The sequence below is a fragment of the Dyella sp. Tek66A03 genome, from assembly GCF_052567735.1.
The window spans coordinates 4,175,195-4,230,950 of record NZ_CP199584.1; the positions used below are offsets into that span (position 1 = coordinate 4,175,195).

The following is a 55,756-nucleotide window of genomic DNA, read 5'->3' on the forward strand; positions in this document are numbered from 1 at the left end:
GGAACGGGCCTGGTCCGATGTGCTGGCCCTGACCCTGCTGCGTCATGGCGAAGACAGCGAAGCGTTTGCCACGCGCCTGCGCATCACCGATCAATTGCTGGGACAACAGGCCGTCACCGACCGACCCCTGCTGCAGGCGGAAGTGGAATCCGGACTGCAACAGATCGGCATGCATGCCGAGGAAGCTGTCCAGGTAGCACAGCGGCTGCTGGGCATCCCGCAGAACACGCCAGTCACCAGCGAAACCACCACCACGACCGAGCTCGCGCTCAAGCTGAAACAGCGCCAGCGACTGGGCGAGCACGCGACCACCGAAGCGCCCGCACCCGAGCCCGCGGCGCGTCCTGTCGCCCCGCTGGAGCCGCAGACACAGCGCATCCACAACCGCCTGCGCCAGCTCCCTTTCGGCAGCTGGTTCGAGTTCATCGACCCCTCCAACGGACAAGTCACCCAACGCAAACTGGCCTGGTACTCGCCGGTATCCGGCAACAGCCTGTTCGTGACCCGTCGCGGCATCCGCGGTGAGGAAATGAGCCTGGAGCACCTCGCCCATGAAATGGCCTGCGGTCGCGCGCGCGAAATGGCGCCCGTGCGCGAGAACCTGCTGGATCGCGCCTGGCAGGCGCTGACCAGCCACTTGCGACAGGTGACCAAACCGGCCGGACCGCAGCGTGAGGGAGCATGAGCGACGTGAGCGAGAACATCACTTCCATCGACCAGCGCCGGGCGCTGCGCAAGCGCGCCAATTTCACCGCCCTGGTCACCGACGTTATCAGTGGCCAATCGATCGGACATCTGGGCAACCTGTCGGCGAACGGCATGCTGTTGATCAGCGCGCATCCGCCACGCAGCGAGGCGATCTATCAGGTCAGCCTTACCCTGCCCGGCCTCGGCAGTTCGCCGCAGACCATCGAAGTGGGCATCCAGGAGCAGTGGCAGGAAGAGGCTGCCAGCCCGGGCCAGGTTTGGGCGGGCTATCGCATCGTGGCCATCGGGGACTCTGACGCGGCTTTGTTGGGTGCCTGGTTGGAGTTGCCGGGGCAGAGTTGAAGTTTCGCATCCCGCCCATCATCCCAATGGTCCTTCATGGCTGGGCACGTCCCCGGGCTGCCACATGTCAAATGTAGGGGCGCACCCTGTGCGCGATCACGTCGTTGCCGCTCCGTTGGCTTTTCACTCGGGCCATCCTTGGCCCTCGCCCTGCGGGCAGCAAAGCGGCAGTCCTGCCGCTTTGTCGCGCACAGGGTGCGCTCCTGCCTAAAAGACCGCACGCCGTTGGATCTTGCTTAGGCTCTAGCCACGAGAAAGACGAAACCGCCAGCGACTGGCACGCCAGCCCCCACCGCGCCATCATGTAGCGCATCCCCGCGACACCGGCGCGTGCCGCACCACCACCCTGCTCGGTCGCTTGCGCCGCAGGCAAAACCAGGAGTTCCCATGCACGATCGCCTCGCCCCGCTCTACTCCCAGCATCTGGCCACGCTGCGCGCCCGTGCGGACAAGGCGCTTGTGCTGGGCGGGTACGATCACCTGGTAATCGCTGCGAGTACACCGCTGCGCAAATTTCTGGACGATCAGGACTATCCGTTCGTCGCCAATCCGCATTTTCGCCACTGGTTGCCGCTCACCGACGCGCCGGGCAGCTGGATCGTCTATACCCCGGGCCACAAGCCCAAGCTGATCTTCCTGCAGCCGCGCGACTACTGGCACGTGGTGCCGGATGCGCCGCACGGATACTGGGTGGAGCATTTCGACATCGTCATCGTGCGCGACGCGACCGACGCCGTCGCGCAGCTGCCTGGCGTCGATGCCCGTCGCGCCATCATCGGGCCGGAATGCCCTGCCGTACCGGGTGCCGAGGCGAACAACCCCCAATGCGTGCTGAGTTACCTGCATTGGCATCGTTCGTACAAGACGCCTTATGAGCTGGAACTGATGCGCGAAGCCAGCCGTACTGGCACGCGTGCACACCAGGCTGCCGAGCAGGCGTTCCGCGCGGGCGAAAGTGAGTTCGGCATCCACCTGGCGTACCTCGCCGCGGCAAGGCAGATCGATGCCGAACTGCCGTATGCCAGCATCGTCGGCCTCAACGAGCATGGCGCGGTGCTCCATTACACCCACTTCGATCGCGTGGCGCCGCCGCAGAGCCGCTCGTTCCTGATCGATGCGGGCGCCAGCGCCGCCGGCTATGCGAGCGACATCACGCGCACCTATGCCGCGTATGGCCATACCGAGTTCCAGGCGCTGATTGATAGCGTTGAGGCTGCGCAACAGGGCTTCGTCGCCAGGGTGCGCGCCAAGCAGGGCTATCCGGACCTGCATATCCACGCGCACCACGTGCTCGCCAATGTGCTGCGTGAGCACGGATTCATTCGCATGAGCGCCGAAAGCGCGGTCGCGTCGGGTGTCACATCGGCGTTCTTCCCGCATGGGCTGGGCCATCCGATCGGCCTGCAGGTGCACGATGTGGCCGGCTTCCAGCACAACGAGATGGGCGGCACGATTGCGCGCCCGGCAGGCCATCCTTATCTGCGCATGACCCGCGACCTGGAACCGGGCATGGTGGTCACCATCGAGCCTGGCCTGTATTTCATCGACATGCTGCTGAACGAACTGCGCGCCAAGCCGGTGGCCAGCGACATCGATTGGGCAAAGGTAGAGCGCTTCCGTCAGTACGGTGGCATCCGTATCGAGGACGACGTGGTGTGCACCGACGGCGCACCCGAAAACCTGACCCGAGATGCCTTCGCCCTGCTCTGACAGGTGACACCCCGCGATCGGCCAGATCGCCGGGGGCATTTCGCGGTTTTCGCGCAGTCGATCATCGCCCTTCCATTGCGATCACCTCATCCCGGCGACCAGGTCGCCGCGGCGTCTCGTCCTGCGGCCATCCGCCGCTGCGACATCCCTCCGCACGACACCTTCACATCCTTTGCGTATGCTCGGCCCAGGTAACCAAGGGGCTTTGGGCATGTCTATGCAATCAGCCGATTCGGTTGCACCCGATCCGGCCACCGCCGCCTTGCAGCGTCGTCCGTTACGCCGACTGGCACGTGAGTTAATTCTCCTGGTGATCGCCAAGATCATCCTGCTCTCGCTGATCTGGTGGGTCGCAATGACGCCTTATGCGCGACCCGACACTCGCCCCGCCGCCATCGAGCGTCTGCTCGCACCGGCATCCGCAGCATCCACCCCACGCGCAGACAAACCATGATCATCGACGCCGATGTCGTCTCGCTCTCACGCATGCAGTTTGCGTTGACCGCGCTCTATCACTTCCTGTTCGTACCGCTCACCCTGGGTCTGGTCTGGATGCTCGCCATCATGGAGAGCGTCTATGTGATGACCGGGCGTGAAGTATGGAAACGCATGACCCAGTTCTGGGGCATCCTGTTTGGCATTAACTTCGCCATGGGTGTTGCCACCGGCGTCACCATGGAATTCCAGTTCGGCATGAACTGGGCCTACTACGCTCACTACGTAGGCGATGTGTTTGGTACACCGCTGGCCATCGAAGGACTGATGGCGTTCTTCCTCGAGGCTACGCTGGTCGGCTTGTTCTTCGTGGGCTGGAACCGCGTTTCGCGCGTCACCCACTTGCTGGTGACGTGGTTTCTTGCCTTGGCCACCAGCCTGTCGGCGTTGTGGATACTCATAGCCAACGGCTGGATGCAGAACCCGGTAGGCTCGGCCTTCAACCCCGAGACGATGCGCATGGAAGTCACCTCCTTCAGCGAGGTGTTCTTCAACCCGGTGGCACAGGCGAAGTTCGTCCACACGGTGAGCGCCGGTTACGTGCTGGGCTCGATGTTTGTGCTGTCGATCAGCGCCTGGTATTTGCTGCGCGGACGCAATGTGGATTTCGCCAAGCGCTCGATGACGGTGGCGGCCAGCTTCGGGCTTGCTGCTTCGCTCTCGGTCGTGGTGCTGGGTGACGTGTCGGGATACGCCGTCTCGCAAAACCAGAAGATGAAGATGGCCGCGATCGAAGCGATGTGGGAAACCGAACCCGCACCTGCGTCCTTCACCCTGTTCGGTATCCCCGACATCGAGAATCGCACCACGCACTTCGCCCTGCGCATTCCGTGGGTGATGGGCCTGATCGGCACGCACTCGATCGACGAACCGATTCCCGGCATCCACGACCTGGTGGACGACGCCAAGAGCCGGATCGACCAGGGCATCGTCGCCTATGACGCGATGCTGGTATTGCGCGAGGACCGCAACAACGCCCAGGCCAAGGCCATACTCGCTGCGCATGACAAGGATCTGGGCTACGCGCTGCTGCTCAAGCGCTACATCGACGATCCACGCAAGGCCACGCCGGAGGATGTCCAGCGGGCTGCCGACAGCACGATTCCCAATGTGCCGGTACTGTTCTGGGCGTTTCGCGTCATGGTCGCCTGCGGCTTCTACTTCATCGCCCTGTTCGCCTTCTCCTTCTGGAAGGCCAGCAAGCGCCAGCTGGACAAGGACCGCTGGTATCTGCGCCTCGCGCTTTGCAGCCTGCCGCTGCCGTGGCTGGCCGCCGAACTGGGCTGGATCGTCGCCGAGTACGGTCGCCAGCCCTGGTCCATCGAAGGCGTCTTGCCGACGGCGCTGGGCGTCTCCAGCGTGACGACAGGCCAGGTGTGGACCTCGCTGGGCGGCTTCGTGCTGTTCTATACCGCACTGGCCGTGATCGACGTTGTGTTGATGGTCAAGTTCGCTCGCAAGGGTCCGGATGGGCTCGGCTTGTGGCCGCCCGGCCAACCCTCCCCGGCTCCGGCCGCTACCACCATCGCGGCGCAGGCCTGAGGAGAACGCCATGTTCGACTACGAAACGCTACGCGTGATCTGGTGGGCCTTGCTCGGCATCCTGCTGATCGGCTTCGCGATCATGGACGGCTTCGACTTCGGTATCGCGGCGCTATTGCGCGTACTGAGCCGCACCGAGGAAGAACGCCTGGTGCTGCTGGAAACCATCGAGCCGACCTGGGAGGGCAACCAGGTGTGGTTCATCCTGGGCGGCGGCGCGGCCTTCGCCGCTTGGCCGATGCTCTACGCCGTTTCGTTCTCCGGCATGTACCTGGCGATATTCCTGGTGTTGCTGGCTTTCATCATGCGGCCGGTGGGCTTCAACTTCCGCGGCAAGGTCCATGACCCGCGTTGGCGCGACGTATGGGACTGGGTCTTGGTGTTGTCCGGCGTGGTGGTGATGCTGATTTCCGGCGTGGCGTTCGGCAACCTGTTCCTGGGCGTGCCGTTCCAGTTCGACGGCAATCTGCGCATGACCTGGCACGGCAGTTTCTTCGAGCTGCTGCATCCGTTCGCCCTGGTGGCCGGCCTGGTGTCGCTGAGCATGCTGCTTGCCCACGGCGCCTGCTGGGCCGCGTACAAGGCTGACCACGTCATCGCCGAACGCGCCGCGCGCGTAGCGCGCTGGACGACCTTGGCCTATACCGTGTTCTACGTCCTGGCTGGCATTTGGCTCGCCTACGGCGTGGCCGGTTACGCCATCGTGGGCCCGGTCGTGACGGAGGGCCCTTCCAACCCGCTGTACAAGGACGTGGCACGAGGCAGCAGCTGGTTCGCCAGCTATATGCAATATCCGTGGTTCTGGGCAGCGCCCGTGCTCGGCCTGCTCGGCGCGGTCGGCGTACAGCTCAGCGTGGCAAGGCGCGGGCTCGGCGCCTTCCTGTGCAGCAGCGTGATGGTGGCCGGCACCATCCTGTCGGCGGGTTTTGCGCTGTTTCCGTTCCTGCTGCCGTCGAGCCTCGATCCGCGTTCCAGCCTCACCGTCTGGGACGCATCCTCCAGCCGCGGCACGCTGGAGCTGATGCTGGGCGCCGCCGTCGTCTTCATGCCGATCATCATTGCGTACACCAGCTGGGTGTTCCACGTCTTGCGCGGCCGCGTGACCTTGGAACACATCCGCGAGTCCGGCCACACCTACTGATAAGGGAACAACGCCATGTGGTATTTCACCTGGATCCTTGGCCTCGGCCTCGCCTGTGCGTTCGCGATACTTAACGCCATGTGGTACGAGGTGCGTGCGACCGACGAAGCGAATCGCCGCGAGGAAGCGCGCCTTCGCGATACGCGTCGCTGACTTCAATGACAGCCCTGCTCAGCGTGACGCGAGCATGGCTTCGATGTCTTCGGCGTCCTTCGGTACACCCGCGGTAAGGACTTCATTGCCGTCACGCGTGACCGCCACGTCATCTTCGATACGAATGCCGATACCGCGCCAGCGCTCGGCCACGCTGGCATCGCCCGGCGGCACATAGATGCCGGGTTCCACCGTGACTACCATGCCGGGCTCGAGCAGGCGCGGCTCGCCGTCCACCCGGTAGTCGCCCACGTCGTGGACGTCCAGACCCAGCCAATGGCCGGTCTTGGCGGGGAAGAAACGCTTGTAGCTGCCTTCGGCGATGACACTATCCGCGTCGCCCTTGAGCAGCCCCAGCGCGCATAGGCCTTCCGCGATCACACGCACGGCTACTTCATGGGCGGCACTGAACGGTCGCCCCGGCCGCACTTCGTCGATAGCCGCGAGCTGGGCCGCCAACACCACTTCGTAAAGCGCACGCTGTTCTCGGCTGTAGCGACCGTTGATCGGAAACGTGCGTGAGATATCGGACGCATAGCAATCCACCTCCGCACCCGCGTCCACCAGCAGCAGATCGCCATCGCGCAACGACGCTCGATTGGCGGTGTAGTGCATCACGCAGGCGTTGACGCCGCCGGCCACGATGGGCGGGAACGCCGGCACCGCGCCGCGACTGCGCAACACGCGCAAGATTTCTGCCTCCACCTCGTATTCCTGCCGGCCGGCGACGGCGGCGCGCATGGCGGCCAGGTGCGCGTCGGCGGCAATCGAGGCGGCGCTGCGCATCAGCTTCAGTTCGCCACGCGACTTGTACAGGCGCAGGTCGTGCAGCAGATGCCCGAGCGCCACGAATTCCTTGGGCACCACGCCACCCCCGCGCAACTGGCGCAGGCGTCGCATCCAGCCCAGCAGCTGTGCATCGAATTCCGGCTCGCGCCCGAAATGACAGTAGACGCGGGCCCGACCCTCGATCATGCCGGGAAGGATGTCGTCGATATCGTCGATCGGAAACGCATCGTCCATGCCGTGCTCGCTGACGGCGCGATCGGTACCGATCGACTCGCCGTGCCAGCGCTCGTGTTCCTCGTCGCGTTCGCGGCAGAACAACACGGCCTCGCCGTGCTTGCGGCCGGGCAGCAAGGCTAGGACCGCGGCGGGCTCGGGAAAACCGCACAGATAGTGCAGGTCCGAATCCTGCCGGTATGGCCAATTGGCGTCCGCATTGCGTACGCGTTCGGGTGCGGCAGCGACCAGCAACACCGCATCCTCGCCAGCCATACGCATCAGCTGGCGACGACGACGAACGAATTCCTCGGCCGAGATGTTCAATGCACGGTTTCGCTGCCAGGCTTGTTGCGGCCGGCGCATTCGGCGAACAGCAGCATGGCGCCAACTCTGACGAATTCATGCACCTCGATCAGCGCGTCCTCGTCCTCACCTTCTTCGCCGAAGTCGAACGACGAGGCAGCAATCGTGCCCAGGTCGCGCAGGATTTCCTGCGCCTCATCCGACAGCTTGCCGTGCGCTTCGGCACCGGCCAGGCCGAATCCGCCCAGGAAGCCGCGGCACCAGTCGACCAGCGCCTCTGCGCGATCCGCCAGCGGGCGATCATCGGCCGGCAACAGCGGCTCGAAGCCCAGCTCGGGATCGGCCAGCTCGGCCTCGGTCTGTTTGACCAGCTGGTCGAGCACGGCCTGGGCCGGCACGGAAGGCGTAAAGCCCTCGGCGTCCAGATGCAGGGTTTCGATCAGCGATTGCTTGCCGACGCGACCGGCGCCAGCCAGGAAACCGCATAGCGAACCGTGCAGGTCGCTGGCCTCGGTGCCCAGCTGCATGCGGACGACGGCATCGTCCAGTTCGTCGTAGCCAATCGGCTCATTTGCGCTCATGGCGCCACTCCTTTCTGGGCAAGCCGGCAGTTTAAGGCAACCCCTCACGAAACCGTACGCAGCCTGCTGTTTTCGGTAGGCCTCCTGCTATAGTTTCGGCCCATGAGCGCGCCCGAATCCGTCAAGCCAGATCCCGTCAAGCAAGAGCTTGCTGCCATAGGCGAGCAGCTCGATCGCCTGCTCGATGTCGTGCGTCGGCTCAACGAGGAAAACCGCAGCTTGCGTCATAGCCAGGAACAGTTGGCGAACGAACGCGCAGGCCTGATGGCGCGCAACGAACAGGCGCGCAGCCGTGTCGAAGCGATGATTCAGCGACTGAAGGCGCTTGAGAACAATGGCTGAGAGCAGCGTGACCAATAACACCAACGAACCGGTCGCGCTGCGACTGGTGGATCGCGAATTCCTGATCGCCTGCTCGCCGGAAGAGCGCGAGGGGTTGCTGGAATCGGCGGCCTATCTCGATCGCAAGATGCGCGAGTTGCGTGCCAACGCGAAGGCGCCGGGCTTCGATCGCCTGGCCGTCTTGGCCGCCATCAGCGTGACACACGAGTTCCTCGCGCTGAAAAAAACCCACACTGGCAGTGACCAGGGCGTGACTGAGGGTCTGGCTGCTTTGCGACGCAAGCTTGAAGCTGCCCTCGACACCCAACTAAAATAGACCTCGGCGTTTTCTGCGGTGTGCGCCAGCACACTCTTACATTTGCCTTGTTCCTAAATACGGCCCCGGGTCGGTTTTTCATTGGTTGTTGTGCATGTCCGCCGCGTGCGGAAAGCCTCGAGACCTTGTAAGCCCTCCCACCTGATCCATCGTGGATCAAGGTCGTTCGGTGGGCAGCGGCATCGCGGTTAACGCCACCTTATTCCCCACCCGTACGGCGCCGTCTGGCGCCGTACGGTCCAGGGCCGCTCGCTGCAGGTTCGCGGGCTCGCTTTGCAGGAGACGCGAACGTGGACGCCACCGCCCAGCGACGCGAACTACGCCATCAGCTGGCCGAACAGCGCCGTGCGCTCAAGCCGGCGCAACGTATCGCCGCCGCCCAGGGGCTGCGGCGCAGCCTGGAACAGTTGCCTGAATACCTCACCGATGCGCGCGTGGCCGGCTACTGGGCCAGCCATGGCGAGCTGCCGCTCAATCTGGTCATTCCACCGCTGGCCACCCGCGGCCAGCAGTTCCTGCTGCCGGTGATCGGCCCCAAGCATCGCCTGCGCTTCGCCGCCTGGCAGGTCGGCGACGATGTCCAGCCCAATCGCTACGGCATTCCTGAACCGGTCGAGCCGAAGGAGCTGCTGGAACCGTTCCAGCTCGATCTGGTGCTGCTGCCCTTGCTGGCGTTCGATCGCCAGGGCAACCGCCTGGGTACCGGTGGCGGCTATTACGACCGCGGCTTTGCCTTCCTGCGCGAACAGGTCCGCCCCACCGAGCCGCTGCTGGTCGGCATCGGATACGCGTTCCAGGAACTGCCGCAGATCGATGCCGAGGCATGGGACGTGCCGCTCGATTACATTGCCACCGACCTCGAACTGATTGATTGCCACGCCGCCGGCGAGGATGGAGAAGCCCACGCATGACCGCCAAGACGCATTACTGGCTGATGAAATCCGAACCGGATGCGTTTTCCATCGATGACCTGAAACGCAAGGGTCACGAGGCCTGGGACGGCGTGCGCAATTACCAGGCGCGCAACTTCATGCGCGACGGCATGAACGTGGGTGACAAGGTCTTCTTCTATCACTCCAATTGCGCCGAGCCGGGCATTGTCGGTGTCGCCGAAGTGGCCACCGACGCCTACCCCGACCCCAGCCAGTTCGACCCCAAGAGCAAGTACTTCGATGCGGCCAGCTCGCGCGACAAACCGCGCTGGATACTGGTGGACGTGAAGTTCGTGAAGAAGCTCAAGCGCACCATCCCACTGAAGGAACTGCAGTCGGAACCGGCCTTGGCCGAGATGGCGCTGGTGCGCAAGGGCAACCGTCTCTCCGTGATGCCCGTGGAAGCCGCCGAATGGCAGCACATCCTGGGCATGGAATAACTCTCACACATCGGGACGCATGACATGAGCAACGCCAACGAGAAACGCCAGGCCGGCGAAGCCGCCATCCGCTACGTCGAGGACGGCGCCATTGTCGGCGTCGGCACCGGCTCCACCGTCGCCTATTTCATTGACGCCCTGGCCGATCTGAAAGACCGCATCCAGGGGGCCGTGTCGAGCTCGGAACAGTCCACCGCGCACCTCAAACGCCTCGGCATCCCGGTGCTCGACCTCAACGCCACCGGCCCGCTAAGCCTATACGTGGATGGCGCAGACGAGTGCGATACGCACAAGCGCCTGATCAAGGGCGGCGGTGCCGCGCTGACGCGCGAGAAGATCGTCGCTGAGGCAAGCGCGAAGTTCATCTGCATCATCGATTCGAGCAAGCAGGTGAACCTGCTGGGCAAGTTCCCGCTGCCGGTCGAAGTGATTCCGATGGCGCGCAGCCTGATCGGCCGCGAGATCGTCAAGCGTGGTGGCCAGCCGGTGTGGCGCGATGGCGTGGTCACCGACAACGGCAACTGGATCATCGACGTGCATGGCTGGCAGATCGTCGATCCGGTGGCGCTGGAAAGCGACCTCAACCAGATCCCGGGCATCGTCGCAGTAGGCCTGTTCGCCCGTCGTCCGGCGGACGTGGTGCTGGTGGGTGACAAGGTGATGTGATGCTCTACTCCCTCTCCCCTCCGGGGAGAGGGCTGGGGTGAGGGGCCAATCTTGCGACGGCATTGGTTCAGAGCCTGCGTTTTTGAAAGGCGCTCACTAGTGCCCGGCCTCTCACCGCGCTCCGCTCTCCCACAGGGACTACTTTTGGGTTGTCTGGAGGGGAGAGGAAGCCAAACAAAAGAGCCTCCCGGTTTCGCGGGAGGCTTTTTTGTTTCATGAGACCTCAACCCTCTTTATCTGCACTCTGTCCAAAGGAGCGACAAAAAAGCTCGCTCTCAGGACAAGTCTTCTCCACGTGCGGGACTCGGATTGTTCGCCCCATCCCTGGGGCTCACCCCCGCTGCGCGGGGGCCAGCGCTGCGCGCTATCCAACAAGCTCCCGGCAAATTTGTCGAACGTAGGTTCGTCTCCTGTGTCCCAGGCAAAATAAAAGGCCCGCCATATAGGCGGGCCTTTTATTTTGGCTGGGAGACTAGGATTCGAACCTAGATAAACGGAGTCAGAGTCCGTTGTCCTACCGTTAGACGATCTCCCAAAACCCGGCGGAGCGGTGCGCTCTGACTTGGTGCACCGTACCGTCGAAGCGTGATTAGCGCTTCGAGAACTGGGTAGCGCGGCGGGCCTTGTGCAGACCGACCTTCTTACGCTCGACCTCGCGGGCGTCGCGGGTCACGAAGCCAGCCTTGCGGAGCTGCGGCTTCAGGGTATCGTCGTACTCGATCAGCGCACGGGCGATGCCGAGACGGATCGCACCGGCCTGGCCGGTGATGCCGCCGCCGGCAACGGTGACGTTGACGTCGAACTTGTCGCTGGCCTGGATCAGTTCAAGCGGCTGGCGCACGATCATGCAGGAGGTCTCGCGACCAAAGAACTGCTCGAGGCTCTTGCCGTTGACGATGATTTCGCCCTTGCCCTTGCGCAGGAACACGCGAGCGGCGGAGGTCTTGCGGCGGCCGGTGCCGTAATTCTGCTGGATAGCCATGATGGTTCCTTAGAGTTCCAGCGCCTGCGGCTGCTGTGCGGTATGCGGATGCTCGGCACCGCCATACACCTTGAGCTTGCGGTACATCGCGCGGCCGAGCGGATTCTTCGGCAGCATGCCCTTGACGGCGATTTCGATGACGCGCTCCGGATGCGTAGCCAGCAGGTCCTTGAGACTGATCGTCTTCAGGTTGCCGACGTAGCCGGTGAAGCGGTGGTACATCTTGTCGTCCAGCTTGGCGCCAGTGACGGCAACCTTCTCGGCGTTGACCACGACGATATAATCGCCAGTGTCGACGTGAGGAGTGAACTCGGGCTTATGCTTGCCACGCAGGCGGCGGGCAATCTCGGTCGACAGACGACCGAGCGTCTTGTCCGTTGCATCAATCACGAACCAATCGCGCTTGACACTTTCCGGCTTGGCGCTGAACGTTTTCATTTCAGAATACCTAGTCTGCCGCCACCAGGGCGGTACACGTAATCGGTGGAACAAAGGCGCGAGATGATAACGGAGTTTTCATCAATCGCGCAAGCCCACCGACCGGCGGGCTGCGAGCTGGCGATGATAGCATGATCGGCATGCCTCATGAAAAGCCCCCCCTACGCATTGCCTCGTTGGCCGATCAGTGCGTTCAGTGTGGACTGTGCCTGCCGGTATGTCCTACCTATGCCCTGGATGGCAACGAAGCGGAGTCGCCGCGGGGCCGCATTGCCATCGCCGCTGCGCTGGCGCGGGGCGACGTAGAGCCCACGGCGGCCCTGCGTGAACATCTGGATCACTGCCTGGGTTGCCTGAATTGCGAGCGGGTGTGCCCCGCCTACGTCCAATACGGCGAGCTGCTGGTCGAAACCCGCGCCATGATCGGCCCCATGCCCGGACGACCACGGCTGCTGCTGGCGATGATCCAGCGGCCGGCACTGTTACGGCTGGCTGGCCGCCTCGGAAAGGCGCTGGGCTCCGCGCGCTGGAAGAAGCGTCTCGCAGAACGGCTGCCAGCGGCATCTTCATGGCGTGCAGCGCTAAACACGCTCCCTGATGCCGCGAACGACGATGCGCTGAAGTCTTCCCTGGCCGATAGCCCGTCGGCACAGCCAAGCATCGCGCTATTTCCCGGCTGCGTCGCCAGTGTCGAGGATGCCGCCGCCCAGCAAGCCGCCATCGTCCTGCTGCGTGCCGCCGGCTACCGGATTTCCCTATTACCAGCCTTCTGCTGCGGCGCCATCGACCTGCATGGCGGGGAAGCCCAAGGCGCCGAGCGCGCCGCTCAACGCGTTCGCGACGCGTGGCAGGCATCAGGCGCCGAACAACTGGTGTCGATCACGCCCGGCTGCCTCGGCACGCTGCGGCGCGCACTGCCCGGCGTCACCGTGGCGGACCCGGTCACCTTGTTGTCCGCCCGCGCGGACCGACTGCGCTTCGGACCCTTGGCGCGCTCCGTCGCCCTGCACCTGCCCTGCACGCAGACCAATGTGGCGCGCAGTGAAGAAGCCTTGCTCAGCCTTCTACGCCAGGTACCGGAGCTGGAGGTGAAGCCCGTGCCACGTCCACCGCATTGCTGTGGCGCCGCGGGCTCTCACATGCTCGAGTTTCCCGAGCGCGCCGCACGTCTTCGCGACGACACGCTGGAACAGATCGCCGGCCTGGCGCCACAGCAGTTGTTATCGTCCAATATCGGTTGCCGCCTGCATCTGGCCGCAGGCATGGACGAAGGCGGTCGCCATTGGCCTCACCAGCACCCACTGACTTTGCTGGCCAGGCAATTGATTTCATAGAGGTATCGCCATGAATGCACGCACACTCTCTCCTCTCGACCGCCTGCTGGCCGGCATCGAACGCGCCCTGGAAACCGTGGCGGGCTCGCCGGAAGCCGGCCGTGCCTCACCCGCCGAGGCGTTTGACGAGTCCGACATGGACGACGCCGAACGTCGCCACGCTGCCGGGCTGATGCGTATCAACCACACCGGCGAGGTTTGCGCCCAGGCCCTGTACGACGGCCAGGCCGCGTTGGCGCGCGGCGAAGAAAACCGGGCGCACCTGCAGCACGCCGCCAACGAAGAAACCGATCACCTGGCCTGGTGCGCGGAGCGCCTGAAGGAGCTGGACAGTCGCCCCAGCCTGCTCAATCCGCTGTGGTACGCCGGCAGCTATGTGATCGGCGCGGCCGCCGCACTGGCGGGCGATCCGGTGAGCCTGGGCTTCGTGGTCGAAACCGAGCGCCAGGTGGAAGCGCATCTGGAGGAGCATCTGGACAAGCTGCCGCCCCAGGACGAGCGTTCACGCGCGATCCTCACCCAGATGCAGGCCGACGAAGTGCGCCACGCGCACGAGGCCAAGGTGCGCGGCGGCATTGACCTGCCGTTTCCCATTCCTGGGCTGATGCACCTGAGCTCGATGGTGATGAAGGCGGTGGCGTACCGCATTTAAGGCGCTGCCCGACGCTGTGTAGGAGCGCACAAAAAACCCGCCTTTCGGCGGGTTTTCTTTGGGCCATGCCCGATCAATCACATCAGGTTGCGGCCGTGGAACAGTTCTTCGATCTCGCGGCGCAGCAGCGACTCGATGCGCTGGCGCTCCTTGAAGGAGAGATCGTCGGCATGCGCCTCGAACAGATACGTATCAAGGTCGAAATCCTTGATATGCATCTTCGTGTGGAACATGTTTTCCTGATATACGTTCACGTCGAACATCTCGTACTTCTGGCGAATGTGCTTGGCCAGGTAGTCCTGCACGGAGTTGATCTTGTGATCGATGAAATGCTTCTTGCCCTTCACGTCGCGGGTAAACCCTCGCACGCGGTAGTCGGCGATGACGATATCCGACTCGAAGCTGTCGATCAGGTAGTTCAGGGCCTTCAGCGGGGAGATAACGCCGCAGGTGGCCACGTCGATGTCCGCGCGGAACGTCGCGATGCCGTTGTGCGGATGCGTTTCCGGATAGGTATGGACGGTGATGTGGCTCTTGTCCATATGCGCCACCACGGCACCTGAAATGGTGTCGCGGCCGAGCTTCTCGACCACCGGCTCCTCGGAGATGAGGATGGTCACCGATGCACCTTGCGGATCGTAATCCTGGCGTGCGATGTTCAGGATGTTGGCACCAATGATCTCGGCCACATCGGTCAGGATCTGGGTAAGACGGTCAGCGTCATACTGCTCATCGATGTATTCGATGTAGCGCTGGCGCTGTTCTTCGGACACCGCATAGCAGATGTCGTAGATGTTAAAGCTCAACGCCTTGGTCAGGTTGTTGAAACCCTGCAAACGCAGGCGGGGAAGTGGTTTCACCACAACGGCTCTCCATGACCGGGACGTACGGCCAGCAGCAGAGGCGGGTTAGCGACAAGGGTCCCCGCTGGAAAATTCGACGCGAAAGCCTGAAGCTTCCACGACCCTTGTGACCGGAGCGCGACAAGGGGATCGCGTCCGAAAGACCGTGAAGTATGCGGCAAAAAAAAGAAAAACTGAACCTTCGGCAGGTCAAGTTACTTTGCCATAATGCCCGGAGGGGGATGGATTGGACATCCCGGTGGCCGCTCGCAGGCCTCGGACCATAATCTACGGGACACATCGTGGCGCAACTTAAATATCAGCTACAACAAGCTTTTGAACGTTCCCAGGCGCCAGCCAATTTTGCACCGGACCCGGCATCCATGGAGCGTTTTCTGGCCCTTTGCCACCGGCGCCGTTACCCGGGCAAGACCGCCATCATCCGTCCGGGCGACCCGGCCAACACCTTGTATTACATCATCGACGGCTCGCTTGCCGTATGCACCGAGGATGAGCAGGGTCGCGAACTGATCCTCGCTTACCTGAGCCGCGGCCAGTTCATCGGGGAGATGGGCTTGTTCGTGGAACAGGCGCAGCGCGAATCGATGGTGCGCACCCGTACCCCCTGCGAAATGGCCGAAATCAGCTACGAACGCCTGTTCCAGCTGATGGAAGGACCGCTGCGCGAGGAGTGCCCGAAGATCCTGTTCGCGATTGGCGCCCAACTCACCAATCGTCTGCTGCGCACTTCGCGCCAGGTCAGCCGCATGGCGTTCATGGATGTGACCAACCGCATCTCCCGGACCCTGCTGGACCTGTGCCAGGAGCCGGATGCCATGACCCACCCGGAAGGCACCCAGATCCGCATCTCGCGCCAGGAAGTGAGCCGTATCGTGGGCTGCTCCCGCGAAATGGTCGGCCGCGTGCTCAAGCAGCTCGAGGAGCAGCGCATGATCGACGTGGCGGGCAAGACCATCGTGGTGCGCGGCACCCGTTGAGTCAGCGCGCTTCAAAACGCCCCCTATGACCGTCATCCCAGCGAAAGCTGGGACGACGGGAATGAAACGCTTACGCCCTGACTCCGTTGCCTTTTTTGGACTGGTAGACCATGTAGACGTCGGCTCGCTCGTAATGCGAGCCGGGCCGTACGGACGACTGCATGACGAAGCCCGCCTGTGCGTACATGCGCAGCGCCGTCTTGAGGCGGCTGTTGGACTCCAGGAACAGCTCCCTGCCCTGGCGCCGATGAAATTCGGCAATCGCCGCGTCGAGCAGGCGCCGCCCGGCTCCCAGGCCGCGGAACATCTCGTCCACACCCATCTTCGACAGCTCGTACACGCCTGGCGATTCCTGCAACAGCGCGCAAGTGCCCACGACTTCACCGCCCAGTCGCGCGAAAAAGATCGCACCGCCAGGCTCCAGTACATGGCGCTCGGGGTCGCCGAGCACGACGCGATCGATATCCTCGATCCGGAAATACCGCTTCAGCCACGCCGCGTTGAGGCGATAGAAATGTTCCTTTAAGGCCGGCTCGTAGGGGATCACCTCCAGTTCGGCGGCACTGAGCGCAGCATGCTCGGCGAGCATGGACGCGACCACAGGTCGTTCCTGCAACGACTTTTCGCAGGCCGCCAGAGTCACCAGCAAGGCCACGCCATCGTGCCCCAGCGTGGCCATCGCCCCGCGCCTGATCGCCACCCACACCGGCCCGAGCGAGGTCAGCGCAGCGCGCCCTTTATCCGTCAGCACCAACAGGCTACGACGGCCGTCTTGCGCATCCTTGCGTCGCTTCACCAGGCCGGCGCGCACCAGCTTGTCGGCGAGCTGGCTCACCGCCGAATGGGTTTGGCCGATGGCGGTGGCGACCTCACTGACCGTGGTCGCACCGTTCTCCCACAGATAGCGCAACACCGGAAACCAGCGCGATTCGATAGCGGCTCCGCAGCTGCGATAGACCTCGTCGGCCGCCGCGTAGAACTGGTCGCTGAGCGCCTTGAGCCGGCTGCCAAGCGCCAGTTCGCCTAGGGATGAGAGGTACATGGAAAGGCCTGCCAGGAAATTGCGTTAGTGCTAACGTAATTCCTGAGACCCTGTCGCGCAACCCTGCCTAAGGTCAGGCTAGAACCAATCCACCCGGGTGATGGTGCGCCCCAGCGCCTTTTCCATCTTCTTGCACAGCTTGGGCGTGCCATTGACCAGCACCGCCTCGGCCGCCGGCTTGAGCATCGGCACGTCGACCAGCGAATCGCTATAGGCGATATGCCACTCTTTCACGCCAATCGCGCCGAGCCGGACCGGTTTGCGCCGCCCGATGTTGTGCAGCTTCACGCGCATGCCCAGGATGCCGGGACGTAGCTGCGAGGCCAGCACTTCGACGCCGGTTAGCCCAAGCTGGTCAAGGATCTGACTGACCAGCACGTGCTCGCAGCCGGTCACCACGATGACCCGATCGCCTTCGGCCTGATGGCGACGCAGCGCATGCAGGCCATCACGACTGAACTGGCGCGGCCGCTGTACCAGACTGGCGACGAAGGCCTGCACCACGGCCTGGTAGCGCCGCTCGCTCAGGCCCATCAGGGCGATGTGCACCAGCGTACGCGCCACCTGCTGGCGCGAAAACGGCAGCACCAAGACTAGCCACGGCAAGGCCAACAGCACCGCCAGCTTGCGCAGCACCGAGCGTTCGTAGCGCTCGCGCATGAACAGGGAAAACGCGTCGCCGTGAATCAGCACGCCGTCGAAATCGAACAGCACCGTGCGCGTCGCGGAAGGGGTTACCTCCGAAGTATCCGGCACGAGCTCTTTTTCCACTGTAGCCATGACTTACTTGCCGTCGAACAGGCGCTTGAGCTCGCTGCCCGGATCGTCCGCGCGCATGAACGCCTCGCCGACCAGGAACGCGTTGACACCCGCATCACGCAGCAAGGCCACGTCGTCGGGTGTATGAATGCCCGACTCACTGACCAGGATGCGGTCGTATTCCATCAACTGCTGCAGTTCCAGCGAGGTCTCGAGCGAGGTGTGGAAGGTGCGCAGATTGCGGTTGTTGACGCCGATCAGCGGCACCGGCAAGGCCAGTGCACGCTCCAGCTCTTCGGCATCGTGCACTTCGCACAACACGTCCAGGTCCAGCTCGGCGGCCAGCATCGACAAATCCAGCAAGGCGCCATCGCTGAGCGCGGCAACAATGAGCAGGATGCAGTCGGCGCCGATCACGCGCGCCTCATACACCTGATACGGATCGATCACGAAGTCCTTGCGCAGCACGGGCAACGAACAGGCCGCACGCGCCTGCTGCAGGAAATCCTCGCAACCCTGGAAAAAGTCGCGATCGGTCAGCACGGAAAGACAGGCCGCACCGCCCGCTTCGTAGCTGCGCGCAATGGCGGCCGGATCGAAATTCGGGCGGATCACGCCCTTGCTCGGACTGGCGCGCTTCACTTCGGCGATCACGGCCGCCAGACCGGCGTCGATCTTGGCCTCGATGGCCGCGGCAAAACCGCGCGTATCTGGAAGATCCACCACGCGCGAGGACAGCTCGATCAGGGGGAGCTTGGCACTACGCTCGGCGACCTCTTCGGTCTTGCGGGTCAAAATGCGTTGAAGGATGTCGGTCATGGCGGCAGCCTAGTCGGTCATGGCGTGAAAAACGTGGCAAAAGCATCAGTGCTTAGACGCAAGACGCTGTGTCGCTGCCACGAAGGCGTCCATTTTCGCACGGGCGGCGCCGCTGGCGATGGTTGCGCGGGCCAGCTCAATGCCGGCGCCGATGGAATCCACCACATTGGCAGCGTAGAGCGCCGCACCCGCGTTGAGACAAACGATATCGTGCGGCACGCCGCTGCGGCCATCCAAGGCCTCCAGCAGCATAGCGCGCGACTCCTGCGCATTCTCCACCCGCAGGTTGCGGCTGGACGCCATGGCCAGTCCGAAATCCTCCGGCTCCACCTCGTATTCACGCACTTCGCCGTCGCGCAGCTCGCCTACCAAGGTCGCTGCGCCCAATGAAATCTCGTCCATGCCGTCGCGTCCCCACACCACCAGTGCATGTTTCGCGCCGAGTGCCTGCAATACACGAACCTGGATGCCAACCAGGTCCGGGTGAAACACCCCCATCAGGATGTTGGGAGCGCCCGCCGGATTGGTCAGCGGACCGAGAATGTTGAACAGCGTGCGCACGCCCATTTCCTTGCGCACCGGTGCCACCACCTTCATCGCAGGATGATGATTCGGTGCGAACATGAAGCCGATGCCGGTTTCACGCATGCATTGCGCCACCTGCGCCGGCGGCAGCTCGATCGCCGCGCCGAGCGCCTCGAGCACGTCGGCACTGCCCGACTTGGACGATACGCTGCGGCCACCATGCTTGGCGATGCGCGCACCGGCGGCGGCGGCCACGAACATCGACGCCGTGGAGATATTGAAGCTCGACGTACCGTCACCGCCGGTACCGACGATATCGACGAAGTGTTCGTGCGGCGGCAGATCGACCTTGGCCGAAAGCTCACGCATGACGCGCGCCGCGCCGGTGATCTCGCCGACGGTTTCCTTCTTCACGCGCAGGCCGGTGATGATGGCCGCGGTCATCAGCGGGCTCACTTCACCGCGCATGATCTGACGCATCAACTCGATCATCTCGTCGTGGAAGATCTCGCGATGCTCGATCGTGCGTTGCAGCGCCTCCTGCGGAGTAATCGTCACGCGACGACCCACGGGCTGGCTGGTGGTAACGCCATTCATGCGGCCAGCCTAAGCGGCAGGCCGAGAAAATTGCGCAGCAGGTCGTGGCCGTATTGCGTGAGGATGGACTCCGGATGGAATTGCACGCCCTCGACATTCAAGGTCTTGTGGCGCAACCCCATGATTTCGTCGATCGAGCCATCGGCGTTCTCCGTCCACGCGGTGACTTCAAGGCAATCGGGCAGTGAGCTTTGTTCCACCACCAGTGAGTGATAACGCGTGGCCTCGAACGGATCGGGCAAACCGGCAAACACGCCTCTGCCGCGATGGCGTACCGGCGAGGTCTTACCGTGCATGATCTGCTTGGCACGGATCACCTTGCCGCCAAACACTTGGCCGATGGCCTGATGCCCGAGACACACGCCAAATACCGGGATCTCCCCGGCCAGTTCGCTTAGCACGCCCAGCGACACACCCGAATCGTCCGGCGTGCCAGGCCCCGGCGAAATCATGATGTGGGTGGGTCGCAGCGCCCGGATGCCGGCCACGTCGAGCGCATCGTTGCGCACCACTTTCACCTCCTGTCCCAACTCGCCCAGGTACTGCACGAGGTTGAAGGTGAAGCTGTCGTAGTTATCGATCATCAGCAGCATGGAAAGACCAACCCATTGATTGAAAGCAACAATTAACCGAAAGACGAAGTGCATTTGGCGCCGGACGGGGGAAACGCCCGACGGCGGTTTTGCGGTGGCAGGAAGTACATTGTGCTCAAAGCGGCGTCGCACTGCAGCATCTGGCGGCTTCGGAGCCGCTCTCAGGGCTGGTGATCCAGCCCGGGCAGGTGCCATGCCAACTGCGAACGCGCGTACTCGTTTTGCGGCAATAGCACGAAGACCGGATGGTCCTCCGGCTTCAACCACGCCAGCAGCTGGCGCATCAGGGACTCTGGCATCGCGGTACAGCCGGCGGTGGCGTCCGTGGGCGACTTCCACACATGGGCGAAGATGCAGCTGCCCGCCTTTTCGCGCCCCTGGGCGTTGTGCTCGATCACGAAGCCGACCTTGTAGAGCTGATCGCCGTTGAGAAGCAGGTCGCGCCGCATCGGCTCGCTGGAACCGGCGACGGCCTGCTCGCCCACCTGGCGCGTATCGACGATGCGGTTGTAGTAAGGCGAGCCGCTCACGTCCATGCAGTAGTCGGACATCTGCAGCGCGCGATACGGCAGCTGCGTATCGGTCTTCGCCGCATAGCCGAATGCCTCGCCGATGCGATACACGCCAGCGGCGCTGCGACCATCGCCCTCCTGCTTCTGCGGGCCCTGCGCTTGCGCATCATGGAGACCCAGACCCCAGGCGGCACCGGCGTGACCTATGGTCACGGCTTGTGCGCTGGCAACTTCATGCCACGTATTGCCCTTGCGCTCGTAAGTGCGCAACACGCCGTGATCGGTGTTCCAGTCGGGAATCACCACCAGCACCATCTGCCGCGCATCACGCCAGCCGGCGTTGCCCTCGGCCGCCAGACTCATGGCGCTGCCGACGAGCGCGACGATGGCAAAGCTGCAAGCCAAGAGTCGACGGAATCCGGAATGGCGATGGAAGGGTGGCATGCGAGGTCACATCGGAAAGGATAGGAATGGGTGCATCCAGCCTGCCTCAATACCTTCGAGATGGGTAGGCCTCCGTGGCTCAGGGATGCACATGCACGATGCTCCTCATGCTGTCCACGTAGGAGTGCTTGCTGTCCAGCATGAGCGGCAGCAAGGGCGTCACCGACACTGCATTGAGTTTGACCTCGCGCATCGCGCCACCGATGTCGCGATAGCTGATGCCCGTGGTGTCGTGGATCACGTACGGCTCACCGCGGCGCTGGCCAATGACCATCATCACGTGGCCGGGTATGTAGACCAGGTCGCCCACCTGCAACGCATTGACGGCCTTCATGCGTACGTCGTGGCGATCCTTGCTGGTGAACACCTGATGCGTCAGTGCCGGACTGACGGCCTGCCTGCCGGTATCGCGCGGCATCTGCACACCCATGCTGCGATAGACATCCGCCACGAAACCGCTGCAATCACGTCCATCGTAGGCATGCCCCCAACCATAGCGCTCGCCCAGGAACTTGAAGGCCTGACGGAGAATGTTGGCTTCGGTAAGCGGCAAGTAATCGGCGGCGGTGTCCGCATGCCGTTGGATCAGCGCGGGCGAGAAGCCGAGCATGCCTCCTGACGTCCGTATCGGCAGTTCGATCACATGCGCGGTATAAGGCGACTCGCCATGGACGGGCTGGTCGGCGGGATGATCGGTCATCACGGGTACGCCAACCCCCATATCCAGCTGCAGCTGAGATACGGCCGGCTGTTCGGGCGAGTAAACCGTCTCCACCCGCGGACCCGTCACCACGCGCCGCGGCTGCCTTTGCGCATAGCCGAAGACCTGTTCGGCCGAACCCTCGGCGACGTTGTCCTTGCGCGTCCACGCCGCGTAGCGCGGACTAAGCACGAACAGCCATTGGCCATCGCTGCTTTCATGCGCAATCACCACCGGCGTGCCGGGGAACTCGGCCGTCTCCTGAAAACGATCGATATCGCTGTCGTCGGCCGAGGTGAACACCCGCAAGTCAGTCGGGAAACTGCGCAACGCAGCCCGACGCAGCACCAGACCGTAGCGCGTGCGTTGCTCCGCCGGCACGCTGTCGAGCGCGAGCCGATCGCTAACCTGCCGAAGCACGTCGGCGGGCACGGGCTCGCCCTTCTCGTCGTACAGCGGCCGCTTGGGCAGTTCAGAGATGCCCTTGATCCAGGCCACCACCTCCGCTTGCGTCAGCGTCGTCGGCAGCGTCCGAAGATCGCGCATGGACGGATCGAGCTGGAACAGCCGGGTATTCTGCGCGGATATGGCTTCCGCGCCGAGCAGCACTCGATCGGGCTGGGCAAGCTGCTGGATCCAGAAGTCAGGGGTGAGCATGGCTTCGTTGTCCAGGCCGATGACGCCTGAGGGGGGCACCTGCAACTGCCCACTTCCGTGGTATGCCTGCACGGGCACGGCAACCCATGAGACGGCGAGTAACAGTGCTGCGGCGGGGAGCAATCGCATGATGATCCTTTACGTCGAAGCCAGCGCGGGCATCGCAAAAAAAACGGAGCCCGACGCCGAGGATATCGCCCCAAGGCGCCAGATGCTGCTCCGTCCCCGTCGCGCGCCGCCAGCATGAGCCACGGGCAGCGCTGCGCCTGTACGATGCCTTCCTTCACACCACGGGGAGAGGGCATGAAAGTGTTCGGTGCTCCAGGCGGTGCCTTCGCGCTGGCCATGACGGTTGGCACCGGCCTGTTGGCCGGCGTGCTGCCGGTCGCGCAGGCGGCGGCGGACTCGACACCGGTCCTGTCGACCGCCAAGACACCCGATCAGGCTGGCCTGGTCGACATTCGTCAGGTGGTGCCGGACATCGCCGAAGACATCAAGTACGCCGGCAGCGACAACTTCGTTGGCACACCGGTGGAGGGTTATCTCGCGCCAAAATGTTTCCTTCTGCGACCCGCGGCCGAAGCACTTGCGCGCGTCGAACATGACCTGCGCCCACGTCACCTGCGGCTGCAGTTGTTCGACTGCTATCGCCCGGCACGGGCGGTGAAGCACTTTGTGCGCTGGGCCGCCGATCTTTCCGACCAGCGCACCAAGGCTACGCATTATCCGGACCTGGACAAGAGCAAGCTGCTCGGCGACTACATCGCGCCGGTGTCGGGGCATAGTCGTGGCGCCACTGTGGATCTGACCCTGCTGCAATGCGATGCCAGCGATACCCATTGCGCGCCACTGGACATGGGCACGGGCTTTGATTTCTTCGGCCCGCTGGCGAATACCGACTCGCCACAAGCCACGCCCTCGCAGCATGCCAACCGTGCCCTGCTGCGCGATGCGATGGAGCACGGGGGTTTCCGCAACTACCCGATGGAATGGTGGCACTACACGCTGACGCCGGGACCGGCGACGGACACGATCTACGACGTACCGGTGCAATGAACGGCGAGGTAATAGATGGCGCACAGCGGGCCTGTAGGAGCGCACCTTTGCGCGATGACGACACCGTTGCGCAGGTTCTCATCACGGTAGTCAGCGCTGTGCGAAGCGGCAGTCCTGCTGATGGTCGCGCACAGGGTGCGCTACTACAGAGAGAGAGGCGGACGGCTTGACCACGGGCTGACCGACATAGAGGGTCGCCTGCGCTACGAGCAACCGCTAGCGGGTTGGCGGAGGAAAGGCCAGCACGTCCGAGGTATAGCTCTCGACCACCAGGCTGAAAGGACGGTTTGCCTGGTCGTACAGCACGGCGCGGTGCTGCAGCACGAAGCGCGGAATCTCCAGCGCGCCGGCATGTGGTGGCGGTAGCGGCACACCGCTTTCCCAACCCGGCGGCAGCGGCGACCACAGCAGATCCGCTGATAAGGTCTGTCGACGGAAATGCAAGGGCTGCACCACCTTGCCGAACGGCGTGTCGGTGGTGTCGAGCTCGTGATTCATCGCGTCGGTGAGTCGACTCGGCACATACCAGTTATCGGCCTCGGACAGCACGTGGCCGCCGCAAGCGAGTTGCACGCGGCGGTATCGCACGGATTCGTCCGGACCGATGCCAAGTTGTTCGCGTGCGCTTTCTGGCAACGGCTTGTCCACTCCGCGCACGCGCTCGGCCACGACCTTGGCCTCGGCCGCCAGTTGGTGCGACCCACACCAGCGCTCCAGGGTCAGCGTGGCACTCGGATGGCTCAACAGGTCGGCATTGAGCGACTGCAACAGCGCCAGCACTTCCACGCGGGAGGTGAAGTCGTCGCGCCACACCGCCGGCGTGTCGGGTGGGCGTGCCGGCACGGGGGTGGCGAGCAGGCTGCCGGTCAGCCCCAGCACACAAGGCAACACTACGTGCCGACGCATGCTCATAGCCCTTTCGCCGCCTGCGCAACAGCCCGGAACAACGCGCGACCCTTGTTCATGGTCTCCTCCCACTCGGAGGCGGGATCGGAGTCATAGACGATGCCGGCACCGGCCTGCACATGCAGGCGCCCGCCCTGGATCACGGCGGTGCGGATCGCAATGGCCGTATCCGCATCACCCCACCAGCCGATCCAACCGATGGCACCGGCGTAGATGTTGCGCTTGTACGGCTCCAGCTCCTGGATGATTTCCAGCGCGCGGATCTTCGGCGCCCCACTAAGCGTGCCCGCCGGGAACGTGGCCTTGAGCACATCCATATAGCCGACACCGGGACGCACACTGCCCTGCACCTGCGAGACGATGTGCATCACGTGCGAATAGCGCTCGACCGCGAAGGACTCGCTGACTTCCACGCTGCCGGTCTCGCTGATGCGGCCAATATCGTTGCGACCAAGGTCAATCAGCATGACGTGCTCGGCACGCTCCTTCGGATCGGCCAGCAGCTCGGCTTCGAGTGCCTGGTCCTCCTCCTCCGTCGCGCCGCGCTTGCGCGTGCCGGCGAGCGGGCGGACCACGACTTTGCCGTCCTTCAGGCGCGCCAGGATTTCCGGCGACGAACCCACGATCTGCGTCGCGCCCAGGTCGACGAAGTACATATACGGCGACGGATTCAAGGCACGCAGCGCGCGATACACATCGACGGGACGCGCGTTGAAACCCACGCTCAGCCGCTGCGACGGCACCACCTGGAAGATATCGCCCGCGCGGATGTATTCCTTCGCGCGCTCCACCATCACCTCGAACTCCTCCCTGGTGAAGGAGGATTTGAAATCGCTCTCGTCCAGCGCCGTCGACTGGTTGAGCTGGGGATACGACACGCCACTCTGGCGCAGGCGATACACCAGCGCGTCCAGGCGACGCTGGGCTTCGGCATAGGCGTGGGGCTGCGACGGGTCGGCATGCACGATCAGGTATAGACGTCCCTTGAGATTGTCGAACACCGCCACTTCCTCGGCGAGCATCAGCAACACATCGGGCGTATCCAACTCATCGGCACGATCCCAGCGCGCCAGGCGCGGCTCGATATAACCAATCGTCTCGAAACCGAAATAGCCGACTAGCCCTCCGGTGAACGCCGGCAGCTGCGGCAGGCGCGGCACGTCGTATTGCTGGCGGAGCTTCTCGATCTCGCCCAACGGATCTTCCACCTGGCGGCGTTCGGTCACTTCGCCGGCATCTTCCACTTCCAGCTCGTGTCCGCGCAGGCGGTATACACGCTTCGCCGGCAGGCCAATGATGGAATAGCGTCCCCAGGTGGCGCCGCCCTCGACCGATTCGAACAGGAAGGTATACGGGCCGTCGGCCAGTTTCAGGTAGACCGACAACGGCGTATCGAGGTCGGAAAACACCTCTCGCACCAGCGGAATGCGGGTATGACCCTGCGTTGCCAGTGCGTCGAATTCTTCTCGGGAGATCACGTGGGGAGTCCGGATGGCCAAGCTTGAACGGCCATTGTAGGGGCAGCAAGCGGACGTATTCACCCCAGCGGGAAGCAAAGTCCAGGCGAACGCTTGTCCGCCCGGCGCTACCCACCTACCCTTGCCTGATCGGTGCACGTCGCGGCACTGCAGGGGAAATCGAAGGATATGGACCACCGTTGCCTGGTACTTTCCGGCTGCCTGCTCGATGGGCAGGACCCCACCACCGTCCACGCACGCCTGGCCACCGCCTTCGGCATGGAGATGAGCGGCTTTCGCGAACGCGTGTTCGAGCGCGCGCCACTGATCATCCGCCGCGGCCTCGACCCGGCCTCCGCCGATGCCCAGGTGGCCCAGCTACGCGCCCTGGGCGTGGAGGCCGAGTCCCTGCCCGATAGCGACGCGCTGATCTGGTTGCGACGCGAGCAGCAGGTGCGTGGCCCCCTTCCGGAAGCCGCGCTGGCCCGCTATGCCCTGCCGGGCGACCAGTGGTGCCACGACGGCGGCCAGCAATGGTTTGCCTGGCAGCCCGTTGCCATCGAAACCCTGCTGCCACCCCCGCTACCGGCGAGCGCCCCGGCGCCGGATGACCTTACCCAGCCAACAGCAGCAACATCGCATGAGCTACCTCCACCGTTGCCCGAGTTCGACGAACAGCCGCAAGAGCCATCGCCTCTCCCGCCCACGTCAGCGGATGAACCGCCTGCCGCCAAGGGTCCGCTCTCCAGCGTTGCCGTGGTGGCTGCCCTGCTCGGCCTGCTCGCCATGCTGTGGCGCCCGTTGGCACCCATCGCGACGCTGATGGCACTGGGCGCCCTGCTCTTCCTCTACCGCCGCCCGCTGTTGCGCGGTCGCGTGTATGCCGTGGCCGCGTTGATGCTGAGTGCAACGGCGCTGTTCCTGTGGATGGAACAGCCCACCCCGGTGGCAGCGTCGGTGCCGCCCCCCTATGTCGCCCGGCCGTTGAAGCCCTTGGTGCCAAGTGAACGCGCGGCGCTCGCGGAATCGCCCCCGCAGTGCAAGGCCTTGGTTGCCTCGCCGAAGAACGACGAGGATCGCTTTTTGCTCACCGGCCAGCGCCTGCTCACCGGGCGCGCGCAGCGTAAAGGCGACACCTACGTTGCCGAGGCCGCGGTATCCGTGAACGAACAATGCCAGCCGAGCGCACTACAGCTTTATGTGTTTCGGAATGGCGTCTTCATCGGCACCGCGCTGGAAGCGGCGGCCATCCCCGCCACCACGCGCCTCACGGATTTCAGCCTTACCGACGATCAACACCTGCGCATTACCCTTGCGCAATGCACGGACAAGCCTGGCGACTGCGCCGCCACGACCATTCGGCAAATTGCGGTCTTGCCTGGTGCGGGCGGCTGGACGCTGGGCGAAATCAAATAAATATGTGTAGGAGCGCACCTGAAGTGGCCGGGTATTTCTGGACCACCGGATAGGAGCAAAATCTCCTACGAGGTGAACCATGGGTCATAGAAAGATTGCCGCTGCGGTGAAGGCAGAGGCCATTCGGTTGGTCGTTGAGGCGGGCTATTCCCCGCCGCAGGCGGCGCAACTGACAGGGGTTGGGCCGACGGCGCTGCGTCGTTGGGTCCAAGCGTGGCGCGCACATCAAGCGCAAATTCCCAGCGGCGTCGCCGATCAGCAGCGCCTCATTCGGGAGCTGCAGGAGCAGCTGAAGGCTTCGGAAGAAGCGCGCGAGGCCCTGGCACAAGAGCGCGATACCCTAAAAAAATCGTTGCCCTCTCACCTCGCCGTGCTCTTTCAACGGCGCAGGCGCTCGACAAGGTGAGAGGGGAGGTATCCATCCGGCGCATCCATCGGCTGCTGGGTTGGTCGCGCAGTAGCTATTACGCCGCACCGCGTCCGGCGCCGGTCGTGGATGAAGTCATCGCCCGGAAGGTTCGCCACCTCCACGCCAAAAGCAACCGCAGCTGCGGCGCCCGCACCCTGGCGCACGGGCTGCGTCGGGCCGGCATCCCGACCGGGCGAGAACGGGCCGCCACGATCATGCGTCTGATGAACATCACGGCCAAGACGAAGCGTTTTCAGCACTACCGTCGCAACACCAAGCCGGCGCCCGCGGAAAACCTTCTCGCGCGCCAGTTCGATCCGGGCCGCCCTAACCAGTCCTGGGCCAGTGACATCACCTACATCCCGACCCGTCAGGGCTGGCTTTACCTGGCCATCGTGGTCGACCTGTTTTCCCGGCGCATCATCGGTTGGGCGACCGCGCAGGTGGCTGATGCGCGGCTGGCTCTTGCGGCCAGCGAACTGGCGTTCGCCATCCGCCAGCCCGGACCCGGGCTCATCGTGCACTCCGATCAAGGGTGCCAGTACACCGCGGACCTTTATGTCACTCATTTGCAGCAACACGGTGCCGTGCAAAGCATGAGTCGTACAGGTAATTGTTGGGACAACGCGGTGGTCGAGCGCGTCTTCCGCAGCCTAAAACAGGAATGGATCGACGGAACCTACCCAACGCGCGAACAGGCGCGTCATGCCGTGATCGACTACGTCGCACGCTACTACAATCACGAACGTCTACACTCCACGCTCGATTACCGGCCGCCCGCCGAGTTTGAGGCACTGGCGGCTTAACGCTCCTATCTCTTGGTCCAAAAAAAGCCGGCCACTACAACCCTGTGCGCGATCACGGCGTTACCGCTCCGTTGGTTTATCACTCGGGCCATCCTTGGCCCTCGCCCTGCGGGCAGCTAGCGCTGCGCAAATCGGCATTCCTGCCGGTTTGTCGCGCACAGGGTGCGCTCCTACAGTCTTTGCCGTGGCATCCCCTGCAAGTGCAGGGTGAACGCGACGCCGCTGCCATCGTCGAGATTGCGCGCCATCGCCATGCCACCGTGTCGCTCGGCGACCAGTCGCACGACGTAGAGGCCCAGGCCCAGATGCGGCGCATCGCCCGGCGTGGCCTTGTCGCGCAGGCTTACCAGCGAATCGAACAGGCGGCCATGCATCGCCGCTGGCAATGGCTGCCCCTGGTTCGCCAGTTCGATCTGTGCGCCATCGCCCTGTGCGCGCAAGCTCAGGCGCAACCAGCCGCCCTCTGGCGTGAACGACAAGGCGTTGTCGAACAGTTTGTCCAAGGCCTGCGCGATCAGCTCCGGCGCGCAGTGCAGATATAGCGGGCCGTCGGGAAGCACGCACTCCAGCCGTCGCGTACCCGCCAACGGGCGGTAGGCTTCGCTGCAGCCGCGCACCACCTCGACCAGGTCGACATCCTCCGGCTCGGCGGCGGCAATCGCCCGCTCCATCCGGCTCGCCTCGCTCATGGCCCGCACCAGCGCGCCCAGCCGTGCCACGCCATCGCGCGCACGCGCCAGGTAGGGCTGCGCGTCGGGGGGCATGGCGTGCTGCGCCTGCAAGGTGTGCTCGAGGTTGTCGAGCGAGGACTTCACGATTGCCAACGGCGTGTTCAACTCATGCGACAACTTGGACGCCAGGGTGCGCAGGTAGTCCGTATAGCCGCCGACCACGTCGAATAAACGCTCGAAGCTTCGGGCGAGATCGCCGATCTCGTCTTCCGCACCGGTCATCGGGAAGGGGCCATCCAGACGTCCGTCATTCAATTGCGCGCGCTCGGCCGCATCGCGCAATCGGCCGAGTCGAAGGCTCAGGCGCGTGGCAAAGATCAGCAGGATCGCACCCGCCACCAGCAGCACGCTGAAGCTGGTCAACAGCAGGCCCAGCAGGGCTCGATTGGCCAGCAAGGGCACGGCGCGACTGGCTTGCTCCAGCAGCAGGACGCCACGCACCTGGTCGTCGCGCTCGATCGGCACGGCGGCGGCCAGCACGACGCTGCCGCGTGCTTCACCCTGGCGCCACACCGTGGCGGGCGTGCCCTTACTGGCGCCCTGCACTTCGGTGGCGTCAAGACGCGGCACGTCCTGCGTCCACGGTTCGGCGTCTCCCACCTGGTTGGCCAGCAGCGAGCGATAAACCAGGGCGGCGAACCAGCCGGGCTGATTGCCAGGCGCCGCCGCCGGCGTCGTGAGGTGACCCGTCTGCGCCAGCAACCATCCCTGCGGCGCCAGCACGCGTGCCTGCACTCCGTCGAGCGCGAGCTGCGACAGCTCCTTCGAAAGCACCGGCGAGTACGCCACCAACGGCCGGCTCTGCACTGCCTGTGGATCGCCCCCCGTGGCCGCGTCGTAAACCGACAGCCCCAACTGGTCGAGCGCCAGGCTGCGCGGCAAGCGCAACTCCACGTGGTAACCGCTACCGTCTTCCTGCCACTGCGCCGTGATCAGCTCGGGCAACCCGGCCACGGCCGGGTCGAGCGGCCTCGCCGTCAACTGCCCTGGCGCCGCGCTCGCCAGCAGGTAGCGACGCGACTGCTCGCCCTTGCCGAGGCTCAGCACCAGATGATCGGCCACCAGGGCATTCGGATCGCCGGCGTCGGCGCGCGTGCGGCGTGTGCTGCGCACGTCGGCATAGAGATAAAGCCAGTCCGCGTCTTCGGCCAGCAACAGCTTGCCGCGCTTGTCCAGCGGCTGGCTCCATGGCGTCAGCGGCGCCCAGTCGTCGCCATAGCCGTCCACCGTGATCGGGTTGACGGCCTGTTGCACGTACCAGCCGGGCTCGGCAGGCGGCAGCGGCGCATCGGTAACGACCAGGCTGCGCGCCATCGCGCGGGCGGACGCGGTAAGCGCCTGGGCCTGGCCTTCGCGCAGCAGCGTTTCCATCTGTCGCACGTACAGCCAGCCGGCCACCGGCAGGGCCAGGGTGCATAAGGCGACGAGCAGCAGTTTGCGGCGCAGGGTCATGGCGCGACGATACCGAAAGCGGAACGCGACGCCTTAATGCCGTGCAACCTTGTCTTTGGCATCCTTCGGGGGCTGATAGGCGATGTAGCGCGACTGTTCCACCACGCGCTTGAATAGCGAGAGCAGGTCCTGCCGACTCGCATCATCGTGCGCCAGCGTCATCGACCAGCTCAGGCGAATGCCACTGGCCTTGCCAGGATCGCAAAACACCACGGCGTCGTCCTTGTGATCGTTACCCTGGTAAAGCACGCCTTGACAAGGCATGCCGGCATTGAGCAGGGGAAACGCAGCGACCTTGCCGGCCGGATCAAGCTGCAAGTAATGCTTGCGGTCTTCCTGCAGCTCGGCGTCGAGCGTCGCCAGTTTGGCCGGCCAGACGTTCAGCACCATCACGCGATCCGGCTCGCCCGACCACTCGCCCTGGTACAGCACCAGGTTCACGCCAATGGCTTTGGCGTACACGCAGCAATCCTGCGTCCAGCCGTCCGGCTGCTCGGTGTGAATTGACCAACCCGGTACGACACCATCCAGCCGGCCAGACACCACCACGGCCTTGTCGTTGGCGGCCGCGTGCGTCGCGCCTGCCCACAACAACAGACTCATCAACCCCAACCCATACTTCATTACGGCTTCCACCTGTACCCCACGCCATGCACGGTCTCGATCGCGTCGAACTCCGGCGACACGGCGATAAACTTCTTGCGGATGCGCTTGATGTGCGAGGTGATGGTGGCGTCGTCCACCACCAGTTCGGCCTCGCGCATCAACTGGTCGCGATTCTTCACATGGCCGGGGAAGCGCACCAGCGTATGCACCATCCAGAACTCGGTGACGGTGAGTGGAATCTCCTCGCCGTTCCAGGTGATGCGCATGCGCTCGGATTCGAGCTTGAGCGGGCCATGCTCGATCACCGTCTCGCTGGACGCCGGCACCTTCAGTGACTCGATGCGCCGGAACAGGGCCGCAATGCGTGCGGCCAGCTGGTGCAGGCTGGTGTCCTTGCTGAGGTAGTCGTCGGCGCCCAGGCGCAGGCCGGAGATCACGTCGAAATCCGAATCGCGTGCCGTCAGGAAGATGATTGGGAGCGTCGACGATTTCGCGCGCAGTTCGCGGCACAGGTCGAAGCCGCCCTCCGGGTCGTCGCCCAGTCCGATGTCGATGATGACCAGCTCGGGCAAGCGCATCCCGAAAGCGCTGGAGGCTTCCTGCCGCGAACCGTAGCCGCGCGTCTCGTAGCCGAAGCGGTTCAAGGCTTCGACGTAGTTTGCGCGGATCAGCGGCTCGTCTTCGACGATGGCGATACTGCGGCCCATGGCTAGCTCCAACATGACGATGGCGCGCAGCGTGAAGGGTGCGAGCCGGGCACGCAAGCCGGCAACGCCATCTGCCAGCAATTCGCCATCTGTGGTCGGTACACGGCCATCTTGTAGCCGGGGTGCGAGGCGCATCGCGAGCGGCCGTCAGGTCACGGCCCGATCTTGCCCGCATCCTGCCATTTTCAGGCCTCCCGGCATGCTCCGGCCGGTAGCCGAATGGAGCTGTCAACGCAGGAGTCCGGAAACATGCGCCCCACTGGCGAACCACCCATCGATCCCAACGCCGAACTGCAGGGCTTCGAGCCGCTGCGCGTGGTGCTGGCGCTGGGCGCACTCCTGCTCGGCCTGGTCATGAGCCTGCATTGGGCAGAGCAGCCATGAACGCCAACGATCCGAACGATAATTTCCTGTCAGTAGCCGTGGAAAGCATGCAGGCGGCCGGTGCGCAGGGATGCGCCCGCCGCCGGGGCCGATGAAGCGGATCCTGGCTGGCAGCCCCTTTAAGCGTTTCGTCCAACCCCCTGGGCTACGTTCCTCCCCCGCTCCGGCGGGGTTTTTTTGGGGCCAGCTGAATGAAACCGGTTTTATCGGCCGGAATCGCCGGAACGGGGAACCAAACGCGAGAATCCCGGTCTGACCTTGCGGTGGCCACGGATTCTTGCCGTGGATTCGCGTCCACCGTGTGGTCTCCTCAAACGTCGTTCCGACGATACTTATCCCGGCGCAGTCTGCGCCGGGATTTTTCTTGCCTCGAAGCAACCACGCAAGCCGTGCGCGACCCGTTACGCGCCTACGGCGGCCAGGTTCTGGCGCATCGTCTCGATCACGCTGCGATAGTCGGGCGCATTGAAGATGGCGGAGCCGGCCACGAAGGTATCCGCGCCCGCGGCGGCGATCTCGCCGATATTGGCCGCGGTGACACCACCGTCGATTTCCAGGCGAATGGCGCGGCCACTCTCGTCGATGCGGCGACGCACCTCACGCAGCTTGTCCAGCGCCGTGGGAATGAATTTCTGCCCACCAAAGCCCGGGTTGACCGACATCAGCAGGATCAGGTCGAGCTTGTCCATCACATAGTCCAGCCAGCTCAGCGGTGTGGCCGGGTTGAACACCAGGCCCGCCTGGCAACCGGAATCCTTGATCAGGCCTAGCGTGCGATCGATATGCTCGCTCGCCTCGGGATGAAAGCTGATCAGGCTGGCGCCCGCCTTGGCGAAGTCCGGCACGATGCGATCGACCGGCTTCACCATCAGGTGCACGTCGATCGGCGCGGTGACGCCGTAATCGCGCAACGCCTTGAGCACCATCGGGCCCATGGTGAGATTGGGCACGTAATGGTTGTCCATCACGTCGAAGTGCACCCAGTCCGCGCCACTGGCCAGCGCCTTGGCGGTGTCCTCACCCAGCCGGGCGAAATCGGCGGAAAGGATGGAGGGTGCAATGACGTTGGCTTGCTTGCTCATGGTCGTTATTCCTGCGGTCGCGCACAGGGTGCGCTCCTACATGTAGTGGCAGAGTTTATTTGAACCGGGCTATTTGAACCCGCGTTCGGCCTTGATCCGCTCGTAGGCTGCGTTGATGTCGCTGGCACGCGACTCGGCCCGCTTGCGCATCTCTTCGGGCAGGTCGCCGAGGCGGTCCGGGTGATGTTCGGAGATCAGCTTGCGGTAGGCGCGTTTCACCCCGCGATCATCCACGCTGCGCGCGATGCCCAGCACGGTGTAGGGATCGGGGCCGTGCGTGGTGCGCTGGGGTGGCACGTAGCCACCGCCGCCGTGATTGCCATGGCCACGCGAACCGCCCGTGGCGTTCCAGGCATAACCCTTCATGGCCATCAGCGCCATCAGCTCCATGTCGCTAATGCGCAGCGCGAACGCCAACTGGCGCAGGATCGCCATCTGCTCCGGTGGCGGGTTGCCTTCGGCCAGTACCGTTTCGATCACCACATCGAGTACCGGGAACGCATGGTCGCGACGCAGGCCGACCCAGCGGCGAAGCTCCTCGATGGCCGGTGTCACGTCGAACTCCGGCTGCTTGCCGGCGTTGAACGCGGTGATGGCCACCTTGCGCTGCTCCTGCTCCAGGCCCATACGCTGCATCAAGCGCTCGGCCACGGCGATTTCCGCCTCGGAGACACGTCCGTCGGACTTGGCCACGGCGCCCAGCAAGGCAAACAACGGGCTGACGTAGCCGCCTGCCTGAGGCGTCACCCGGCGCCGTTGGCCCTGGCGCAGGCTGTCGATGATGAAGCCGGTGATGGCGCCGACCACGGCGCCGGGCAAGCCATGGCCGAAGATCAGGCCGAACAGGGCCAACCACAGAGTCCAGGTGAAAGTCATGGGGTGCCTTGGGGTTGCGGCGTCTGCGCGCTGTACCAGCGCGCCAGTTCATCGAGATCCGCGTCGCCGATCGGGCCGATCGCGGCACGCATCAGCGGCGCGTTGCGGCGGCCATCGCGGTATTGCTTGAGCGCCTCGCGCAGGTAGTCGAGCTTTTGTCCGGCCAGGTTGGGCGCACCGGGAACCTGCGCCATGCCCGTTTCGCCGTGACACGCCGCGCACAGTCCCAGGCGCGTGGGCCTGGCCGGTGCAGCAGCGAACGCAGGCCCCACGCTAGCTACGGCCAGCATGGCGGCGAGGACGATACGCATGGACGCCAAGGCCGTCCCCGTCTTCCAAGGGTGCGGTACAGCGGCGGCGCGGGGCAACTGGAACATGCGAGCAAGCTCTGGGCCAAAGCGCGCGATTCTAGCAGCCAGCAGCCCCCCGCTCGGGCGACAGCGCGCCGCAGCTACACCTCCCGCACAGACGCCTGCGGCTACAATGTTGGGCTTGATCGCCGGCCCCTCATTCCAAGCCGGCACCTCGTTTCCGGTCCTGGGCGCCCAGGCCGGCCATCCAGGAGCGAAAGAACGTGCCCACCACCTTGCTGCAATCGAACCTGCCCGGCTTGGAGCTGATCCATCGCGGCAAAGTGCGCGACGTGTTCGCACTCTCAGAGAATCGGCTGCTGATCGTGGCCAGCGACCGCCTGTCGGCGTTCGACGTGGTGCTGCCCGACCCGATTCCAGGCAAGGGCGAGATGCTCACGCAGATCTCCAACTTCTGGTTCGGCAAAACCGAGCACCTGGTGCCCAACCACTTACTGCACACACCGCTGAGCGACGTGCTCCCGGCCGGTACCGACCTCAAGCCGTACGAAAAGCGCGCCGTGGTCACGCGCCGCCTGAAGCCGGTGCCGGTGGAGGCGATTGCGCGCGGCTATATCATCGGTTCGGGCTGGAAGGACTATCAGGCCACCGGCTCCTTGTGCGGCATCAAGCTGCCCGCCGGGCTGCAGCAGGCGCAGCAGTTGCCCGAACCCATCTTTACTCCATCGACCAAGGCCGCCGTCGGTGACCACGACGAGAACGTGAGCTTCGATGCGGTGGTAGCCGCGGTCGGGGCCGACCTCGCCGAGCAAGTGCGCGAGGCGACGCTGGCGATCTACAAGTGGGCTGCCGCTTATGCCGCCGAACGCGGCATCATCATTGCCGACACCAAGTTCGAGTTCGGTACCGACGAGCACGGCAAGCTCTACGTGATGGACGAGATGCTGACGCCGGATTCCTCGCGCTTCTGGCCAGCCGACCAGTACCGCGTGGGCATCAGCCCGCCGAGCTACGACAAGCAGTTCGTGCGCGACTACCTGGAGACGCTGGACTGGAACAAGCAGGCCCCCGGTCCGAACGTGCCTGCCCAGGTCATTGCCGGTACGTCCGCCAAGTACGCCGAAGCGCTGCAGCGCCTCGCCGGCATCACGCTCGACTAAACCGCGGTACTCAGCGCCATGACCCCTATAGACGATAGCGCGCTCTCGCCGGCGCGCGACATGCGGCCCTGGCTGGACAGCTACAGCGCCGATCATCAGAACCCGACCAACCGGCTGCTGCACTGGATCTGCGTGCCGCTGATCCTGTGGTGCGCGATCGCGCTGATGTGGACCATCCCGGTGCCGTCATCGATCGGCCGGCCGGGATTCTGGGCGGTATGCGCGCTGGTGTTGGCGTTCACCTGGTACTGGAAGCAATCGCGCCGCCTGGGTACCGCCTTACTGATCGCGCTGGCCGCCTTCGCCTTGCTCACCGAGCTGGCCTATCGCGAACTGGGGCCAAGCTCGCTGCGCGTGCTGGCGTTCGCCGTATTCGTCGTGGCGTGGATCGGACAGTTCGTGGGTCACCTCATTGAAGGGCGGCGCCCGAGCTTTCTCACCGACCTGGCGTACCTGCTGGTGGGCCCAGCGTGGCTGATGGACAAGCTTTTGCGCCGTTTCGGCCTGTAAGTTAGCTCGCGCGCACTCGTCGTTCCGGCAAACTCTCGCGCCGTCAGATATTAGGATCCACATGACCACCCTGCTTACCTTGATCAGCACCCTGCTCTGGTGGGTGCTTTACAGCAGCATCGGCGCACTGTTCTTCGCCCTCATCGCGTGGACCGTATTGCGCTGGATCGAGCGCTGCCCGGTCGTGTTCAACCGCACCTACCTCGCCTGCCTGGTGTGGAACCTGATCGGCCTGCTGATCGTGACCGGCGTGGCCATGCACGAGGGGCTGATGAAGCCTCCTTATGCGCCGCTGCTCAACTCCGCGCTGCTGCGCGGCGCCCTGGTGGTCGACATGGTGATCGGCGTACTGGTGATGTGGCGACTCATTCCGCGCATCGACGCGCACCGCATCCGTCCCGCCAGTGCGTGCATGGCGGTGGCGGTGATCATGGCGATCAGCTTTGGGGCGGCGACGAGCTTGGCGAGTTGAGCTCCTAGCTTCCTCTCCCAGGAGGGGAGAGGGAGCAGGGCGACGATCAATACCCCGTCTTGCGATTCGCCTCGCGCACCGCTTCCACGAAACCGTGGAATGGCTTGTCGGTAATCGCCACCAGGCCGATGTGTGCGTTCTCACCATCGAGCAGACGCCCCGTCACCGGCTGGTCCACGTACTGGAACCAGTGCGCGCCGACGATGGAAGGATCGGCCACCGCCGCCGCGATATAACGTGCATACGCTTCGCCGCGCTGCTGCTCGTTCGACACCGGCACCACGCCCTTGCCGAACGAGCCGCGGTCGTCGGAACCAAAGTGGAACTCGGTGATCAGCGCGGGCTTGTTGAGCTTGGCGAAGGCGGTGGCATCGAAGGCGTGTTCCGGCACATCGGCATAAGCGTTGAAGCTGACCACATCGCAATATTCGGCGCACGCGGCCACCGCTTCCGGCGTGTGCACGCCAAAACGACCGCCGAGGAATAGATGATGCGGGTCGTGCTTGTGAATCGCCTGCGCCACGGTGCGGAAATACTGGTCCGCGTACTGGCGCAACCACGCGCTGTAGTCGTCGGCGATAGCTGGGTGTGCCTCGTCCGGATGGGGCGCAGGGAAATTGGTGGCATCCAGTGCATCCCACGAGGCCAGCGTGATGCCCCATGCCGCGGCGAGTTTCGACGGGTCGCTGTACTTCTTCTTCAGCGCGGCAATAAAGGCCTGCTTGGCCGGGCTACGCGCTTCACCAGCCAGGGTGCCCTGGGCCAGCCCCCAGCGACCTTGCGGGCCCTGCCCGGCCCAGGCCAGTTCGTTGTCGGCGAAGTAGCCGAGCAGCCATGGATCGTCGTGGACTTCCTTGATGGCCTGCGTCACGGCCGCCTCGGTTGCCTGCGCGAAGCGAGGATCGAATGGATCGGGCATGCGCCCCCAGTAGTCGTAGCCGCTGGAGACGTTGCCGAACACGCCGGAGATATTGATCGAGCGCGTGTAAGCCAGATGGTGCGTCTGGGTCAGCGCCTCGTCACTCCAGTTGCCCAAGGTGTTGAAGCCCCAGTTCTCCAGACGATCGAGCGTGCGCACACGCCATGCCTGTCGCCAGTGCCGGCCATCGGACAGGAACAGGTTGGCGGAATAGAAATCGAACCAGCGCCCGTGATTGAAACCGAGGCCTGCCGACGCGCCCTGCTCACCCTGGCGCTTGCCGTCGGTGCCGTAGAACGGCGCCCAACGACCGCTGTCGCGAGGAAGTTCCTTGAACATGAACTCGCGGCCTTCGATAAAGGAGCGCCCGCCGTCATCGTCAACGACATTCACGCCCAGCGAGAAGAATGCGTGACCCTCGGGCGTGACCAATTGCCAGCGACCATCGCGACGCTCGCTACGAAACCAACCACTGGCCTTGAATGCAGGCATGTCCGTGCGGCCGCCATAGCGGTCGAAACCCCTGCGCGCAACCGGCGGCGCAGGAGGCTCATGCGCTAGCTTCCCGTGTCGACCACGCAGCGCGTCGTCGGAATCGACCTTGCCCGGCCATTGCCCGCGCGTGTACTGGCCCCATGCATCGACGATACCGGTATAGGCATCACGCAACTCATGTTCGCCCCTGGACGTATTGAGCCTGCCGAACAGCAGAGTCTGTGGGGCGGTCGGCGAAGGCGTGCCCAGACGCACGGCCTTGACGTGCGCCAGGTCGATGGAACCCTCCACCGTGGTGGCCAGCAGGATGCGCTGGCTGCCTGCCATATAGGGCATCGGCGGCCCCGCCTGCATGCCCATCGCCCGCGGAGAGGTGGCGTGCAAGGGCACCACCAGCGTTTGCGGCGGACCGGCCGGCACGGCGACGGTGGCGTGGAGGTGCTGCCCCGTTTGGCTACCGTCGATATCCACCGTGAGCGTCACCGCCCACTGCATCGCGTTCTGCATGTCCACACGCAGCGCGCCTTCCTTCGACCAGTCCCAATCGCCCTGGCTCAGCGACACCACCAATTGCGGCTGCGGCGACGGCTCGAAGGTGTACTTCTGCAGCGACATGCCACTGACCGTCACCGGCGCGCCATCGCGCCTCACCTGGTCGAGCTTGGTCTGCGTGGTTGGCTTGGTGGGCGCAGCAGGTGCGGCCGGGGTCGGCGTGCTGCGACTGAGATCGGCCCGGTCGGTATCTGTGCCCGAATGACAGGCTGCCAATGCGAACAGGCAAGACGTGACGATGGCAATCCGTTTCATCGGCGACTCAAGCACAAGGAAATAGCGGCAGTATGCCTGCACCAACTGAAGGCTGCCTTGCCGTGAGAAATCACGCCCTCTGCTGCCACGCGCGCCACGCGTAATACACCGGCACGCCCGCGAGGATCAGCAACAGGCTCATGCCTGCATCTCCCGGCGAATGGTACGTGGTGGCCACGATCACACCCAGCACGGTGCATACGAACAGCAGAGGCAGCAGGGGATAGAACGGTACGCGGTACGGCGAAGGTTCGTTCTTAAAGTGGTGCCGGTACCAGAACAACGTGGCGATGCCGAAGGCGTGCGATAGCCATTCGCCGACCGTGGTGTAGTCGAGCAACTGGCCGAAGCTGCCGGACAGCACCAGCACGATGGCCCAGGCACCAAGCACGGCCAGGGCCATCTGCGGCGCGCGCGAGCGCGCATCGATCCGTCCCACGGCGCGGAAGAACATGCCGTCTGCGCCCATCGTCTGCAACACGCGCGCGCCACCGGCGATCGCGATGCTGCAGTAGCCAAAGGTGGAGCAGGCAATGCCCACGGCGATCAGGCGCGCGCCATGCTCGCCGAACAGCTTGCGCATCAGGTCGGCGGCCGGCGCCTGACTCGCGGCCAGCCCGGCGTGACCCAGTCCGGCCAAGTAGGCGAAATTGACCAGCACATAGCAGACCACGACGCCGCCCAGGCCCAGGCCCAGCGCACGCGGCAAGGTACGCTGCGGTTCGCGCACCTCACCGGCCAGGTCGTTGAGGTAGTGGAAGCCACCATAGGTGAACAACACCGGCAGCAAGGCGCCGAGGAGTGCCCCCGGTGGCAGCGGATGGGTCGTGTCCGGCGCCAGCACCGAACCCAGCTGCCCACGCGCCAACACCAAACCCACCACCACCAGCAGCACGATGGCCGTGAGCTTGAGCAGGGTGAACAGGTTCTGCATGCGCGCGCCGGCTTTGACGCCGAAGAAATTCACGCCCACGATAAACGTGATGGCACCCGCCGCGATCGGCTTCACCCACAGCAGGGGCAAGCCGACGGCTGCGCAGAAGTAGTCCGCAAACGTGGTGGCCACCGCCGCCACGCTGCCGGGATAGTTGATCAGCGCCATGGTCCAGCCGAACAGGAACGCCGGCAGCTGCCCAAACGCCTCACGCAGATAGATATAGACACCACCCGCCTGCGGCCGCCGCGCGCCCAACTCGGCATAGCAGAGCACCCCTGCCAGGGTCAGCAGGCCGCCCACCGCCCACAAGGTCAGCAGTTGGGCGCCGGACGATGTGCGCTCGGCCACGGTGGAGGCACTGCGAAAAATGCCGGCGCCGATGACGCCGCCGATCACGATGGCGGCAGCGTCCCAGGTGCCCAGGCGGCGCAGATAGGCGGGAGAGGTCTCGGCAGTCATGGTGCGGAACGGCTTCCTTCACATCCGATACGAAGGACGGACGATAGCCGACTGCGGCAGCCACTTCGACATGATGCTGTAACACGTTGATCACGGACGGGACTCCTGCCGACGGCCAGTGGCCAGCGAGCCGTCCCGCATGGCGCCCTCCATGCCAATGACGAACGCCCGGCGACCGCCATCTCACGGGCCGCTTCCTCCCGCCTCAGTAATTCTTCGGACGCGCGCGACGCGGCTCGAGCGCATAGTGCCCACTTCCCCGCCACGTTCATGTCGGCCAGAGGTTTCGACCGACGATCTCCCTGGAGGCGTCATGAATACCGCCGCTAACGATGTTCGCCCCGAAGACGACAAGGTCCTGAGTGGGTTTATCGAATGCGACCGCGAGCTGATCGCAGCGGCACGCAAGATCAGGGTGTTGAAGGCGATCGACTGGCCGGTCGAGCTGGAGGGCAGCTTTCTGCAGGGATACGAGCGCGGCAATCCGATACTGCCACAACCGCCCGTGCGGCATCCTGATCTCAGCAGCGAAATGGCGGCACTGAAGGCCATCATGGCCAAGCTTGATCGCGGCCACCCGATCGGCGACTGGCTGTTCAAGACGGCATGGAGTTATGTCACGGCAGCCAGGATGTTGATGAACATCGGCACGGACGAGTTCACCCGCTGCTCCACGGCGCTGTACGGACGTCCCGACATGATTCACCCCGGGCAGACCGCCAGCTCCGTCGAGGCCGCCCAGGACGTGCTGGACATCTCCGATGACCTGATCGGCCGCGAGGCCTTGCCGCCCGTGCCGGCGGATATCCCTGCCGATGTGTTCGCCGAACGGTTGCGCGAACGGCTGGGACCATTCTTCGACAAGGACAAGGTCGACGTGGTGCTGAATCCCGACCTGCCGTCCAAGGCCACGGCCGGAAGCAAGAGCATCAATCTACGTTCAACCGCGCTGTTCTCCGAACTCGACCTGGACCAACTGACCGAGCACGAAGCGTTCGTGCACACCGCCACCGCGCTCAACGGCAAACACCAGCCATACTTCAAGTCGCTGGGCCTGGGCGCCCCCCGCACCACGCGTGCGCAGGAAGGCCTGGCGACCTTCTCCGAAATCATCACCGGCTCGATCGACCTGGCCCGCCTGCGCCGCGTTGCGCTGCGGGTGATCATGGTGAAGCGCGCGCTGGATGGCGCGGACTTCATCGACGTGTTTCGCGGCTTTCTCGACGCGGGCCAGACGGCGGTCGAAAGCTATCGGAGTGCTTCGCGCATATTCCGCGGCGGCGACGTGCGCGGGCGCATCTGCTTCACCAAGGACAGTGCCTATCTGCAAGGCGTCATGATCATCTATATCTTTATCCGCAAGGTGCTGCAGGAGGGCCGCGCCGAGATGCTGCCCTTGTTGTTCGCCGGTCGCGTGACGACGACCGACGTGATCAACCTGTCGCCTTACCTGCAAAGCGGCCTGATCGCCCGCGCGGTCTACGTGCCGCCGTGGGCGCGCAATCCGCAGCGAATACTTTCATTGATGGCGTTCTTCACCGCGGCCAATCGCTTCCGCCTCGACACGCTCGACCTCGACTGCTTCGTGAACTACGAGAACGAGCTGTTGGACGAGCAGCTGCAGGCCGGCTGGCATTAAGGACCCTGAACGATCGTGAGTGCACGCGGCGGCGGGTTTCGTGATTGACTGTGGGGACCCGCCCACCGTTGTTCCTGCCGTGCCCAGCGCTCCCCGAAAAATCATCCATGTCGACATGGACGCGTTCTACGCGTCGGTGGAGCAGCGCGACGATCCCTCGTTGCGCGGCAAGCCAGTGGTGGTGGCGTGGCGCGGTGCACGCTCGGTGGTGTGCGCGTCCAGTTACGAAGCGCGCCGTTTCGGCGTGCGCTCGGCCATGCCGGCCGTCCGGGCTGAACGGCTATGTCCGCAGGCGATCTTCGTGCCGCCGGATTTCACTCGGTACAAGGCGGTGTCCCGGCAGGTCCGCGAGATCTTCGGGCGGCATACCGACCTGATCGAGCCGCTGTCGCTGGATGAAGCGTATCTGGACGTCACCATCAGCCGTACCGGCCTGCCTTCCGCGACGGCGACGGCCGAAGCGATTCGCGCCGCGATACGCGAGGAAACCGAACTCACGGCGTCGGCAGGCGTGGCGCCGAACAAGTTCCTGGCCAAGATCGCCTCGGACTGGCGCAAGCCCGATGGCCTGTTCGTGATCCGGCCGCGTCAGGTCGAAGCCTTCCTCGCGCCCTTGCCGGTGGGTCGACTGCCGGGCGTGGGCAAGGTGATGGAGGCGAGGCTCGCCGACCTGGGTATCGCCACCGTGGGCGACCTGCGCCTGCGGGCGGAACATGAGCTGGAACAGCGCTTCGGACGCTGGGGCCGGCGCCTGCGGGAATTGTCGCTCGGTGTCGACGACTATCCGGTCCAGCCAGACCGACCGACTTTGCAGGTGTCCGCCGAGGATACGTTTGAACATGACCTCACCTTGCAGGATCTTGCGCCTCATATCTGTCGGCTGGCAGAGAAAGCCTGGGCCGCGCACGAGCGGGAAGCGCAGGGAGAGCATGGCCGGCTGGCGCGCACGGTCGTGTTGAAGTTGAAAACGTCGGATTTTCATACGTTGACTCGCAGCTTCACCCCGGCAACCCGCCCCACATCGGCGGCTGAACTGGCCGATATCGCCTGTGCCTTGCGTGAACGGGTGGCGCGGCCGGCCGACAGCCGCTATCGATTGGTGGGCGTGGGTCTGGCCGGCTTTGTCGACGCAGACAGTTTTGCCGGCCAGAGCGATCTGTTCGCCGACATGCCTGTCAGCTAGCGCCTATTGCGCCAATCGCAAGAAGAATTGTTAAGAACCCCTTTACTCGCCCTCAATTTCCTGAAACAGTTGGGCCGGGGGAACAGACAGTAAGACAAACCCATAGACGTTTAGGCGCCTATGGCGGGGTCCCTTTGTCTATCATTCGGGGAGCGACAATGCAGTCCAACTACAATCGTCTATCAATAGCGGTGCGTCTGGCCCTTTCTGTCGGCATGGCTTCATCGGCCGCGTTGGCACAGGCCCAAGATGCGAACGGTAAGGATGTTTCGACCAACCAGGGTCCTGCGGCGCAGGGCCAGACCAATCAAAGCGGCACCGAACAGGCCAAGCAGAGCAGCGCCAAGACGTTGACGGCGGTCTCGGTCACCGGTTCGCTGATCCGTCGCGTCGACGCAGAGACGGCCAGCCCGGTCGTGACCCTGGATCGCAGCGCCATTTCCAATAACGGCAGTCCCACCCTGGGCAACGTGCTGCAGGCATTGCCCAGCATCTCGGGCAATGCCACCAACACCCAGAACAACAGCAACGGCGGCGGTGGCGCCAGCCCCACGCTGGAAGGTGGCGATGGTGCCGCGCGTGTGTCGCTGCGCGGCCTGGGCGTCAACCGTACCCTGGTGCTCGTCGACGGTCAGCGCCTGGCCAATGCCGACGTCAACATGATTCCGCAAAACATGATCGAGCGCATCGACGTGTTGGCCGAAGGCGCGTCGACGGTGTACGGTTCCGACGCCATCGGCGGCGTGGTGAACTTCATCCTGCGCAAGGACTACCACGGCGCCGAGCTCAGCGTGAACGACGGCATTTCCGACCATGGTGATGGCCAGCGCCACGGTGCCCAGTTCACGGCGGGCGCCAACAGCGACCGCGGCAACATCGTTCTCGGCATCGACTACAACCATCAGAGTCCGGTACTGGCGACCCGCCGCGATTTCACGGCGCACCAGCTGTATCTGTCCAGCGGCGTGGTGACGCCGGCCGGCTCGGGCACCATCCCGACGGGCCGCATCCTGGTGCCGGCCGGCATCGCCCCGGCAGGCTGCAAAGTCAACTCGCAGGGCAATACCTACGTCACCCTGGCTAACGGTACAGGCAACAGTCTGAGCAACTATCGCTGCTATGGCGGCGCCGGCGACACGTTCAACTACAACGCCTATAACTACATCCAGACCGAGCAGACGCGTAACAACGTCTTCCTGCTCACGAACTACAAGCTCCTGGACAACCTGACGTTCTTCGCCGATGCGTTCTACAACCACACCAGTTCCAGCGGTCAGGACGCCCCGGCGCCCACCAACACCAACGATGGCTGGATCGTGCCCTCGAGCAACCCCAACAATCCGTTTGGCGTGACCTTCAGCCAGAACGCGATACCCGGCGATCCGAACAGCGGCTATGCGATGGGCACGCGCCTCACCGGCCTGGGTACGCGTCTGCACACGTTCGTTACGGATAACCAGCAGGTCAACGCCGGCCTGCGCGGCAACTTCGGCTCAAGTTCCTGGATCTGGGATGCCAGCGCCGATTACGGCTATTCCAAGCGCGTCCAGCGTAACTATAACGAGGTGAATGTGCCGGCCTTCCAGGCGGCCATCGACGCCGGCGCGAACATCTTCAATCAGGCCGACCCGGCGGTCACCGCGGTCTTGAGGAAGGGTGTGGACACGCCGGTCTACACCATGTCCAACACCATGAAGCAGGGCCAGTTCAATGCTTCGGGTGAGCTGTGGGATCTGCCCGCCGGTGCGATGCAGCTCTCTGCCGGCGCCCTGTATCGCGACACCAGCATGAGCTACAACGTCACCCCCGATGCGATCCTGGATCCGGCCACCGGCACCTGTACGGTGCTTGCCGAGGCTTGCGGCTCGCCGGGTGGCGGCAGCGTCAACGTGAAGGAGCTCTACGCCGAAACGCTGATCCCGTTGCTGGCCGATAAGCCATGGGCCTACGCGTTGAATGTCGATATCGGTATTCGCAGCTCCAACTACAACACCACCGGCACGACCACCAATTCAAAGATCGCCATCGAGTACCGCCCGGTCGCCGACCTGCTGATTCGCGGCACGGCTTCCCAGGTGTTCCGCGCGCCCAACCTGGACGAGCTGTACGACGGCCGCACGGTCGCAGGCCCCACCGTCAGCGACCCCTGCGTTGGCCTCAGCCCTGCCCAGCTGGCCCCGCATGCGGGCTCCGCCTGTCAGTTCGTTCCGCCCTATTGGACCGGCAACCCGTTGGGCCAGGTCACGGGCTACTACTCGGGTGCGGTGCCGGCAGGCAGTACGTTGAAGCCCGAGCATGGCAACTCGATCAGCTACGGCTTCGTGTATTCGCCGAGCTGGGCGAATGGCCTGTCGACCAGCGTTGACGTGTGGCGCATCAACCTGCATGACTTGCTCACGCCGATCACGGCGCAGACCGTGCTCAACCTGTGCTTCAACGACGCCAGCAACCCGTATTGCTCGTTCATCAACCGCTACAACAACACCAGCAAGCTCGCTGGCGCGGTGAATTACATCAATACGCCGGTCGTCAACCTGGGCAACCTCAGCACCAGCGGCGTCGACTTCACCTTGAACTATGTGATTCCGCATTTCGACATCGGTAGCGTGAACCCGGGTAACTTCAAGGCGGGCCTCAACACCACCTATACGTCCACCTACAGCAACAACGCCACCCCAGGTCAGCCGGGCCCCGGCACGGTCAACTATGCCGGCACCTACACCCAGCAGTTCGGCAATATCGCTCGCTGGCGTGGCACGCTCACCTTGAACTGGGCGTTGGGCAACTGGAGTGCGCAGTGGCAGGGGCGCTACATCCACCGCCTGACCAACCTCAATGCGGACTACACCACCGGCGCCAGCGCACCGATGGCTTCGGTGCTGTACCAGTCGATCACGGCCGGTTACGAGATTCCGAAGATCCATACCCGCTTCGACATCGGCGTGGACAACCTGAGCGACAAGACGCCGCCGCTGATCTATCAGAACGGCCAGAACTTCAACGTGGATACCTCAACGTATGACACGCTCGGCCGCTACTACTGGGCCCGCGCCACGGTGAAATTCTGATCCTCCGGTGACGATGGCCGCGGCAGCCATGCCGCGGCCATCCCGCTGGTAGCATGAAGGGATGACGGAACGTCCATTGCCATCCTCGACCGATCTCGCTGCAAGCATGCTCGCCGCCTACAACGGCGGCGACATGGCTAAGGTGCTCGCCCTCGGCGAGCCTGCTGCAAACACGGAACCCGTCAACGAAACCGCGCTCTTGCTGTTGGGTCTTGCGCAGCAAGCCAGCCAGCGCATCGATGCGTCCGTGGCGACGTTTCGCCGGCTCACCCGGCTCAAGCCGCAAACCTTCGAATACTGGAACAACCTCGCCATCGTGGCCCGCCAGGCCGGTGACATGGACACGGCCGAACGGGCCTCGCTGAACGCGACCGGGTTGGCACCGCAAAATGCGGACGTCCATTACAACCTCGGCCTGCTCTATGCACAGCAACAACGCTGGGTACTCGCTCGCCGGGCCCTGCTCGACGCCGTTCAAATAGAGCCTGGCTTTATCGAAGCACGGCTGCAGGCCGCGCACGCCTGTCACGTCTGCGGCGACAACAGCGACGAAGAGGCGATGCTGACCGGCGCCGCCGATTGGCCGCCGCAGCCAGCTGAGCAGGCCATGCTGCTAGCGACCATGCTGGCTACCCAAGGCAATCAACAGGCCGCCTTTCAAGCGCTGGCCCGGGCGGTGTTGCCCGACGGCCCGTCCGCGCAAATTCTGCGCTGGCGAATGGCGGCGCTGCGCGCCGCACTGTACGAGCGCAGCAACCAGACCGAGCTCGCCCAGGCCGAGCTGTCACAACTGCCACTGGCATCGCTCGACACCTTGGCGGCCGAACATCATCGCCTGCGTTGTGAAGCCTGGCACGCGCACGCCGCCGTGGCGGCGCGCCGAGGCGACATGACACAAGCCGCCGAACTCTATCAGCGCGTGCTAGCGCTTACCGACGAGGCGGACATGCGCGCGAACGCGGGCTTTGGCCTCGCTTCCGCCCTGAATAAGCAGGGTCGCCAGGCGCAAGCGTGGCAGGCCGCCGCGGCTGCCCACGCAACACAGTTGGACATCGCCAGAGACATCGTCCCGGAGCTGCTTGCAGAAGGCAGCCAGCCACTCGCCATGGCGGACGACCGGGTCAGCCATCGGGAACACGACCGCTGGGCGCCCTTGTCCGCTCCGCTCAGCAGCGAAAGTCCGGTGTTCGTACTGGGCTTTCCCCGTTCGGGCACGACCTTGCTGGAGCAGATGATCGATGCGCATCCGGATTTCCGCTCGATGGATGAGCGAGCGTTTGTCTACGAACTGATCGAACGCATGCAGCTTGCGGGTCAGCATTATCCCGCCGATCTTGCTGAGTTGACGCAGCAGAACGTGGATCAGTTGCGCGCCATCTATGCCACGCGCGTGAACAGCGTCGTACCCGACCTGGGTCATCGTCGCCTGGTCGACAAGAATCCGCTCAACATGCTCTGCCTGCCGATGATTGCGCGGCTGTTTCCCGAAGCGCGCATCATCATGTGCCTGCGCCATCCCTGCGATGTGCTGCTGAGCTGCTACATGCAACCGTTCCGTTCGCCGGCCTTCATGGTGCTTTGCTCGTCGCTGGAGCGCCTCGCGCGGGGCTACGTGCAAGCGTTCGAGCACTGGTATCGCCATGTCGAGGTATTCGCGCCGCGCGTGCTGGAATGGCGCTATGAATCGGTCGTCAGCCACTTCGACGAACACGTGGTCCGGCTCGGCCATTTCCTCGGCGTCGACGATGCCGCACCCATGGCGCGCTTTGCGGATCATGCGCGCAGCAAGAGCTACATCAGCACGCCGAGCTACGCACAGGTAACCCAAGGCATTCACGCCAACGCGGTGAATCGCTGGCATGCCTATCGGGATAGGTTCGAACCGGTACTGCCGATCCTGCGTCCGATGATGCAGCGGCTGGGCTACGACGACTAATGTCGAAGCGCCTGTGTTCTTGTGGGAGCGACTTCAGTCGCGAAAGCGCGTATCGCGGTAGGCATTTGTCGCGACTGAAGTCGCTCCCGCCAGGAATTGCTGCGCGCTATCGCAAACGACCCAGTCCCGTTCTTTCGAGGCGCCCACGAGCACTCCGCAGGCCCTGCGTTGGATCAGGCTCATCCTCGTACGACTTCAACCTTGCGAAGAAATCGTGCTTTCTTGCGGGCGCAGTTCACCGAGTCGAACTGACGGTGCTTCGTATGGCCAGCTAACCGGATGCCGGGGACCATCCCCGGCATCTGTCCGCAAGCCACTGAAGAACCCCTATGTGTTTTGCCCGGCGCCTCAGCGTGGCCGAGGCATGACACGAGCGTTACCACAGGCCAATCCAGCACGAATCGAGTACGCTCCGGGCCTATCACTTCGCCTCGGACTGGACTCGCCGTGCATTTCGAAGTACCGAAACTCAGGAAACATTCCCTCAAGGAATTTGCGCAGCACTACTTGATGATCGTGCTCAGTATCCTGACTGCGCTCGGACTCGAGCAGTGGATCGAACGCGCACACCATCGGCATGCGGCCGAATACGCCAGCACCCAGATCGAAGCGGAGCTGCGCGCGAACCTCAACGATATCCGCACCTCCAAGCAGGTCAACGCGCAGAACCTGGGCCCGCTCAACGAGCTCAACGATGCCATCATCGCGGATGTACGCAAGGGCGTGCCGGACAAGCTCATCAATCAGCACGTCCAGTCGCTGCAGGGCAAGTTCACGTTGAGCGTTAACTGGCCCACCTTCGCCAGCCAGGCGTGGGATGTCGCCGTGGCCAACCAATCGGCGACGTGGATCGATACCGCGACGCTACGCCGGTTTTCCGCCGCCTATGCCGCGCAGCGCGAAGCGGCCACCTGGGTCACCCACGACAGCACGCTGGCCCTGGATGTGCCACGCATGGTGGCACTGCGCACGCGCATCCAGCTCGGCGTGGATATTGATCCGATTGAGTTTCTTAGCGTGGTGCGCCAGATGATCAATACCAACACGCAAACGCAGCTGCATCTGGAACAGACCGAAAAGCAGGTGGTCGCTGCCCTGCCCGCCGGCGGCAACTAGACACATCGTCACCGCTAAGTAGAGCCCGGGCATGGCCCGGGCTCTACTTTCACGTCATGCGTCCGCGCGTCATTTCTTCTTGGGCAGATACAGGTCAGTGATGGTGCCTTCGTAGACTTCGGCGGCCATGCCTACCGATTCGCTCAGGGTCGGATGCGGGTGAATGGTGAGGCCGATGTCGGCCGCTTCACTGCCCATCTCGATCGCATGCGTGATCTCGGCGATCAGGTCGCCGGCATGCGGACCGACAATGGCGCCACCGACCACACGATGGGTTTCCTCGTCGAACAGCAGCTTGGTGAAGCCTTCGGTGCGATCGATGCCGATGGCGCGGCCGCTGGCCACCCACGGGAACTTGCCAACGCCGATCTTGAGGCCCTTCTCCTTCGCCTCGCGCTCGGTCACGCCGACCCATGCCACTTCCGGGTCGGTGAAAGCGACGGACGGGATCACGCGCGCATCGAAGTAGCTCTTCATGCCGGCGACCACTTCGGCAGCGACGCGGGCTTCGTGCGTGGCCTTGTGCGCCAGCATCGGCTGGCCAACCAGGTCGCCGATGGCGAAGATGTGCGACACGTTGGTGCGCATCTGCTTGTCGACGTTGATGAAACCGCGGTCGGTCACGGCCACGCCGGCTTTGTCGGCACCGATCTTACCGCCGTTCGGCGAACGACCCACCGATACCAGCACACGGTCGAACAGCGAGGTCGCGGGAATGCTCTCGCCTTCGTAGCTGACCTCGACGCCCTTCTTGGTGGCCTTAGCGTCGACCACCTTGGTCTTGAGATGCACACCCTTGAGCTTGCCGCCAAGGCGCTTTGCCAGCGGCTTGATCAGGTCGGCGTCGGCACCCGGGATCAACTGGTCCATGAACTCGACCACGGTCACTTCACTGCCGAGCGCCGCATACACGGTGGCCATCTCGAGACCGATGATGCCGCCACCAACGACCAGCAGCTTGGCCGGCACGTCTTTCAGCTCGAGTGCGCCGGTGGAGTCCACGATGCGCTCGTCGTCCCACGGGAACGCGGGCAACTTCACCGACTGCGAGCCGGCCGCGATGATGGCGTACTCGAAGCGGATCAGCTTCTTGCCTTCGGCCGTCTGCACTTCCAGCTCGTGTGGCGACACAAACGTGCCGACGCCTTGCACGGTGCGCACCTTGCGTTGCTTGGCCATGCTGCCGAGGCCGCCGGTGAGTTGGCCGACGACCTTGTTCTTGAAGCTGCGCAGCTTGTCGAGGTCGAGCTTGGGCTTGCCGAAACTGACGCCATGCGCGGCCATCGCCTCGGCCTCATCGATCACGGCAGCGGCATGCAGCAGCGCCTTGGACGGAATGCAGCCCACGTTGAGGCAGACGCCGCCAAGCGTGGCATAACGCTCGACCAGCACCGTGTCGACACCCAGGTCGGCGGCGCGGAACGCTGCCGTATAGCCACCCGGGCCAGAGCCCAGCACGACCAGCTTGCATTCGATATCAGCCTGACGACCCGAGGCGCCGGCGGCTTGCGCTGCCGGCGCTGCTGCGGGCTTGGCCGGCTCGGCCTTTGCCGGGGCGGCAGCCGCCGCAGGCGCTGCGGCCTTCGGTGCTTCTTGCTTGGGCGCGGCGGCATCGGCAGCTTCCAGCACAGCAATCACCGCACCTTCGGACAATTCGTCACCTACCTTGACCCGCAATTCCTTCACCACGCCGGCGGCGCTGGAGGGAATCTCCATGGTCGCCTTGTCCGATTCGAGCGTGATCAGACTCTGTTCCTTGGCGACCGTGTCGCCGACCTTCACCAGCACCTCGATCACCGGCACGTTGTCGTGACCGCCGATGTCGGGGACCTTGATTTCGATGGTGCTTGCCATGGGGAATCCTTTGTTCTTGTTCGCTACCTGGATGCTGTCGCGAGCACCCGCCCCTCACCCCAACCCTCTCCCCGGAGGGGAGAGGGAGTTATAGGGAGGTCAGAGCAGCAGGCGGCGGATGTCGCCGAGCTGGGTAGCAAGGAAGGCGGCGAAGCGCGCGGCGAGCGCACCGTCGACCACGCGATGGTCGTAGCTGAGCGACAGCGGCAGGATCAGGCGAGGCGCAAATTCCTTGCCGTTCCATACCGGCTTGGTCTGTGCCTTGGAGACACCGAGGATAGCCACTTCAGGCGCATTGACGATCGGCGTGAAGGAGGTGCCGCCGATACCGCCTAGCGAGGAGATCGAGAAGCAGCCACCGGACATCTCCGCCGGGCCGAGCTTCTTGTCGCGCGCCTTCTTGGAGATTTCGCCAAGCTCGGCTGCGAGTTCGAGCAGGCTCTTCTTGTCGCAATCGCGGATCACCGGCACCACCAGGCCATCGGGCGTGTCCACCGCGATGCCGACATGGAAGTACTTCTTGAGGATCAGCTTCTCGCCACTCTCGTCGAGCGAGGCGTTGAACTGCGGGAATTTCTTCAACGCCGAGACCACCGCCTTGATCTGGAACACCAGTGGGGTGATCTTGAGGTCCTTGTTCTCTTCGCCGAGCTTTTTGCGGAACGCTTCCAGCTCGGTGATGTCGGCGTCTTCGTGCTGCGTGACGTGCGGAATCATCGCCCAGTTGCGCGCGAGGTTGGCGCCGGAAATCTTCTGGATCCGCGACAGCGCCTTCTCTTCGATCTCGCCGAACTTGGCGAAGTCGATCTTCGGCCACGGCAGCAGGTTGAGCCCACCGCCCGCCGACACCGGCGCACTGCTGGGACGCGCACCCGAAGCCAGCGCATGCTTCACGTAGGCGCTGATGTCCTCACGCTGGATACGGCCACCGCGGCCGCTGCCCTTCACCTGCTGGACATCCACACCCAACTCGCGCGCGAAAGCGCGGATGGCAGGACTGGCATACGGGGCGTCGCCGGGCATGATGATGCCCGAGTCGAACGGCGGACGTACCGAGGGCGGCACGTCGCCTTCCGGGGCATTGCCCGGCAGTACGCTGCGGCCACCGATCGGGGCGGGCTTCTCTTCGACCTGGGGTACGGCCAGCTTGGCGGGCGCTGCGGCCTGCGGCGCCGGCGCGGCGGCAGGCGCGCCACCGGCGGCTTCGACCAGGGCGATCAGGCTGCCCTCGGAAAGTTCGTCGCCGAGCTTGACCTTGATTTCCTTGACCACGCCGGCGAACGGCGCGGGCACTTCCATGGTCGCCTTGTCCGATTCCAGCGTGATCAGGCCCTGGTCCTTGGCGATGGTGTCGCCGACCTTCACCAGGATTTCGATCACCGGCACGTCGGCGCTGCCGATATCAGGCACGAGCACCTCGCGCACACCACCGCTCGCGGCAGGTGCGGCAGTCGGCGCTGCGGCGGGAGCAGGCGCGGGAGCCGCCTTGGCGGGCGCTTCGTCCTTGGCCGGCGCGGCTTGCTGCGGGGCCGCCGCGGCGCCCTCGCCTTCGACTTCGATAATCGCGATCAGGGTGCCTTCGGAGGCTTCGTCGCCGACCTTGAGCTTCATTTCCTTGACGATGCCAGCGAACGGCGCCGGTACTTCCATGGTCGCCTTGTCCGACTCCAGGGTGACCAGACCCTGCTCCTTGGCGACCCGGTCACCGGGCTTCACAAGCACTTCGATCACCGGCACATTTTCGCTGCCGATATCGGGAACGCGTGCTTCTTTGAGGTCGGCCATGGTTTCTCCTACGGATGGCGATGGCGTGCCGTGCGGGGATGACGGCCGCGTAAGGCTTTAATCATAGCGAACGAGACCGCTTTTCGGTCGCTTTTGGATCGTTTGAATCCACCATTCGCATACGTATGCATAGCCCGCAACCACGATCCAGTGCCAACTCCGTTCGCCTGTCCGCCCCTTGGTCATCGGGCTGGGGCAAACCGCGCCCTGGCGGAAGATCCTGCGCAACCTTGTCAGTCGGCCGGGCCGGGCAACGGCCCGGACTCCACCGTCAGCTCGTGCTGCGGATACACGAGGTTGATGCCCTCGGCATCGAAACGCTCCTTGAGCGCGCACAGCAAATCGGTCTGCGCGGCCCAGATATCGCCGCTGCGCGCGAAGGCGCGCAACACCAACCCTATGGCGCTCTCACCCAGGCCTTCGGTCCAGATGCCGGGCACGGGATCCTGCCGGAGGTAAAAGAGCCGCGGAGCCTGGCAATCCTGCGCTCAAGCTTCCGTCGCGCGTCCGCCGGTAATCTCAATCAGCGTGTGCGTGGTCCCCGGCGTCACCCGGCTTCTGGGGGTTGGCTCGGTCTCGGCTCAGCAGTTGTAGACGCGAGCCATCCTGCAGACGGAACTGGAATTGCTGCTGCAGGCTTTCCAGCGCATGCAGGCGCGGGCACAGCGCATCGGCGCGTTTTCCCAGCTGGTCGGCGCGCGCATTCACTTCCTTGTCGATGGTGTGATCCAGCGAATCCGCGCGCGCCTCGAGTGCGGCCACCTTGCTCTGATCGCCGCTGAGCGCCGCCTTGACGGCGGCCCCGGTGACCTTGCCGACCAGATCGGAGACCGACTGCTGGATGCTGCCTTCGATCACATCGTCCATGTCGTGCTGCTTCCACAAGCCCTTGCCCAGGCCATCGTCGATGCGCGCCAACGCCTGCCGATGGTTGGCGTCGAGCCGGCCCACCATGTCGCGGCGTTCATCGTCGTTCTCGGCAAACGTGAGCAGCACCGCACGCATCGCGGCAAAGCCTATATTCACACCCTCGCGAGCAATCTCCGCCACCTCGGGAAGCACACTGCGCACCTGGTTCTCGTAATCGCGCAGGCGCGCTGCGTCATCCGCCGAAACGACCACGTCGCGTCCATCGATACTCAGGTGGCCGGCATGCATCACGACCTTGCCCGGATGCGCGGCATCGCGCCAGAAGTTGATACCGTCCTGGGTGACGTGCACATCGAACTGGGTGGAGTAGCCGCACTGACCGTCGTGAATCTGGATATCGTGCGCCTGCGCGGCGCCGCACAGGGCCGCGCCGGCCGCCAAGATCAAAGCCATCCCTATGATGCGCATGCCCATCGCCTCCCCGAAGCTGCCTGCCGTGCGCGCTGCTGCGCGACGTGGAAGCCACGATGCGCCTCCCAGCACGGTCCAACATGGGCCAGGTGTCATGCCCTGCCATCGGTCATGGCATGGAAGCTCCGCCCCTAAAGGACGTTCACCAGCAAGGGGGTTCGTCAATGACGCAGCGCACATAGCAAGGGCCGCCGTCACCCGCTAAGTTCGCCTGTAGTAATCACCATGTGGGGACGTGGGATGCGGGAGGGGTGGGATGTCATCGTGGTGGGTGCTGGCCTGGCTGGGCTGGTGGCCGCCACCGAACTGACGGACGCAGGCAAGCGGGTGCTGGTGCTGGAACAGGAGCCGGAACAAAGCCTGGGGGGACAGGCGTTCTGGTCGTTCGGCGGTTTGTTCTTTGTCGATTCGCCGGAGCAGCGGCGCATGGGCGTGCGCGACTCGCACGCGCTGGCCCTGGCCGACTGGATGGGCACGGCCGCGTTCGATCGCCCGGAAGACCTGTGGCCGCGCCGCTGGGCCGAGGCGTACGTCAACTTCGCCGCCGGCGAAAAGCGCAGCTGGCTGCACGCCATGGGCATGCGCTGGTTTCCGGTGGTGGGTTGGGCCGAACGCGGCGGCCATGGCGCCATCGGTCATGGCAATTCGGTGCCACGCTTTCATGTCACCTGGGGCACGGGCCCTGGCGTGATCGAACCGTTTGTGCGCCGGGCGCGCGAAGCGCAGGCCAAAGGCCTGCTGCACTTCGGCTTTCGCCACCGCGTGGACGAACTGGTCGTTGCACAGGGCGCCGTCGTCGGCGTACGCGGCAGCGTGCTCGCGCCCGACCCGATGGATCGCGGCAAGCCCAGCTCACGTGACGTCATCGAGGCGTTCGAACAACGCGCGCAGGCCGTGATCGTGGCTTCAGGTGGCATCGGCGGCAATCACGACCTGGTGCGACGCAACTGGCCCACGCACCTGGGTGCGCCACCTGCGCACATGCTGTGCGGCGTGCCAGCGCATGTCGATGGACGCATGCTCGGCATCAGCGAAACGGCCGGCGCCAACCTGATCAACCGCGATCGCATGTGGCACTACGTCGAAGGCATCGAGAACTGGAACCCGATCTGGCCGATGCACGCGATCCGCATCCTGCCCGGACCGTCCTCGTTGTGGTTCGACGCCACCGGAAAACGCCTGCCCGGACCGTTGTGGCCCGGCTTCGACACGCTAGGCACGCTGGAACATCTGCGCAGCACCGGCTATGACTACAGCTGGTTCGTGCTCGACCAGCAAATTATCCGGCGCGAGTTCGCGCTGTCCG

Annotated in this window: 55 protein-coding genes, 1 tRNA gene and 1 other RNA gene (2 of these 57 cut by a window edge); 30 read left to right on the plus strand and 27 right to left on the minus strand. The window is 64.3% G+C overall.

The window, feature by feature from the left end:
• The 7 genes from ACT01B_RS18635 to cydX all read left to right on the plus strand — a co-directional run.
• Positions 1 to 685, plus strand: the 3' end of a protein-coding gene (locus ACT01B_RS18635) for a DUF1631 family protein (protein WP_445144696.1). 1,586 nt of this gene lie to the left of the window's left edge; the window shows 685 of its 2,271 coding nt (coding positions 1,587-2,271); the start codon falls outside the window, past its left edge; its stop codon occupies positions 683 to 685.
• Entirely contained in the window at positions 682 to 1,050 is a 369-nt protein-coding gene (locus ACT01B_RS18640) for a PilZ domain-containing protein (RefSeq protein WP_445144697.1), read from the plus strand. The genes ACT01B_RS18635 and ACT01B_RS18640 overlap by 4 nt, the downstream gene beginning before the upstream one ends.
• A gap of 387 nt (positions 1,051 to 1,437) precedes the next feature.
• Positions 1,438 to 2,760, plus strand: coding sequence for a Xaa-Pro dipeptidase (gene pepQ, locus ACT01B_RS18645; protein WP_445144698.1), 1,323 nt, complete (start codon positions 1,438 to 1,440; stop codon positions 2,758 to 2,760).
• A gap of 211 nt (positions 2,761 to 2,971) precedes the next feature.
• Positions 2,972 to 3,214: a cytochrome oxidase putative small subunit CydP gene (gene cydP, locus ACT01B_RS18650; protein ID WP_445144699.1), complete on the plus strand. Its 243-nt coding sequence runs from the start codon at positions 2,972 to 2,974 to the stop codon at positions 3,212 to 3,214.
• Positions 3,211 to 4,797: a cytochrome ubiquinol oxidase subunit I gene (locus ACT01B_RS18655; protein ID WP_445144700.1), complete on the plus strand. Its 1,587-nt coding sequence runs from the start codon at positions 3,211 to 3,213 to the stop codon at positions 4,795 to 4,797. The genes cydP and ACT01B_RS18655 overlap by 4 nt, the downstream gene beginning before the upstream one ends.
• Before the next feature lie 10 nt (positions 4,798 to 4,807).
• Entirely contained in the window at positions 4,808 to 5,938 is a 1,131-nt protein-coding gene (gene cydB, locus ACT01B_RS18660; protein WP_445144701.1) for a cytochrome d ubiquinol oxidase subunit II, read from the plus strand.
• A gap of 15 nt (positions 5,939 to 5,953) precedes the next feature.
• Positions 5,954 to 6,091 (plus strand): cytochrome bd-I oxidase subunit CydX, encoded by a 138-nt coding sequence (cydX, locus tag ACT01B_RS18665; RefSeq protein WP_445144702.1) that lies wholly within the window; start codon positions 5,954 to 5,956, stop codon positions 6,089 to 6,091.
• A gap of 18 nt (positions 6,092 to 6,109) precedes the next feature.
• Here the strand turns inward: cydX and ACT01B_RS18670 are convergent, their stop codons facing one another.
• Together ACT01B_RS18670 and ACT01B_RS18675 are read right to left on the minus strand one after the other, a co-directional pair.
• Complete coding sequence (locus ACT01B_RS18670) at positions 6,110 to 7,459, minus strand: aminopeptidase P N-terminal domain-containing protein (protein ID WP_445144703.1); 1,350 nt, start codon at positions 7,457 to 7,459, stop codon at positions 6,110 to 6,112.
• Complete coding sequence (locus tag ACT01B_RS18675) at positions 7,417 to 7,980, minus strand: UPF0149 family protein (protein WP_445144704.1); 564 nt, start codon at positions 7,978 to 7,980, stop codon at positions 7,417 to 7,419. Before ACT01B_RS18675 ends, ACT01B_RS18670 begins: the two co-directional genes overlap by 43 nt.
• A gap of 102 nt (positions 7,981 to 8,082) precedes the next feature.
• Between ACT01B_RS18675 and ACT01B_RS18680 the strand changes: the two genes are divergently transcribed.
• From ACT01B_RS18680 to rpiA, 6 genes are all read left to right on the plus strand, one after another.
• On the plus strand, positions 8,083 to 8,322 hold the full coding sequence (locus ACT01B_RS18680; RefSeq protein WP_445144705.1) for a TIGR02449 family protein: 240 nt from the start codon (positions 8,083 to 8,085) through the stop codon (positions 8,320 to 8,322).
• A gap of 7 nt (positions 8,323 to 8,329) precedes the next feature.
• The gene (locus tag ACT01B_RS18685; RefSeq protein WP_445144706.1) at positions 8,330 to 8,638 is read left to right on the plus strand and encodes a cell division protein ZapA; all 309 of its coding nucleotides are present in this window, start codon (positions 8,330 to 8,332) and stop codon (positions 8,636 to 8,638) included.
• Between the two features lie 7 nt (positions 8,639 to 8,645).
• A non-coding RNA gene (gene ssrS / locus ACT01B_RS18690) (6S RNA) lies at positions 8,646 to 8,833 on the plus strand.
• Positions 8,834 to 8,928: 95 nt separating this feature from the next.
• Complete coding sequence (locus ACT01B_RS18695; RefSeq protein ID WP_445144707.1) at positions 8,929 to 9,549, plus strand: 5-formyltetrahydrofolate cyclo-ligase; 621 nt, start codon at positions 8,929 to 8,931, stop codon at positions 9,547 to 9,549.
• On the plus strand, positions 9,546 to 10,010 hold the full coding sequence (locus tag ACT01B_RS18700; protein ID WP_445144708.1) for an EVE domain-containing protein: 465 nt from the start codon (positions 9,546 to 9,548) through the stop codon (positions 10,008 to 10,010). Before ACT01B_RS18695 ends, ACT01B_RS18700 begins: the two co-directional genes overlap by 4 nt.
• Before the next feature lie 24 nt (positions 10,011 to 10,034).
• Entirely contained in the window at positions 10,035 to 10,676 is a 642-nt protein-coding gene (gene rpiA / locus ACT01B_RS18705; RefSeq protein ID WP_445144709.1) for a ribose-5-phosphate isomerase RpiA, read from the plus strand.
• Between the two features lie 461 nt (positions 10,677 to 11,137).
• On the opposite strand, the gene ACT01B_RS18710 is transcribed toward rpiA, so the two are convergent.
• From ACT01B_RS18710 to rplM, 3 genes are all read right to left on the minus strand, one after another.
• Positions 11,138 to 11,211 (minus strand) — tRNA-Gln (locus ACT01B_RS18710).
• Positions 11,212 to 11,265: 54 nt separating this feature from the next.
• On the minus strand, positions 11,266 to 11,658 hold the full coding sequence (gene rpsI / locus ACT01B_RS18715) for a 30S ribosomal protein S9 (protein ID WP_445144710.1): 393 nt from the start codon (positions 11,656 to 11,658) through the stop codon (positions 11,266 to 11,268).
• A 9-nt stretch (positions 11,659 to 11,667) separates the two neighbouring features.
• Entirely contained in the window at positions 11,668 to 12,096 is a 429-nt protein-coding gene (gene rplM, locus ACT01B_RS18720; RefSeq protein ID WP_445144711.1) for a 50S ribosomal protein L13, read from the minus strand.
• A 140-nt stretch (positions 12,097 to 12,236) separates the two neighbouring features.
• Between rplM and ACT01B_RS18725 the strand changes: the two genes are divergently transcribed.
• Positions 12,237 to 13,430: a (Fe-S)-binding protein gene (locus ACT01B_RS18725; protein ID WP_445144712.1), complete on the plus strand. Its 1,194-nt coding sequence runs from the start codon at positions 12,237 to 12,239 to the stop codon at positions 13,428 to 13,430.
• A gap of 10 nt (positions 13,431 to 13,440) precedes the next feature.
• On the plus strand, positions 13,441 to 14,082 hold the full coding sequence (coq7, locus tag ACT01B_RS18730; protein WP_445144713.1) for a 2-polyprenyl-3-methyl-6-methoxy-1,4-benzoquinone monooxygenase: 642 nt from the start codon (positions 13,441 to 13,443) through the stop codon (positions 14,080 to 14,082).
• A gap of 77 nt (positions 14,083 to 14,159) precedes the next feature.
• Here the strand turns inward: coq7 and speD are convergent, their stop codons facing one another.
• Positions 14,160 to 14,945 carry an adenosylmethionine decarboxylase gene (gene speD, locus ACT01B_RS18735; protein ID WP_026633844.1) on the minus strand — a complete coding sequence of 262 codons (786 nt, stop codon included), beginning with the start codon at positions 14,943 to 14,945 and terminating at the stop codon, positions 14,160 to 14,162.
• 281 nt (positions 14,946 to 15,226) lie between these two features.
• Between speD and crp the strand changes: the two genes are divergently transcribed.
• On the plus strand, positions 15,227 to 15,922 hold the full coding sequence (gene crp, locus ACT01B_RS18740; protein WP_445144714.1) for a cAMP-activated global transcriptional regulator CRP: 696 nt from the start codon (positions 15,227 to 15,229) through the stop codon (positions 15,920 to 15,922).
• Between the two features lie 70 nt (positions 15,923 to 15,992).
• Here crp and ACT01B_RS18745 read toward each other — a convergent pair whose 3' ends face one another.
• From ACT01B_RS18745 to ACT01B_RS18775, 7 genes are all read right to left on the minus strand, one after another.
• Complete coding sequence (locus ACT01B_RS18745; RefSeq protein ID WP_445144715.1) at positions 15,993 to 16,964, minus strand: bifunctional helix-turn-helix transcriptional regulator/GNAT family N-acetyltransferase; 972 nt, start codon at positions 16,962 to 16,964, stop codon at positions 15,993 to 15,995.
• Positions 16,965 to 17,042: 78 nt separating this feature from the next.
• A complete protein-coding gene (locus ACT01B_RS18750) occupies positions 17,043 to 17,720 on the minus strand; it encodes a haloacid dehalogenase-like hydrolase (protein ID WP_445144716.1) in 678 nt (225 codons plus the stop codon).
• Between the two features lie 27 nt (positions 17,721 to 17,747).
• Positions 17,748 to 18,542, minus strand: coding sequence for an indole-3-glycerol phosphate synthase TrpC (trpC, locus tag ACT01B_RS18755; protein ID WP_445144717.1), 795 nt, complete (start codon positions 18,540 to 18,542; stop codon positions 17,748 to 17,750).
• A gap of 45 nt (positions 18,543 to 18,587) precedes the next feature.
• Positions 18,588 to 19,664: an anthranilate phosphoribosyltransferase gene (trpD, locus tag ACT01B_RS18760; RefSeq protein WP_445144718.1), complete on the minus strand. Its 1,077-nt coding sequence runs from the start codon at positions 19,662 to 19,664 to the stop codon at positions 18,588 to 18,590.
• Entirely contained in the window at positions 19,661 to 20,257 is a 597-nt protein-coding gene (locus tag ACT01B_RS18765) for an anthranilate synthase component II (RefSeq protein ID WP_445144719.1), read from the minus strand. The genes trpD and ACT01B_RS18765 overlap by 4 nt, the downstream gene beginning before the upstream one ends.
• Positions 20,258 to 20,418: 161 nt before the next feature.
• Positions 20,419 to 21,213, minus strand: coding sequence for a L,D-transpeptidase family protein (locus ACT01B_RS18770; protein ID WP_445144720.1), 795 nt, complete (start codon positions 21,211 to 21,213; stop codon positions 20,419 to 20,421).
• A gap of 79 nt (positions 21,214 to 21,292) precedes the next feature.
• Complete coding sequence (locus tag ACT01B_RS18775; RefSeq protein ID WP_445144721.1) at positions 21,293 to 22,699, minus strand: C40 family peptidase; 1,407 nt, start codon at positions 22,697 to 22,699, stop codon at positions 21,293 to 21,295.
• Positions 22,700 to 22,873: 174 nt separating this feature from the next.
• Between ACT01B_RS18775 and ACT01B_RS18780 the strand changes: the two genes are divergently transcribed.
• On the plus strand, positions 22,874 to 23,626 hold the full coding sequence (locus tag ACT01B_RS18780; protein ID WP_445144722.1) for a M15 family metallopeptidase: 753 nt from the start codon (positions 22,874 to 22,876) through the stop codon (positions 23,624 to 23,626).
• A gap of 216 nt (positions 23,627 to 23,842) precedes the next feature.
• Here ACT01B_RS18780 and ACT01B_RS18785 read toward each other — a convergent pair whose 3' ends face one another.
• Both ACT01B_RS18785 and trpE read right to left on the minus strand, forming a co-directional pair.
• Entirely contained in the window at positions 23,843 to 24,532 is a 690-nt protein-coding gene (locus tag ACT01B_RS18785) for a hypothetical protein (RefSeq protein ID WP_445144723.1), read from the minus strand.
• A 2-nt stretch (positions 24,533 to 24,534) separates the two neighbouring features.
• Complete coding sequence (gene trpE / locus ACT01B_RS18790; protein WP_445144724.1) at positions 24,535 to 26,010, minus strand: anthranilate synthase component I; 1,476 nt, start codon at positions 26,008 to 26,010, stop codon at positions 24,535 to 24,537.
• Between the two features lie 168 nt (positions 26,011 to 26,178).
• Here trpE and ACT01B_RS18795 point away from each other — a divergent pair, with 168 nt between their 5' ends.
• The 3 genes from ACT01B_RS18795 to ACT01B_RS18805 all read left to right on the plus strand — a co-directional run bounded on the left by ACT01B_RS18795 (position 26,179) and on the right by ACT01B_RS18805 (position 28,620).
• Positions 26,179 to 27,405 carry a hypothetical protein gene (locus ACT01B_RS18795; RefSeq protein ID WP_445144725.1) on the plus strand — a complete coding sequence of 409 codons (1,227 nt, stop codon included), beginning with the start codon at positions 26,179 to 26,181 and terminating at the stop codon, positions 27,403 to 27,405.
• Positions 27,406 to 27,484: 79 nt separating this feature from the next.
• Positions 27,485 to 27,811, plus strand: a complete 327-nt coding sequence (locus ACT01B_RS18800) for a transposase (RefSeq protein ID WP_445144726.1) — start codon at positions 27,485 to 27,487, stop codon at positions 27,809 to 27,811.
• Entirely contained in the window at positions 27,808 to 28,620 is an 813-nt protein-coding gene (locus tag ACT01B_RS18805; RefSeq protein WP_445144727.1) for an IS3 family transposase, read from the plus strand. The genes ACT01B_RS18800 and ACT01B_RS18805 overlap by 4 nt, the downstream gene beginning before the upstream one ends.
• Before the next feature lie 170 nt (positions 28,621 to 28,790).
• Here the strand turns inward: ACT01B_RS18805 and ACT01B_RS18810 are convergent, their stop codons facing one another.
• Genes ACT01B_RS18810 through pdsR form a run of 3 tightly spaced genes read right to left on the minus strand, consistent with a single transcriptional unit; the run spans position 28,791 to position 32,116 of the window.
• Entirely contained in the window at positions 28,791 to 30,803 is a 2,013-nt protein-coding gene (locus tag ACT01B_RS18810) for an ATP-binding protein (RefSeq protein WP_445144728.1), read from the minus strand.
• Positions 30,804 to 30,836: 33 nt separating this feature from the next.
• Positions 30,837 to 31,427: a hypothetical protein gene (locus ACT01B_RS18815; RefSeq protein ID WP_445144729.1), complete on the minus strand. Its 591-nt coding sequence runs from the start codon at positions 31,425 to 31,427 to the stop codon at positions 30,837 to 30,839.
• Positions 31,427 to 32,116, minus strand: coding sequence for a proteobacterial dedicated sortase system response regulator (gene pdsR / locus ACT01B_RS18820; protein ID WP_445147529.1), 690 nt, complete (start codon positions 32,114 to 32,116; stop codon positions 31,427 to 31,429). The genes ACT01B_RS18815 and pdsR overlap by 1 nt, the downstream gene beginning before the upstream one ends.
• Before the next feature lie 249 nt (positions 32,117 to 32,365).
• On the opposite strand from pdsR, the gene ACT01B_RS18825 reads away from it, so the two are divergent.
• A complete protein-coding gene (locus ACT01B_RS18825) occupies positions 32,366 to 32,500 on the plus strand; it encodes a hypothetical protein (protein WP_445144730.1) in 135 nt (44 codons plus the stop codon).
• 401 nt (positions 32,501 to 32,901) lie between these two features.
• Here the strand turns inward: ACT01B_RS18825 and rpe are convergent, their stop codons facing one another.
• From rpe to ACT01B_RS18840, 3 genes are all read right to left on the minus strand, one after another.
• Entirely contained in the window at positions 32,902 to 33,582 is a 681-nt protein-coding gene (gene rpe / locus ACT01B_RS18830) for a ribulose-phosphate 3-epimerase (protein ID WP_445144731.1), read from the minus strand.
• A gap of 69 nt (positions 33,583 to 33,651) precedes the next feature.
• Positions 33,652 to 34,458: a co-chaperone DjlA gene (gene djlA / locus ACT01B_RS18835; RefSeq protein ID WP_445144732.1), complete on the minus strand. Its 807-nt coding sequence runs from the start codon at positions 34,456 to 34,458 to the stop codon at positions 33,652 to 33,654.
• Positions 34,455 to 34,769 (minus strand): c-type cytochrome, encoded by a 315-nt coding sequence (locus tag ACT01B_RS18840; RefSeq protein ID WP_445144733.1) that lies wholly within the window; start codon positions 34,767 to 34,769, stop codon positions 34,455 to 34,457. The genes djlA and ACT01B_RS18840 overlap by 4 nt, the downstream gene beginning before the upstream one ends.
• Before the next feature lie 263 nt (positions 34,770 to 35,032).
• On the opposite strand from ACT01B_RS18840, the gene ACT01B_RS18845 reads away from it, so the two are divergent.
• From ACT01B_RS18845 to ACT01B_RS18855, 3 genes are all read left to right on the plus strand, one after another.
• A complete protein-coding gene (locus ACT01B_RS18845; RefSeq protein ID WP_445144734.1) occupies positions 35,033 to 35,929 on the plus strand; it encodes a phosphoribosylaminoimidazolesuccinocarboxamide synthase in 897 nt (298 codons plus the stop codon).
• Positions 35,930 to 35,947: 18 nt separating this feature from the next.
• Positions 35,948 to 36,439, plus strand: a complete 492-nt coding sequence (locus tag ACT01B_RS18850) for an Mpo1 family 2-hydroxy fatty acid dioxygenase (RefSeq protein ID WP_445144735.1) — start codon at positions 35,948 to 35,950, stop codon at positions 36,437 to 36,439.
• A gap of 61 nt (positions 36,440 to 36,500) precedes the next feature.
• Complete coding sequence (locus ACT01B_RS18855) at positions 36,501 to 36,911, plus strand: hypothetical protein (RefSeq protein WP_445144736.1); 411 nt, start codon at positions 36,501 to 36,503, stop codon at positions 36,909 to 36,911.
• A 46-nt stretch (positions 36,912 to 36,957) separates the two neighbouring features.
• Here ACT01B_RS18855 and ACT01B_RS18860 read toward each other — a convergent pair whose 3' ends face one another.
• Positions 36,958 to 39,132 (minus strand): beta-galactosidase, encoded by a 2,175-nt coding sequence (locus tag ACT01B_RS18860; RefSeq protein WP_445144737.1) that lies wholly within the window; start codon positions 39,130 to 39,132, stop codon positions 36,958 to 36,960.
• A 70-nt stretch (positions 39,133 to 39,202) separates the two neighbouring features.
• Positions 39,203 to 40,528, minus strand: coding sequence for an APC family permease (locus tag ACT01B_RS18865; RefSeq protein ID WP_445144738.1), 1,326 nt, complete (start codon positions 40,526 to 40,528; stop codon positions 39,203 to 39,205).
• Between the two features lie 313 nt (positions 40,529 to 40,841).
• On the opposite strand from ACT01B_RS18865, the gene ACT01B_RS18870 reads away from it, so the two are divergent.
• The 5 genes from ACT01B_RS18870 to ACT01B_RS18890 all read left to right on the plus strand — a co-directional run bounded on the left by ACT01B_RS18870 (position 40,842) and on the right by ACT01B_RS18890 (position 49,470).
• The gene (locus tag ACT01B_RS18870; RefSeq protein WP_445144739.1) at positions 40,842 to 42,167 is read left to right on the plus strand and encodes a flavohemoglobin expression-modulating QEGLA motif protein; all 1,326 of its coding nucleotides are present in this window, start codon (positions 40,842 to 40,844) and stop codon (positions 42,165 to 42,167) included.
• Positions 42,168 to 42,282: 115 nt separating this feature from the next.
• On the plus strand, positions 42,283 to 43,350 hold the full coding sequence (dinB, locus tag ACT01B_RS18875) for a DNA polymerase IV (protein ID WP_445144740.1): 1,068 nt from the start codon (positions 42,283 to 42,285) through the stop codon (positions 43,348 to 43,350).
• Positions 43,351 to 43,508: 158 nt separating this feature from the next.
• Positions 43,509 to 46,418 carry a TonB-dependent receptor domain-containing protein gene (locus ACT01B_RS18880; RefSeq protein WP_445144741.1) on the plus strand — a complete coding sequence of 970 codons (2,910 nt, stop codon included), beginning with the start codon at positions 43,509 to 43,511 and terminating at the stop codon, positions 46,416 to 46,418.
• Positions 46,419 to 46,479: 61 nt separating this feature from the next.
• Complete coding sequence (locus tag ACT01B_RS18885) at positions 46,480 to 48,354, plus strand: tetratricopeptide repeat-containing sulfotransferase family protein (protein ID WP_445144742.1); 1,875 nt, start codon at positions 46,480 to 46,482, stop codon at positions 48,352 to 48,354.
• Positions 48,355 to 48,801: 447 nt separating this feature from the next.
• Entirely contained in the window at positions 48,802 to 49,470 is a 669-nt protein-coding gene (locus tag ACT01B_RS18890; RefSeq protein WP_445144743.1) for a hypothetical protein, read from the plus strand.
• 69 nt (positions 49,471 to 49,539) lie between these two features.
• Here ACT01B_RS18890 and lpdA read toward each other — a convergent pair whose 3' ends face one another.
• From lpdA to ACT01B_RS18910, 4 genes are all read right to left on the minus strand, one after another.
• Positions 49,540 to 51,324 carry a dihydrolipoyl dehydrogenase gene (lpdA, locus tag ACT01B_RS18895; protein WP_445144744.1) on the minus strand — a complete coding sequence of 595 codons (1,785 nt, stop codon included), beginning with the start codon at positions 51,322 to 51,324 and terminating at the stop codon, positions 49,540 to 49,542.
• A 99-nt stretch (positions 51,325 to 51,423) separates the two neighbouring features.
• Positions 51,424 to 53,109 carry a dihydrolipoyllysine-residue acetyltransferase gene (gene aceF / locus ACT01B_RS18900; protein WP_445144745.1) on the minus strand — a complete coding sequence of 562 codons (1,686 nt, stop codon included), beginning with the start codon at positions 53,107 to 53,109 and terminating at the stop codon, positions 51,424 to 51,426.
• Between the two features lie 233 nt (positions 53,110 to 53,342).
• Positions 53,343 to 53,549: a hypothetical protein gene (locus ACT01B_RS18905; protein ID WP_445144746.1), complete on the minus strand. Its 207-nt coding sequence runs from the start codon at positions 53,547 to 53,549 to the stop codon at positions 53,343 to 53,345.
• Positions 53,550 to 53,628: 79 nt separating this feature from the next.
• On the minus strand, positions 53,629 to 54,447 hold the full coding sequence (locus ACT01B_RS18910) for a DUF2884 family protein (RefSeq protein ID WP_445144747.1): 819 nt from the start codon (positions 54,445 to 54,447) through the stop codon (positions 53,629 to 53,631).
• A gap of 243 nt (positions 54,448 to 54,690) precedes the next feature.
• Between ACT01B_RS18910 and ACT01B_RS18915 the strand changes: the two genes are divergently transcribed.
• Positions 54,691 to 55,756, plus strand: the 5' portion of a protein-coding gene (locus ACT01B_RS18915; protein WP_445144748.1) for an FAD-binding dehydrogenase. The gene runs 593 nt beyond the window's last position; only the first 1,066 of its 1,659 coding nucleotides appear in the window; its start codon is at positions 54,691 to 54,693; its stop codon lies beyond the right edge, outside the window.

Bases quoted from the DNA above. Each gene is read 5' to 3' on its own strand.
- ACT01B_RS18640 (WP_445144697.1), top strand. From the start codon at position 682: ATGAGCGACGTGAGCGAGAACATCACTTCCATCGACCAGCGCCGGGCG.
- pepQ (WP_445144698.1), top strand. From the start codon at position 1,438: ATGCACGATCGCCTCGCCCCGCTCTACTCCCAGCATCTGGCCACGCTG.
- cydP (WP_445144699.1), top strand. From the start codon at position 2,972: ATGTCTATGCAATCAGCCGATTCGGTTGCACCCGATCCGGCCACCGCC.
- ACT01B_RS18655 (WP_445144700.1), top strand. From the start codon at position 3,211: ATGATCATCGACGCCGATGTCGTCTCGCTCTCACGCATGCAGTTTGCG.
- cydB (WP_445144701.1), top strand. From the start codon at position 4,808: ATGTTCGACTACGAAACGCTACGCGTGATCTGGTGGGCCTTGCTCGGC.
- cydX (WP_445144702.1), top strand. From the start codon at position 5,954: ATGTGGTATTTCACCTGGATCCTTGGCCTCGGCCTCGCCTGTGCGTTC.
- ACT01B_RS18670 (WP_445144703.1), bottom strand. From the start codon at position 7,459: ATGCGCCGGCCGCAACAAGCCTGGCAGCGAAACCGTGCATTGAACATC.
- ACT01B_RS18675 (WP_445144704.1), bottom strand. From the start codon at position 7,980: ATGAGCGCAAATGAGCCGATTGGCTACGACGAACTGGACGATGCCGTC.
- ACT01B_RS18680 (WP_445144705.1), top strand. From the start codon at position 8,083: ATGAGCGCGCCCGAATCCGTCAAGCCAGATCCCGTCAAGCAAGAGCTT.
- ACT01B_RS18700 (WP_445144708.1), top strand. From the start codon at position 9,546: ATGACCGCCAAGACGCATTACTGGCTGATGAAATCCGAACCGGATGCG.
- rpiA (WP_445144709.1), top strand. From the start codon at position 10,035: ATGAGCAACGCCAACGAGAAACGCCAGGCCGGCGAAGCCGCCATCCGC.
- rpsI (WP_445144710.1), bottom strand. From the start codon at position 11,658: ATGGCTATCCAGCAGAATTACGGCACCGGCCGCCGCAAGACCTCCGCC.
- rplM (WP_445144711.1), bottom strand. From the start codon at position 12,096: ATGAAAACGTTCAGCGCCAAGCCGGAAAGTGTCAAGCGCGATTGGTTC.
- ACT01B_RS18725 (WP_445144712.1), top strand. From the start codon at position 12,237: ATGCCTCATGAAAAGCCCCCCCTACGCATTGCCTCGTTGGCCGATCAG.
- coq7 (WP_445144713.1), top strand. From the start codon at position 13,441: ATGAATGCACGCACACTCTCTCCTCTCGACCGCCTGCTGGCCGGCATC.
- ACT01B_RS18745 (WP_445144715.1), bottom strand. From the start codon at position 16,964: ATGTACCTCTCATCCCTAGGCGAACTGGCGCTTGGCAGCCGGCTCAAG.
- trpC (WP_445144717.1), bottom strand. From the start codon at position 18,542: ATGACCGACATCCTTCAACGCATTTTGACCCGCAAGACCGAAGAGGTC.
- trpD (WP_445144718.1), bottom strand. From the start codon at position 19,664: ATGAATGGCGTTACCACCAGCCAGCCCGTGGGTCGTCGCGTGACGATT.
- ACT01B_RS18765 (WP_445144719.1), bottom strand. From the start codon at position 20,257: ATGCTGCTGATGATCGATAACTACGACAGCTTCACCTTCAACCTCGTG.
- ACT01B_RS18770 (WP_445144720.1), bottom strand. From the start codon at position 21,213: ATGCCACCCTTCCATCGCCATTCCGGATTCCGTCGACTCTTGGCTTGC.
- ACT01B_RS18775 (WP_445144721.1), bottom strand. From the start codon at position 22,699: ATGCGATTGCTCCCCGCCGCAGCACTGTTACTCGCCGTCTCATGGGTT.
- ACT01B_RS18780 (WP_445144722.1), top strand. From the start codon at position 22,874: ATGAAAGTGTTCGGTGCTCCAGGCGGTGCCTTCGCGCTGGCCATGACG.
- ACT01B_RS18785 (WP_445144723.1), bottom strand. From the start codon at position 24,532: ATGCGTCGGCACGTAGTGTTGCCTTGTGTGCTGGGGCTGACCGGCAGC.
- ACT01B_RS18795 (WP_445144725.1), top strand. From the start codon at position 26,179: ATGGACCACCGTTGCCTGGTACTTTCCGGCTGCCTGCTCGATGGGCAG.
- ACT01B_RS18800 (WP_445144726.1), top strand. From the start codon at position 27,485: ATGGGTCATAGAAAGATTGCCGCTGCGGTGAAGGCAGAGGCCATTCGG.
- ACT01B_RS18810 (WP_445144728.1), bottom strand. From the start codon at position 30,803: ATGACCCTGCGCCGCAAACTGCTGCTCGTCGCCTTATGCACCCTGGCC.
- ACT01B_RS18815 (WP_445144729.1), bottom strand. From the start codon at position 31,427: ATGAAGTATGGGTTGGGGTTGATGAGTCTGTTGTTGTGGGCAGGCGCG.
- pdsR (WP_445147529.1), bottom strand. From the start codon at position 32,116: ATGGGCCGCAGTATCGCCATCGTCGAAGACGAGCCGCTGATCCGCGCA.
- ACT01B_RS18825 (WP_445144730.1), top strand. From the start codon at position 32,366: ATGCGCCCCACTGGCGAACCACCCATCGATCCCAACGCCGAACTGCAG.
- rpe (WP_445144731.1), bottom strand. From the start codon at position 33,582: ATGAGCAAGCAAGCCAACGTCATTGCACCCTCCATCCTTTCCGCCGAT.
- djlA (WP_445144732.1), bottom strand. From the start codon at position 34,458: ATGACTTTCACCTGGACTCTGTGGTTGGCCCTGTTCGGCCTGATCTTC.
- ACT01B_RS18840 (WP_445144733.1), bottom strand. From the start codon at position 34,769: ATGCGTATCGTCCTCGCCGCCATGCTGGCCGTAGCTAGCGTGGGGCCT.
- ACT01B_RS18850 (WP_445144735.1), top strand. From the start codon at position 35,948: ATGACCCCTATAGACGATAGCGCGCTCTCGCCGGCGCGCGACATGCGG.
- ACT01B_RS18855 (WP_445144736.1), top strand. From the start codon at position 36,501: ATGACCACCCTGCTTACCTTGATCAGCACCCTGCTCTGGTGGGTGCTT.
- ACT01B_RS18860 (WP_445144737.1), bottom strand. From the start codon at position 39,132: ATGAAACGGATTGCCATCGTCACGTCTTGCCTGTTCGCATTGGCAGCC.
- ACT01B_RS18865 (WP_445144738.1), bottom strand. From the start codon at position 40,528: ATGACTGCCGAGACCTCTCCCGCCTATCTGCGCCGCCTGGGCACCTGG.
- ACT01B_RS18870 (WP_445144739.1), top strand. From the start codon at position 40,842: ATGAATACCGCCGCTAACGATGTTCGCCCCGAAGACGACAAGGTCCTG.
- dinB (WP_445144740.1), top strand. From the start codon at position 42,283: ATGGACGCGTTCTACGCGTCGGTGGAGCAGCGCGACGATCCCTCGTTG.
- ACT01B_RS18880 (WP_445144741.1), top strand. From the start codon at position 43,509: ATGCAGTCCAACTACAATCGTCTATCAATAGCGGTGCGTCTGGCCCTT.
- ACT01B_RS18885 (WP_445144742.1), top strand. From the start codon at position 46,480: ATGACGGAACGTCCATTGCCATCCTCGACCGATCTCGCTGCAAGCATG.
- lpdA (WP_445144744.1), bottom strand. From the start codon at position 51,324: ATGGCAAGCACCATCGAAATCAAGGTCCCCGACATCGGCGGTCACGAC.
- aceF (WP_445144745.1), bottom strand. From the start codon at position 53,109: ATGGCCGACCTCAAAGAAGCACGCGTTCCCGATATCGGCAGCGAAAAT.
- ACT01B_RS18910 (WP_445144747.1), bottom strand. From the start codon at position 54,447: ATGCGCATCATAGGGATGGCTTTGATCTTGGCGGCCGGCGCGGCCCTG.